A 57,671-nucleotide genomic window follows, 5' to 3' on the forward strand; every position below is an offset into this window, starting at 1 on the left:
TCGTCCGGCGCGGGGGCGAGAACGACGACGGGCGAACGCTTGGCGCCGGCCTCCGTGCCCGCGTCTCCGGCCGAGCTCAGGTATCCGACCAGCCCGCGGACGGTCGGGTCGTGCAGCATCTGCCGGAGCAGAACCGCCCAGTCCAGGCCGCCCGCCTCCGGTACCTGCTCGCGCAGCCGTCCCAACATCCGCGACAGCAGCAGCGAGTCCCCGCCGAGCGAGTAGAAGTCCTGGTCCCGGCCGACGACCTCGACGCCGAGCAGCTCCGACCACAACACGGCCACCCGCCGCTCCAGATCGTCCGCCGCGGGATCGGCGCCGGCCGGCAGCGGTGCGGCTCCGGCGCCCGGCCCAGGACCGGGCGACCAGGCGGCCAGCGCCGAACGGTCCAGCTTGCCGTTGGCCGAGCGGGGCAGCGCGTCCACCAGCTGGATCGACTGGGGCACCATGTAGTCCGGCAGCTGCGTGGCCAGGTGTGCCAGCACGGCGTCGGGCGTGGTGTAGGCCCGGGCGTCGTCGAACCGGGCGAGAAAGACGCCCTGGCCGGCCAGTGCTAGCGCGCTGTTCTCGGGCGGCACGCAGACCGCGTCGGCTGCCCCGGCCCGGGCCAGCATCTGCAGCCACTGGTGCCGGGTGAAGAACGACTGACCGGTGCGGGCACGCTCGTCGTCGAAATCCTCCCGGGTGAACTCGAACTCCATCGACACCAGCTGGGAGTAGTTGTGCCGCCGGGTGGGCTCGATGAAGATCAGCCAGCCGCCCGGGGCCAGCACGTCGCGCAGCCGGGCCAGCACGTCGTCCGCGTGCCGGGAGTTGTGCAGCACGTTGGCACACAGCACCACGTCGGCGGAATTGGGCAGGTAGCCCTGCTCCCGCAGACCGGCGTTGATGTCGAACCGCCCGTACCGCATCCACGGATATCGATCGAAGGTGCTGCGCGCCTCGCTCAGGAAGAACTCCGAGACGTCGGTGAACAGGTAGTCCGGCTCCAGATCCGCCACGGCGGCGACGACGTCGGCGCTGGTCCCGGCGATCCCGGCGCCCACCTCGAGGATCCGCAGCGGACCGGCGTCCGCGCGCCCGGCGTGCAGCTCGGCCAGCCGACGGACCGCGGCCGCGACCACCCCGTTCATGCTGCGGCCCACCTGGTTCTCCCGGTACACCGCGTGTGCGGCGCCGAACTCGCCGTCGGGGAAGAGGATGTCTCGGACGTCGAACTCGCCGCGCAACATCTCACCGAGCCGGCCGGTGCAGGTGCGCACGAACCGCAGCAGTTCGGCACCGTACGCGGCGCGGCGCTCCAGCTCGTCGACGCGTTCCCAGGCGGCGGATCGACCGGCGTCGTCGGCCGGCGCCAGGTCGCGGTACGTCCCGTCGTCGTCCAGGCGCAGCGCACCGGCGTCCACGAGTGCGTCGAGCCAGCGTCGCAGCAGCCGCCGGTGCCGGTCCGACACGCGGACGGCCGCCGCGATCTCGTCCGCGGTATGCGCCGCGCCTGGGGTAGTGAACAACCCGTCGGCGCGCAGCTGGGCTGCCATGGCCTGCACGGCCACCTCGTCGACACCCTGCATGAGATCGGTGAACGTTTCCGCCTCGATGGCGTTCTCGGCCGCCGTCCAGGCGGCCGTCGCTGCGTCGATGACCTGCGCCGCGGCCGCCCCGCCCGCGCCGTCGTCGGTGCCGGGATCACCCTGAGCCAGCTCGGCGAACCCGGTCAGCCGCCGCGACTCGCGCTCGCCGTCGGCGAGCACCGCGGCGTCGGCCACCGCCGGGTGCGCACGCAGCACCGCCTCGATCTCGCCGAGCTCCACCCGGTGGCCCCGGATCTTGACCTGCGTGTCCTCCCGGCCGAGAAACTCGATGGTGCCGTCGGGCAGGTAGCGGCCCAGGTCGCCGGTGCGGTAGAGCCGTTCGCCGGTGGCCGGGCAGGTGATGAAACGCCGGCTGGTCCGCTCCGGGTCGCCGAGGTAGCCCTGCGCCAGCCCGGCCCCGCCGATGTACAGCTCCCCGGGCACCCAGTCGGGCCGGTCCTGCAGGGCGTCGTCGAGGACGCGGAAGCTCTGGTTGGTCAGCGGGGTCCCGTACGGGATGCTGCGCCACTCCGGCCGGACCTCTGCGATCGGGTACCAGATCGACCAGATCGCCGCCTCGGTGGCGCCGCCCAGACTCACCACCCGCAGATCCGGCACGGTGGCCCGGACCCGGTCCGGCAGGGCGACGGGAATCCAGTCGCCGGAGAGCAGCGCCAGCCGCAGCGTGCCGAGCCGGTCCGATCCGGCCGCGCTGTCCGCGTAGTCCTGGAGCATCTGCAGCTGCGACGGCACGGTGTTCCAGAGTGTGACGCCGTGCCGGTCGATCAGCTCGGCCCAATGCGACGGGTCGCCGCGCCGTTCCGGGTCGGGAAGGACGACGGTGCCGCCGGCAGCGAGCACGCCGAAGATGTCATAGACGGACAGGTCGAACCCGAGGTTGACCACGCTGAGAACCCGGTCATCCGGGCCGATGTCGAACCGGGCGTTGATGTCCTCGATGGTGTTGGCGGCGGCGCGGTGACTGATCACCACGCCCTTGGGCTCGCCGGTCGAGCCGGACGTGTAGATGACATAGGCGGGGTCGTCCGGCGACCCGGGCGGTGGGGAGGGGGAATTCCCGGCCTCGCCCGCGGCCAGATCGTCGCAGGGCTCCTCACAGGCCGATGCCCGAGCCTTCCCTGGCCGGGAAATTCCCCCTCCCCACTTTCCCTGGTCGCCTTGCGCGGATTCAATGTGAGGGCTGGCGATGTCGTCGACCGCGATCGACCGTACCTCTGCGGGCAGCTGATCTGCGGTTCCGCTCCAGGACTGGGTCAGCGCGAACCGCACCCCGGCGGAGCCGAGGATACGGTCCCGGCGGGCGGCGGGCTGCCCCGGATCGACCGGCACGTAAACCGCGCCCGCCAGCAGCACCGCGAGCACACCGACTATCTGGTCTGCGCCCTTGACCATGCAGATCGCCACCCGCTCGCCCGGCCGGCAGCCGGCGCCGCGCAGCCGTCGCGCCGCGGCCCGGGCGCGGGCGGTGAGCTCGGCGTAGGTCATAGTGGTCCGGGTGTCGATGACGGCGACGCGCTGCGGCGTCGTGTCCGCCCGGGCGAGCACCGGATCGTGCAGAAGATGGTCGGGAAGCGCCGCCGCGGTGTCGTTGACCTCGGACCGGCGCGCGCGCTGTTCCGGCGGCAGCGTGACCGGCGCCGCGTCGTCCCATGCCTCGTCGGTCGTGGCCAGCCTGCGGACCAGGTCGGCGAACGAGGAGAAGGCGTCGGCGGCGAGCCCGTCCGGGAACACGTCGTCGCGGACGTCCCAGGCCAGCAGCACCCCGTCGGCGTTCTCGACCACCTGGCAGTCGAGCCAGACCTGCGGCGTCTGGGTGACGCCGTGCACGAACCGGCCCAGTGGCGCCTCGGTGGCCGCTCCGGTGCCGATGGTGCTGGTGAACACCACCGGCATCAGCGCGGGACTGCCGTGGCGGCGGGTCAGCTCGGCCAGCACGTCCAACCCGGAGAAGAGCCGGTGATCGAGGTCATCGAAGAGCTGGCCGCTGACCGTGGCCACCCGGCCGGCGAAGGTGGGTGCGGCGTCCAGGTCGACGGCCAACAGGTTGACCGAGGTGAAGTCGCCGACAACGGACCCGATCCGCTCGTGCAGCGGCAGCCGGTTGAACACCGGCAGGTTGAGGGTGAACCGCCGGTGCCGGCTCCATCGGCCGACCGTCTCCGCGTAGGCGGTGAGCAGGACGGCCGACGCGGTGACGCCGTTCCGCTCGGCCCGCTTGCGCAGCCCGGCCCATTCCGTCGCGGACAGCTGCCGGTCCAGCCGCCGGAACCGCACCGGCCCGGCACCCGGTGCCGGCTCCTCGCGGCCGGTGCCGGGCAGCTCGGGCGCCGGAGGCAGGTCGTCGATCCTGTCCAGCCAGTACGACCGGTCCCGCTGGAACCTGGGCCCGGCGCGCAGCGACCGCTCCGCAAGCACGTAGTCGCGGAACGTGACGTCGAGCGGCGGTGGTGTGTGGCCGCGCAGTAGCGCGTCCAGCTCGCCGAGCAGCAGCTGCACGCTGGCCGAGTCGACCACGATCAGCTCCACCAGCAGGTGCAGGAGCGTCGCCTGATCGGTGACGGTGGTACGCAGCGCGAACAGCGGCCACGTCTCGGTGGAGCCCGGCGTGCCGGTCAGCTCGCGCCGGACCGCGTCCAGGTGGGTCTCCACCGCGTCCGGACTCGCGCCGCGCAGGTCGGTGACCGGGATCCGGTACTCGTCCACCGCGGGCAGCACGCGCTGGTGACCGTCGCCGTGCACCACCGCGCGCAGCATGTCGTGCCGCCGGACGAGCTGGTTCCAGGCCCGCTCCAGGTCGTCCGGCGATACCGCGCCGTCGTAGGCGATATCCAGGTAACCGGTGCAGGCCACGCCGCCGTAGTCGAAGACCTGGTGCCGACCGAGCTGATAGGCGGACTGCATCTGCGTCAGCGGGAACGGCTCGTGCCGGCCGGCCGGGTCGGAGACCAGCTCAGCGGTGTCGGCGTCGAGGTAGGCCAGCAGGTCCGCCTTGTGCTCGACCAGCGTGGCCTTGCGCTCCTCGGTGAGGACGCCGCGCGGCGCCCGGTACCGGAGCCGGCCGTCGTCGGCCCATAGCCGGACTCCGAGCTGCTCGAACTCGGTGACCAGATCGCTGACGTTCATATGATGCCGTCCTCCGTGCTCTCGGCTGCCTTGAGCTGGTCATCGATGCTGCGGGCCAGGTCGGCGACGGTCGGGGCGGCGAAGAAGGCCCGCAACGACACGTCGACGCCGTAGCGCTTGACCGCGCTGGAGACCATCCGGGTTCCGGCCAGCGAGTCACCGCCCAGGGCGAAGAAGTTGTCCAGCCGGCCTGCCGGGGCCTGCCCCAGCACGTCACGCCAGAGGTCGGCCAGCTCCCGTTCCAGCGCGGTGGCCGGCGGCTCGGAGGAATGCGGCACGGTGGACGCGTGCTCCGCCGGAGGCGGCTCGCCGCGTGCTGACCCGCCTCGCGACGCGGCGTCCGTCCCCTCGTCGGAGAGCGCATCGTCGGGCACCGCGGCGGCGACCCCGGGCGGCAGCCCGGCCGCCAGCAGCGCCCAGTCCGTGTCGATGAGCCGCCGCAGCGTGGCGTCGTAGGCGGCGAACATCTCGTCGACCATGCCGTCGGGGAACAGCTCGTCGACGGAGTCCCAGCTCAGCAGGACGCCGTCGGCCAGCTCGACGGCCTGGTGGTCGAGCCACACCTGCGGCGTCTGCGACGACGCGTGGTCGGGCCAGCGCACCGCCCTCGCCAGGCCGTCGTCGACGCCGAGCATGCTGGTGAACACCACCGGCACCGCCTCGGCCAGCCGCACGTCGCGGCGGGCCAGGTCTCGCAGGATGCGCACGCCGGACAGCTCCCGATGGTCCAGATCCCGCCACACCTGCTGCTGGAGCCGTCGGGCGCGGGCGAGCCAGCTGTCGTCCTCGTCGAGTCGGTGTCCCACCAGCAGCAGCGACGTGAAGTCGCCGAGCACCTTGTCGATGTCGGGGTGGACGGGCCGGCGGTCGAACAGGGTGAGGTTGACCGTCAGCTCCCGTTGACCGCTCCAGGCCGCCAGTACCTCCGCGTAGCAGGCCAGCAGCACCGCCGACGGGGTGAGGTCGTGCCGCCTGGCCTGGCCCACGAGGATCCGCCAGCTCGCGGCGTCGATGTGCCGCTGACGGCGGCGGAAGCGCGGCGCGGTGATCTGCTCCGGCCGGACGCGGACCGGCAGGCGAGGACCCGGTGGCAGCTCCGGCACCCGTGTCCGCCAGTACTCCTCGGCGGCGGCCAGCCGCTCCGGGTCAGGCCGGGACTGGAGCACGTAGTCGCGGAAGGACAGACCGATCGGCGGCAACTCGGCATCCGGGTCCGCGTAGAGACGGTCCCATTCGGCGAACAGGGTCAGCATGCTCAGCCCGTCGACGATCATGGTGTCGAAGACCACGGCGACCCGGGCCCGGCCGTCGCCGTAGCGCACCACCCGGATGTCGAACAGCGGCCAGGCCGACGCATCGTGAGTGGCGCGGCTCATCTCCTCGCGGATCCCGGTCAGCTCCGCCTCCACCTGGTCGTCGTCCAGGTCCGGACCGAGTTCGACGACCGGGATGCGGTAACGCGGAACGTCGCGCTGAACGTACTGGGTGCCGTCGGCGGCGACGACCGCGCGCAGCATCTCGTGCCGCGCCAGCAGCCGGTTCCACGCCTCCTCCAGCCGCCCGACATCGAGGTCGGTGTACTCGCGCTCGGTGGCGAACAGCGCCGCGATGCCGCCCAGGACGAAGTCGTCCCGGCGGCCGATCCAGTACGCCTGCTGCACGTCGGTCAGCGGGAACGGCTCGTGCCGATGCTCGGGATCCGCCCGGATCTCCGGCGCGGTCTCGGCCCGGCCCGGCGTGAGCGTCGCGGCGAATCCGGCCAGCGTCGGGGACGCGAACAGGTTCGCCAACCGCGCACCCGTCAGTCCTGCCGCCCGGAGCCGGCTCACCAGGCGGGCCGCCAGCAGGCTGTCCCCGCCCAGCGCGAAGAACCCGTCCTCGCGGCCGACCCGGTCCACGTCGAGCAGCTCCATCCAAAGCTTCGCCACCGCGATCTCGGCCGCACCGACGGGTGATTCGAACGAGGGGGGTTCCTCGCCGGCTCTGGGATCCTCGCCGGCTTGGAGATCCCCGTCGTGCCCGGCGTTCCCAGCGTCATTGACGCGACGAGTCGTCTGTGTCGGCCCGGGTTGTCCGCCCACGACCGCGGGGACGACGGCCGTCTCCCAGTCCGCCTCCGCCAGGCCGCGTAGCGCCGCCTGGTACTCGGCGAACATGTTGTCGATCAGGCCCGCGGGGAACAGCTCGTCCACCGAGTCCCAGCTCAGCAGCAGCTCACCGGAGCGTTCGATCACCTGGTGGTCGAGCCACACCTGCGGTGTCCGGGTCCGGGTGTGATCGGGCCACCGGATGGACTCGGCGAGCGTGTCGTCGACGCCGAGCATGCTGGTGAACACCACCGGCATCGCTTCCACGGTGGCGTCGTGCCGCCGGGCGAGCTCCCGCAGCACGTGGATCCCCGAGACGTCGCGGTGGTCCAGGTCCCGCCACATCTGCTCCTGCAACCGCCGCCCGCGCGCGAGCCAGCTCTCCCCCGGCTCGGGCCGGTAGGCCGCGAGCAGCAGCGACGTGAAGTCGCCGACCACCCGGTCGATGTCCGGGTGGATCTGCTGCCGATCGAACAGGGTGAGGTTGACCGTCAGCTCCGGCTGCTCGCTCCATCGGCCGATCAGGTCGGCATAACAGGCCAGCACCACCACTGAGGGGGTGAGGCCGTGCCGCCTGGCCTGCTCGGTGATCCGCTGCCAGGTCGAGCGGTCCAGCCGCGCATCGCGACGTCGGAAGTGCGGAGCGTCGAGCCCGCCCGGGTCGGTCCGCAGCGGCAGCCGGGGCGCAGGCGGCAGGTCCGCCATCCGGTCCCGCCAGTAGTCGAGCGCCCGCTCGACGGCGGCCGGCGCCGGGCGCGCCTGCAGCAGGTAATCGCGGAAGGACAGACCGATCGGCGGCAGGTCGGCATCGAGGTCCGCGTAGAGCCGGTCCCACTCGCCGAACAGGGTGAGGATGCTCAGCCCGTCGACGATCAGGTTGTCCAGCACGGTGCAGAGACGGGCCCGGCCGTCGCCGTACCGCACCACCCGGATGTCGAACAGCGGCCAGGCCGACGCGTCGAGTGTCGCCCGGCTCATCTGCTCGCGGACCGCTGCCAGCTCGGCCTCCGTGACGTCGCCGGGCAGGCCCGGGTCGAGATCGACGACGCGGATGCGGAAGGGCGGGACCGCGCGGAGGATGCGCTGGGTCCCGTCGGCGTCCACGACGGCGCGCAGCATCTCGTGCCTCGCCACCAGTCGGTTCCACGCCTCCTCCAGCCGCCCGACGTCGAGGTCGGTGTGCTCGTACTCGACGTAGAACTGCGCGGCCACGCCGCCGAGCCGGAGCGCGGGGTCGCGTCCGATCCAATAGGCCTGCTGCACGTCGGTCAGCGGGAACGGCTCATGCCGATGCTCTGGATCGGGCCGGATGGCCGGTGCGTTCTTGACCTGTCCGGGCGCGAGCGTGGCGGCGAATCCGGCCAGCGTCGGCGACAGGAACAGGTTCGCCAGCTCCGCACCGGCGATCCCGGCCGCCGGCAGCCGGCTCACCAGCTGGGTGGCCAGCAGGCTGTCCCCGCCCAGCGCGAAGAACCCGTCGGTGCGGCCGACCCGGTCCACGCCCAGCAGCTCGGCCCACAGCCCGGCCAGCGCCTCCTCCAGCGGTCCAGACGGCGGTTCGAACCGCGCCCCGGCTGCGTTGGTCTCCCCGTCGCGGTCCCCGACGCCGGTGCCGTCCCTGCCCCCGCCCGCCGCGCCGGTGCGGCCCGCGCGGCGGGTCAGTTCGGCCCGGTCGACCTTGCCGTTCGCGGTGAGCGGGAAGGCGTCGACGGCAACGATCCTGCCCGGGACGGCGTGGGCCGGCAGCCGCTGGGCCAGAAAGCCCGGCAGCACCTCGGCGACACCCTCGTCCGCCTGCACAAAAGCGGCCAGCCGCTTGCGATCCCGCTCGCCCGGAGCGACGACCACCGCCTGCGCCACCGCCGGGTGGGAGGCCAGCGCGGCCTCCACCTCGCCCAGCTCGATCCGGTGCCCCCGGACCTTCACCTGGGTGTCGGCCCGGCCGAGGAACTCCAGTGTCCCGTCCGGCCAGTACCGGCCGAGGTCGCCGGTCCGGTACCAGCGCTGCCCGTCGTGCTCGACGAACTTCTCCGCCGTCCGTTCCGGGTCGCCCCGATATCCTTCGGCCACCCCGGTGCCGCCGATCCACAGCTCACCCGGCACCCAGTCCGGGCAGTCGCGACCGCGCCCGTCCACCACCCGGAAGCACTGGTTCCGCAGCGGGTAGCCGTACGGAACCGACGACCACGCCGGATCGACCCGCTCCACCTCGAACGCGTTGGACCAGATCGACGCCTCGGTCGCTCCGCCCAGGGCGACGAACCGGCAGCCCGGCGCGAGGGTGCGCACCCGCCCCGGAAGGTCCAGGCCCACCCAGTCACCGGACACCATCGCCAGCCGCAGCGACTCCGGCAGCCCAGTGTCGGTCTCGGCGACGGTGACCAGCATGTCCAGCAGCGCCGGCACCGTGTTCCAGACGGTGACGCGGTACCGGTGCGCCAGCTCCACCCACCGCTGCGCGTCGCGCCGCTCGTCCTCACCGATCAGCACCACAGCCCCGCCGGCGGCCAGCAGCCCGAACATGTCGTAGACCGAGAGATCGAAGTCGGCCGCCGACACCGCGAGCACCCGGTCGTCCGGCCCGATGCCGAACCGCGTGTTCACGTCGTCGATCGTGTTCACCGCGGCGCGATGGGCGATCTGCACGCCCTTGGGTTCGCCCGTCGACCCCGAGGTGAAGATGGTGTAGGCCAGCTGTGCCGGGTCGACGGGGACCGGTTCGGCCAGCGGCGCGGCGTCGGCGGCGGCCGTGAGATCGTCCAGCACCAGCACCGCCCCGGAGCTCTGGACCAGCCGCTCTCGTCGCAGCGGCGGCAGGTCCACGCCCACCGGGACGTACATCCCTCCGGCCGCCAGCACGCCCAGCAACCCCGCCACCTGGCCCGGGCCCTTCGGCAGGCTCACCGCCACCGCGTCACCGGGCCGCACACCGCGGTCCACCAGCCACGTCGCCACCCGCAGCGCCCATGCGGCCAGTTCCCGATAGGACAGCTCGCCACCGTCCCACACCAGCGCCGGCCGGTCCGGCGCCTGGCCGGCACGCACGAAGAACCCGCCGTGCAGCAGCCCACCGCCCGGCGCGGACTCCGGCGCCGGGCCGGCCGTCGCGTTCACCCGGTCGCGTACCGCCGACTGCCCGGCCGGGAGCACCGCCGGCGCCGGCGAGTCCCACTCCGTTCCGGTCAGCCACTCGACCAGCTCCACGTAGGCGGCGAACATCGCGTCGGCCATCCCGGGCGGGAACAGCTCGTCGACCGAGTCCCAGTCGATCGCCAGGCCGGCACGGGTTTGGGAGACCTTCAGGTCCAGCCACACCTGCGGCGTCTGGGTCACGCCGTAGACCGGCGCCGGGAACGCCTCGGACAGCTCCAGCGAGGCGTCGTCGCCGACGCCGAGGACGCTGGTGAACACCACCGGCATCGCCTCCACGGTCGCGTCGTGGCGGCGCGCCAGCTCCCGCAGCACCCGCACCCCGGACACCTCCCGGTGGTCCAGGTCCCGCCACAGCCGCTCCTGCACCCGGCGGGCGGTGCCGAGGAAGCTCTCGCCGGTCCCGGCGCGGCATCCGACCAGAAGCAGCAACGAGAAGTCGCCGATCACCTGGTTGACGTCCGGATGCACGTCGTCCCGGTCGAACAGGGTCAGGTTCACGGTCAGGTCCGGCTGGCCGCTCCACGCTGCCAGCACCTCGGCGTATGCGGTGAGCAGCACGGCGGTGGGGGTGATCCCGTGCCGGCGGGCCCGCTCCGCGAGCAGCTCCCACCGCTGGGCGTCGACGAGAGCGTGCGAGCGGCGGAAGCGCGGCGCCGCCACCTGGTCGGGTTCGACGGCCAGCGGCAGCCGGGGCGCCGGCGGCAGCTCGGGCAGCCGGGTGCGCCAATACTCCTCGGCCGCGGCCACCCGCTGCGGGTCCGGGCGGACCTGGACGACGTAATCGCGGAACGACATCTCCAACGTCGGCAACGACGCGTCCAGGTCGCGGTGGAGGGCGTCCCACTCGGTGAACAGCACCATGACGCTGCGCCCGTCGAGCGCGATGCTGTCCAACCCCACCCCGATCCGGTGCCGCATCCGGCCGTCGTCGCCGGCGTAGCTGACCGCGCGGATCGCGAACAGCGGCCCGGTCGCCGTGTCGGCGACGTGGTGCGACGTGGTCTCGCGCAGTTCACGCAGCGCGTCCTCGGGCCGTCGGCCGCCGTCGGTGACCGCGATCCGGTACCGCGGCACCTGTGGCAGCACCCGCTGGGTGCCGTCCGCGCCGACCACCGCGCGGAGCATCTCGTGCCGCCGCACCAGCCGGTTCCACGCCTCCTCCAGCCGTTCCAGGTCGATGCCGGCGCCGTCGAGCTCGAGGTAGAAGTGCGACGCGACACCACCCAGCGGGAGTTTCGGGTCGCGGCCGATCCAGTAGGCGCGTTGCACCTCGGTGAGCGGGAACGGCTCGAACCGATGGTCCGGGTCGGGCCGCAGCACCTGCTGCGCCGCCTGTTCACCCGGCGTCAACGTGGCGGCGAAGTCGGCCAGCGTCGGCGTCGTGAACAGCGCCGTCAGGGTCGCACCGCCGAGGCCGGCCTCGCCCAGCAGGTTCATCAGCCGGGTGGCCAGCAGGCTGTCCCCACCCAGCGCGAAGAACCCGTCCCGGCGACCCACCCGGTCCACCTCGAGCAGCTGCGCCCACAGCGCGGCCACCGTCTCCTCCACCGGCCCGGACGGCGGCTCGAAGCCCTGGGCCGACGCGTCACCGGCGGCGGACAGCACGCGCTGCACAGCCTTGCGGTCGATCTTGCCGTTCGCGGTGATCGGCAGGGCGTCCAGCACCTGGATCTGCTCGGGGACCATGTACCCGGGAACCCGGTCGGCGAGCCATTCGCGCAGCTCCGCGGGCGAGGCGGCGCCGGCGCTCAGCACCACGGCGGCCGCCAGCCGTCGGACGGCGCCGTCGACGACGGCAGCGATCGCCTTGTCCACACCAGGGTGCGAGGCGAGGTGCGACTCGATCTCGCCGAGTTCGATCCGGTGCCCGCGGATCTTCACCTGGTGGTCGGCACGGCCGAGGAACTCCAGCGTGCCGTCGGGCCAGTACCGGGCCAGGTCGCCGGTCCGGTACCAGCGCCGCCCGCCGTACTCGACGAACTTCTCCGCCGTGCGGACCGGGTCACCCTGGTAGCCGTGCGCCACCCCGGCACCGGACACCCACAGCTCGCCCGGAACCCAGTCCGGGCAGTCGCGCCCGCGCGCGTCGGCCACCCGACATCGCATGTTGGCCAGCGGCACGCCGTACGGCACGGCTCGCCAGGCCGGGTCGACGCGGTCCACCTCGAACACCGTGGAGTGGATCGCCGCCTCGGTCATCCCGCCCAACCCGGCGAACCGGCACTCCGGCACCAGCGCCCGCAACCGGTCCGGCAGGTCGACGGTGACCCAGTCGCCGCCGAGCATCACCAACCGCAGGCGCGACTCGGGAAGATGCTCGGTTCCCGCGACGAGCAGCATGTCGAGCAGCGCGGGCACGCAGCTGACCACGGTGACGCCGCGGTTCCGGATCAGCTCGGCCCACGCATGCGCGTCGCGACGCTGCGACTCGTCGAGCATCACGACGCTGCCGCCGCCGGCCAAGAAGGCGAAGAGGTCATAGGCGGAGAGGTCGAAGTCCAGCGCCGAGAGCGCGATGGTCCGGTCGGAGCCGTCGATGCCGAAGAAGTCGTTCACGGCGTCGACGGTGTTGGCGACCGCCCGGTGCGGCACCAGCACGCCCTTGGGCACGCCGGTCGAGCCGGAGGTGAACAGCACATACATGACGGCCTCGCCGTCCACGCCGACGATCGACGTCACCGGCGCGTGCCCGGCAGCGGCGGACATCGGGGCCGGAACCACCCCGTCAGGCCAGTCGTCGCGGGCGGCATGCGCGTCATCGGTCAGCACGACGCCGACGCCGGCCGCGTGGAACGCCTGGGCGCGGCGACTCATCGGAACATCGACGCCCGAGGGCACGTATGCCGCGCCGGCGGCCAGCACACCGAGCACGGCCACGACCTGCTCCGGCCCCTTGGGCAGGGTGATGCCCACGCAGTCGCCTGGCCGCACGCCGCGCGCGGCCAGCAACGCCGCCACCCGGCGAGCCCGCCGGGACAGCTCCCCGTACGTCATGGTTCCGGATGTCGCCGTGCCTGAGGTTCCCCACAGCAGCGCCGTGCGGTTCCGCCGCGCAGCGGCCAGCCGGAAGAACCGCTCGTGAAGCAGTCCGGAGCGCCCGGTGCCGGCGGTGTCGTTCACCCGATCGCGCACCGCCCGCTGCGCCGCAGGCAGCCGCGACGGTGCCGGGCGGTCCCAGGCCGCGCCGTCGTCGAGCAGCTCCTCCACCAGCTCGACATAGGCGGCGAACATCGCGTCCAGCACACCCTCGCAGAAGACCGAGTCCCGGGCGTCCCAGTTGAGCAGCACACCGCCGTCGAGTTCGGTGGCCTGGGCGTCCAGCCACACCTGCGGGCCCTGCGAGATGATCCACGACGGGCGGCCGAAACAGCTCTGCACCTCGGGCGCGAACAGCTCACCCAGCTCCAGGGCGCTGGTGAACACCACTGGGGCGAGTACCGGCTCGCCGCCGGCGGCGCGGGTGAGGTCGCGCAACACCTCCACGCCGGTGTACTCGGCGTGGCCCATCGCCTCCCGCAGATCCTTCTGGATCCGGGCGGTGCGGTCGGCGAACGCCGCCGTCTCCGAGACGTCCACGTCGAGCAGGACCGAGCTGGAGAAGTCCCCGACGATCGCGTCGACGTCGTCGTGCAACGGTTCCCGGTCGAATACGGGCAGGTTCAGCAGGAAGCGGTCGCTGGAACTCCACCGGCCGACCACCTCGGCGAACGCGGTGGCCAGCACCGACGCCGCGGTGAGCCCGCGCTCGTGGGCCCGCTCGGCCAGCCGCTGCTTGCGGTCCGGCGCAAGCCAGTGATGCCGCCGGGTGACCGTAGGACCGCCGCCGGCGTCGTCAGCGGTCACCGGCAGCGCGGGCGCGCCCGGCAGGTCGGGCAGCCGCTCGCGCCACCAGGCCGCCGCGCGGTCGCGCGCCGCGCGCCGCACCGGTTCCCGTTCGGCGAGGTAACGCGGGTAGGAGTAGCGCAGCGGGGCCAACTCGGCCTCGCGCCCGTGGTAGAGCGCGGCGAGGTCGGCCAGCAGTGTCCGCAGGCTCATCGCGTCGGCGGCCACCATGTCCAGGTTGACGTGCATCCGGCTGGCCCCGTCGTCGAGCAGGCTCAGCTGGACGTCGAAGACGTCGCCGGAGGCGATGTCCAGCACCCGGTGGGACAGCCGGTCACGGACCTCCTCGAGCCGCCGCTGCACTTCGGCGGCCCGCAGGCCGCGCAGGTCGTGGATCCGCAGTCCGGTCCACGCGGGCTCGTCGGCGATCCGCTGCCGCCCGTCGTCGCCCACCCGCACCCGCAGCATCCCGTGCCGGGCGACCAGATCGCGGACCGCGGCCTCGAGGCGAGCGGGGTCGAGGCCGGCGCCACCGCCGTTCGACTCCCGGTCGAACTCGCTGCCGGGGCGGTTCGGCTCGCGGTCGAACTCGGTGTAGAAGTGCGCGGCGACCCCGCCGAGCTGCTGGCCCTCCCGGCGGCCGATCCAGAACGCGTGCTGCATCACCGCGAGGTCGAACGGCGCGGACTCGTCGACCGGCTCCAGCACGCTCCCGCCGGCATGGGATTCGCCGCGACCAGGGACCTCGATGCCGCCCGTGGCATCACCGCGGGCGCCGTTCTCGCCGACGCCCGTGCCGTCGTGGCCGGATTGCATGGCGCGGACCAGCTCCCACCACTCGCCGACGGTCTCGCGGCCGGACAGGTCGGCGAATCGGGCCGGAACGCCCTGCCGGCGCAACCAGCCGGCCAGGCGCATCAACCGGATCGAATCCAAGCCGAGACGGAGCAGATCGGCGTCCTCGGTCACTCGACTCTCGGGCACCTCAGCGAGCCGGCTGACCGCGGCGCGCAGATCGTCGTAGGAGATCGGCGAGCTGACGACCTGTTCGTTCATGCATGACCCCATCCACGGTCGACTCAAGATCAGAGTTAGGTTAGGTTAACCTAAGAAACTGCCACAATCCACCCCTGTACCCCGTCTGGCGTAACCTGGACAAGAATGATAATCCTTTCTATTACGACTTCACGATCGACGGCAAGTGGCTGTCCTTGAAGAAAGGCGGACGACGTTGCTCGATGGCTGCGTCCCTTGGCCGGCTGAGCTGGCCGAGCGCTACCGACAGGCCGGCTTCTGGCGCGGCGAGACCCTCGATGACCTGCTACGACGCCGCGCCATCGAACGGGGAGACCGGCCGGTCGCCAGCGATGCGACACACCGCCTCAGCTACGCCGAGCTCGACGACGCGGCCTCCCGCGTCGCCACGGCGCTGTCCCGCGCGGGGATCGACCCGCGCGACCGCGTCGTCGTACAGCTCGGCAACACCGTCGACTTCCTGACCGTCTTCTTCGGCCTGCAGCGCGCCGGTGCGATCCCCGTGCTCGCATTACCGATGCACCGCCGCAGCGAGATCACCCACCTGTGCGGACTCTCCGGCGCCACCGGATACGTGATCCCCGGTCACCACCCCGGCTTCGACTACCGCGGCCTGGCCGGCGACGTCCGCGCCGCGCTGCCCGAGCTGAAGGTGCTCATCGCCGACGAGCTCGCCGCGCCGTCGCCGAGCCGCAACGCCGAGTTCCCGCGGACCGACCCTTCGGACGTGGCATTGATGCTGGTGTCCGGCGGGACCACCGGACTACCCAAACTCATCCCCCGCACCCACGACGACTATGTCTACAACCTTCGGGCCAGCGCCGAGACCTGCCGGCTCAGCGGCGACGACGTCTACCTGGCCGCGCTACCGGCGGCGCACAACTTCGCGCTCGGCTGCCCGGGTGTCCTCGGCACCATCGACGCCGGCGGCGCCGTCGTGCTCACCGATATCGCCGCGCCGGACGAGGCGTTCGAGACGATCCAGCGAGAGCGGGTCAGCGTCACCGCGCTGGTGCCGCCCACCGCGCGGATGTGGGCCGAGGCCACAGCCTGGTCGGATGAAGATCTCTCCAGCATGCGGCTGCTCCAGGTGGGCGGGGCGCGCCTGCTGCCCGAGCACGCCCGGCTGGTCACCGACGCGTTCGGTCCGGTGCTGCAGCAGGTGTTCGGGATGGCCGAAGGGCTGCTGAACTTCACCGAGCCCGGAGCTCCGGAGGAGATCGTCCTGCATACCCAGGGCCGGCCGCTCTCGCCCGCCGACGAGATCCGGGTGGTCGACGAGAACGACGACGACGTCGCGCCGGGCGACGTCGGCCAGTTGCTCACCCGCGGCCCGTACACGCCACGCGGCTACTACCGGGCACCGGAGCACAACGCGGCCTCGTTCACCGCCGACGGGTACTACCGCACCGGTGACCTGGTCCGGGTGACCCGCACCGGCCACCTCGTCGTCGAGGGCCGGGTCAAGGATCAGATCAACCGCGGCGGCGACAAGATCGCCGCAGCCGAGGTCGAGGAGCACCTCGTCGCCCACCCGGCCGTGGCCGACGCCGCCGTCGTCGCCACCCCGGACGAGTTGCTCGGGGAGCGCAGCTGCGCCTTCGTCATCCCTGCTCCCGGCGTCACGCCGCCGGACCGCGCTGAGCTGGCCGCGTTCCTGTCCGACCGCGGCGTGGCCGCGTTCAAGATTCCCGACCGGGTCGAGGTGGTCGAGTCGTTCCCGGTCACCACGGTCGGCAAGACCGACAAACGGGCGCTGGCCGAACGGATCGGGGCGACGGCATGAGGAGCGACCCGGTCAGCGCGTGGGCGTCGGCGGTACCCCGGCTGGAGCACACCGTCAAGGCGGCGGCGCCGGACGACCCGGCCGAGGCCGCCGTCCGGCTGGCCGGCGCGGGCCTCGCCGAGGAGTACGCGGTCTACGAGCGCGCCGGCACCTGGTACTTCGCCGCCGGTCCGGGCGCCACGCTGACGGTGGACTCCCGGCTACTACGGATGACGGCCGACGGGCACGCCTGGACCACACCCACCGCCGGAGAGCCGCTGGCGCGCGTGGCCCGGGCCGTGCACGCACTGGAGTATCCGAGCTGGCGCTGCCACGGCTGGGCCGCGTTCGAGCTCGCCCACCTGCTGCACGGCGACGCGGCCGCGGCGGGCACGGAACCGCTGCTGCATCTGATGTTCCCGCTGGTCGACGTGGAGCTGACCCCCGGGCGGGCGCGGATCCGGGGTGCGACGCCGGCCTGGGTGCACCGGGTGCCGGACCTCCTCGCCCCTCCCGGGGCGACGTCCGCCGCCGCGGAGCCCGCCCTCCCCGCCACGGAGTTCTCCCTGTCCAGCGCGGAGTTCTCCGTCCCCGCCGCGGACCCGAAGCCCTACCACCGCGCCGTGGCGCACACCGTCGACGACATCCGCGACCGGCGGCTGGAGAAGGCGGTGCTCTCCCGGGTGGTTCCGCTGCCGGACGAGCCGGAGCTCGACCTGATCACGTCGTATCTCACCGGCCGGCGCGGCAACACGCCCGCCCGCTCGTTCCTGCTCGACACCGGCGGATGGCGTGCCGCCGGATTCAGCCCGGAGACCGTCGTCGAGGTCGACAGCGACGGGCGCGTCCGAACCCAGCCGCTGGCCGGGACGCGCGCGTTCGGCCCCGACGCCACCGAGAACCTGCGGCTGCGCGAAGAGCTACTCGGCGACGCCAAGGAGGTGCACGAGCACGCCATCTCCGTCCGGCTGGCCGTCGATGAGATCGGGGCCATCTGCCAGGGCGGAAGCGTGGCCGTCACCGAGTTCATGTCGGTCCAGGAACGCGGCTCCGTGCAGCACCTGGCATCGCGCGTGACCGGCCGGCTACGTGACGGCGAGAACGCCTGGACGGCGCTGGCCGCCCTCTTCCCCGCCGTCACCGTCACCGGCGCGCCGAAGCCCGCGGCGCTGCGGGTCATCCGCAGCCGGGAGAGCGAGCCGCGCGGCCTGTACGGCGGCGCCGTCCTGATGGCCGAGGGCGACGGCTCGCTGGACGCGGCGCTGGCCCTGCGCACCGTGTTCCAGCGCGGCGGCCGCAGCTGGCTGCGGGCCGGCGCCGGCGTCATGAGCCAATCCGTTCCGGACCGGGAGTGGGAGGAGACCTGCGAGAAGCTGCGCAGCATCGCTCCCCACCTTCGAGCCCGGCGGACCACCCGACGGACCCACCCACCCATCGATAAGGACCTGTCGTGACCCGTTCCCTTCCTTCCCGCCCCGTCGTCCCCCGGCCGCTGAGCCGCCGGGGATTCCTGTGGGGCACGTTCGGACTCGCCGCCGCCGGAGCCGCGGGCGGTGTGCTCACCGGCTGCTCGTCGGACAGCACCGCCGATGCCGGGACCGACCCCAGCGCCACCCCTTCGGCCGGTGGCCGGCTGCGGCTCGGGGCGGCCGGGGCCGCGACCGAGACGCTCAACGTGCTCACCGCCACGGCGATCACGGACTACATCTCGATCCACGCCCTGCACGACCCGATGGTGTCGCTCGCCGGCGACGACATCGAGCTCCGGCTCGCGGAGTCGATCGAGCCCAACGCCGACGCGACCGAGTTCACCATCCGACTCCGCCCCGACGTCACCTTCCACGACGGCCGGCCGTGCACCGCCGACGACGTGCGCTACTCGCTGGCGGCGCTGGCCGACCCGGAGCAGAGCCCGAACTTCAGCCAGTACTACGCCGATCTCGACGCGGCGAACCTGACCGTCGTCGACGCACGCACACTGCGGCTCCCCCTGCACCGCCCGCGGGCGGACTTCGTCGAGGGCGGGCTCGCGACGTTCTCGTTCGTCTTCCCGGACGGCACGTCGGGCGACCAGTGGGAGTCCGGCATCGGGACCGGACCGTTCCGGCTGGCGTCGGGCACCGGCGACGGACGGCTGCTGGAACGCAACCCGGACTACTGGGACGGCACCGCGATGCTGGACGAGGTCGACATCGTCGCCATCGCCGACGCCGAGACCCGGCTGAACGCGCTGCGCGGCGGCGAGATCGACTACGCCCACGCGGTCAGCGCGGCCGGGGCGGCGGGCGTCGAGAACGACGCGGCGCTCACCATCGTCCGTGGCGGTGCGGCCAACTCGCAGGCACTGACGTTCGAGATGAACACGGGTCTGCCGCCCTTCGACGACCCGGACGTCCGGCTGGCGATGAAACTCCTGGTCGACCGGCAAGCGCTGATCGACACCGTCCTGTTCGGCCAGGGCGTCGTCGGCAACGACATCGTCGGGCATGACCTGGTGGGGTTCAACTCCGACCTCGCCCAGCGTGAGCACGACGTCGAGCGGGCACGGGCGCTGCTCAGCGGCGCCGGCGTCAGCGAGGTCACGCTGCGGGTCGCCGAGCTGGCGCCCGGCCTGACCGACGCCGCCGATCTTCTTGTCGAGCAGGCCGCCGAGGCGGGCCTGACCGTCACGGTGGAGAGCGCCGATCCGGCGACCTACTTCGCCGACTTCGAGACCCTGATGAGCACCCCCTTCCAGGCCATCCCGTGGGTCAACCGGCCGGCCGCGACGCACATCGCCGCCTTCACCGGCAGCGCCGGTGGTTTCAACGTCACCGGCGTGGGCGGAGAAGAGTACGACGGCCTGCTCACCCGGATGCAGGCCACCGTCGACCCCGACGACCGGCAGGCGGCGCTCGACGAGATCCAGGCCTACCTGTGGGAGCACGGCGGCGACCTGGTCTGGGGATACGCCGAACAGCTCGACGCGGTGGCCGCCGGCGTCGACGGCCTGCGCTATTCGCAGTCGATACCCCTGCTCGATCAGGTCACGATGGCGTGAGCGGACGCGCCGCGAGCCTGTCCCGCCGGCTGCCGCGCCACCTGGCGCCGGCGGCGCTCGTGCTGCTGGTGGTGAGCTTCGGGCTGTTCCTGGCCGTGGAGATCCTGCCGGGCGATCCGGCCAGTCAGGCACTGGGGATGAATGCCGAGCCGGAGCGGACGGCCCGGCTCCGGGCCGAGCTGGGCCTGGACCGGCCGCCGGCGGAGCGCTACCTGGACTGGCTGGGAGGCCTGCTGACCGGAGATTTCGGGATCAGCGCGCTGACCCGGCAGCCGGTCGGGCCGGTGATCGCCGAGCATGCCGGCCGCAGCCTGGTGCTCGCCGCCGGAGCGCTGGCCATCGTCGTGTGCGTCGCCGTCCCGGCGGGAATCCTGGCGGGATCCCGGCCCGGGACGGCCGGTGACCGGGCGACGTCGCTGGGCGCGCTGGCGCTGCTGTCCGTCCCGGAGTTCGTCCTGGCCACGCTCCTGATCACCGTCTTCGCGCACGGCTTGGGCTGGTTCCCGCCGGTGTCGCTGGTGAGCGGCGGCTCCGGTGCCCTGGCCGAACCGGCCAAGCTGGTCCTGCCGACCGTCACGCTGGCCGCCGTCGCCGGGTCGTTCACCGCGCGTCTGGTCCGCGCCGCCGTCGCCGAGGCGGCCGGGTCCCCGCACGTGGAGGCCGCCAGGCTGGCCGGCATCCGGGAACCCGCGGTACTCGCGCGCCACCTGCTGCCCTCGGTGCGCGCCCCGATCGCCCAGGCCCTGGCTTTGGCCATCCCGTACCTGGCCGGTGGCGCGCTCGTCGTGGAGACCGCGTTCGGGTACCCGGGCCTGGCCGCGCTGGTGGCCGAGGCCGCCGCCAACCGGGACGCGGTTCTGCTCGGCGGCGCCGGGATGCTGCTGGCCGCCGTCGCCGTCACCGGCTTCTGGCTGGCCGAGCTGGCAGGGAGGCCCCAATGGTCCGGCTGACGCCAGGCTGGCTGCTGGTGGCCGCGCCCGGCGTCGTCGCCGCGACCGTCGCGCTGGCCGGGCCGCTCGTCGTCGACGATGCCGCCACGGCCTCGCGCGGGCGTCCGTTCCTGCCACCCGGCCCGGGAATCCCCCTAGGCACCGACCACCTCGGGCGGGATGTGTGGTCGATGGTGCTCGACTCCGGGTTGACATTGATCGTGCTCCCGCTGGTGGCCACGGTGATCGGCACGCTGATCGGTGCGTCGCTCGGGTTGCTGACCGGCTGGCGGCACGGTGCGCTCGGTGCGCTCGCGGTGCGGGCCAGCGAGCTGTTACTGGTGGTGCCGCCACTGCTGATCACCGTGCTGGCGCTGAACGCGGCGAGCGGGTCCGGCACGGCCGTGCTGATCGTGGTGGTGGCGTTGCTGGGCGTCCCGAGCACCATGCGGTTCACCCGGGCGGCCACCTCGGCCGTCGTCCATCGCGGCTACGTGGAGCATGCGGTGGCGATCGGCGAACGCACCCCGACGCTGCTGGTGCGGGAGGTGCTGCCCACGGTCGCCGCGCCGGTGCTCGCTGACGCCGGGCTGCGCCTGGTGGGCGCGATCTACGTCATCGCCTCGGTGAGCTTCCTCGGGCTGGGTGGCTCGGCGCTGGGGCACAGCTGGGCGGGGATGGTCGCCGACAACGTCGTCGGCGTGCCGCTCAACCCGTGGGCGGTGGTGGCGCCGGCGGTCGGCATCGTCGCCGTCGTGGTCTCGGTCAACCTGGTGGCCGACCGGCTCGCCGACACGGCCCGGAGGTCGGTGTGATGAGCGACGTCGTCGTCGTGGAGAACCTGACCGTCGGGGCCCGCACCGGACCCGTGCTCAGCGACGTCTCGTACCGGCTCGGCGCCGGCGGGAGGCTGGCCATCGTCGGCGAGTCCGGGGCCGGAAAGACCACGCTGGCGCTGGCCGCGCTCGGCGTGGTCCGGCCGGGGCTGCGGCGGCAGGCCGGCACGGTCCATCTCACCGGCCGCGATCTCTTCGCGCTGCCGGAGCGGGCCCGCCGCTCGCTGCGCCGACACGCCACCGCATGGCTGGCGCAGGACCCGGCCGCGGCGCTGACACCCACCATGCCGGTCGGGCGGCAGATCGCCGAGTTGCTCGAGTCGCCGTCGCCGGCTCGGGTCGCCGCCCGGTTGCGCGCGGTCGACCTCCCGGACGACGAGGAGTTCCGCCGACGCCTGCCCGGCCAGCTCTCCGGCGGGCAGCAGCGCCGGCTCGCGCTGGCGCGGGCGCTGGCGGCCCGGCCGCAGCTGGTCGTGCTGGACGAACCGACCGCCGGGCTGGACACGGTGACCAGCCGCGCCGTCGTCGCCGAGATCGAACGGTGGCAGGCGGAGCTCGGCTTCGCGCTGCTGGTGGTGACGCACGATCTGGAGCTCGCCGCCCGCGCCTGCGACGAGTTGCTGGTGCTCCACGACGGGCGGGCGGTCGACACCGGCCCCACCGTGGAGGTCCTGATCTCGTCGCGGCAGGAGTACACCCGGCGGCTGGTCGACGCGTATCCGGACGCCGAATCCGAACCGTCGTCGAGCCAACAGCGCCGGGCCACGACCCGACGGGCCGGAGCGCAGATCGGAGACGGGTCGCCCACCACGCCCTCGTCCACGGACGGCCGGCCGGTGCTGCGGGCGGACGACGTCCACGCCGGTTTCGGCACCACCGGTGTGCTGCACGGCGTCTCGCTCGACGTCGCGGCCGGCGAGTGCGTGGCGATCATCGGCGCCAGCGGGTCGGGCAAGACCACGCTGGCCAGGTCGATCGTCGGGCTGCATCCGCCCAGCGACGGCCGGATCGTCATCGACGGAACCGCCGTCGCCCCGCACGCCGCCGGACGCGGCGCCAGCGAGCGGGCGGCCGTGCAGCTCGTCCCGCAGGATCCGTTCGGCTCGCTGCACCCGCGCCGCTCGGTGCTGGCCTCCGTCGCCCGGCCCGCGCGGCTGCTGCACGGCGAATCGCGCACGCGCGCCGCCGGCATCGCCGCCGAGCTGCTCGAACGGGTGGGCGTCGGCGCGGCGGACGGCCGCCGTCGCCCGGCCGAGCTGTCCGGCGGGCAACGCCAGCGGGTCGCCCTGGCCCGGGCGCTGGCGGCCCGGCCGTCGGTGCTGATCTGCGACGAGGTCACCTCCGCCCTGGACACTACCGTCGCGGCGGCCGTGCTGGACCTGATCGACCGGCTCCGCGACGAGCTGGGCGTCGCCGTCGTGTTCATCACCCACGAGCTCGGCCACATCCGGCGCGTCGCCGACCGGGTGGTGGTGCTCGACGCCGGCCGGGTCCGCGAGAGCGGCCCCACCGCCGACGTGTTCGACCGACCGCGCCATCCGGTCACCGCGTCACTGGTCGGCGCCGTCACGTCGCTGCGGGCGACGTTGGCGACGGCGCCGCCGCCGCGGCGCGGCCCTGAGACTGCACACCTGTCCACACCGCTGGGAGGAAACCCGTGAGCGTCGACACCTCCGAATCCGTCTCCCCGACCCCATCGGAGACCGATCCGCCGCCCGAGCCCGACCCTGGCGGCGGCGCCGGCACGCTGCAGACGCGGATCGCCGCGCTGCTCCCGTTCGCCCGCGACGACGCCGGCCGGTACATCCTGTCCGCCGTCCTGGCCGTGCTGGCCACGCTGTGCCAGCTCGGCCCGTTCTACGTCATCTACCTGGCCGTGCGCGGCGTCGTGGACGGCACGGCCGGCGCGGACGACTTCTACGGCTACGCCTGGGCCGCGCTCGCGCTGGTGGTCGGGCAGTACCTCTTCCTGGGTCTGTCCACGTCCATCTCGCACCGAGCCGCGTTCGGCACGCTGTTCCGGCTGCGGATGCGGATCGGCGAGCGGCTGGGCCGGGTGCCGCTGGGACGCGTCACCGGGAAACGGTCCGGAGAGATCCAGCGCACGCTGTCGCAGGACATCGAACGCCTGGAGCTTTTCCTCGCGCATGCGATCCCGGACCTGGTCGCCGCCGTCGTCGTGGTGCTCGCCAGCACCGTGTGGATGCTCGTCGTCGACTGGCGAATGGCGCTCGCCGCGGCCGTCTGCGTCGTCGCCGCCATCGCTCTGATGAGCCGCGGCGTCGCTCGCAGCCAGCCGCTCATGGGCGGCTACATGGCGTCGATGGGCCGGATGAACGGCTCGATCGTCGAGATGGTCCGCGGGCTGCCGATCGTGCGGACGTTCAACCGCACCGGCGAGACGTTCGCCGAGACGCAGGAGGCGATCCACGCGGCCGCGAAGTATCAGGCCGACTGGGGACGGGCCTTCCTCCCCCTGTTCACCGCCTTCTACACGGTCGCCGCGGCCACCGTGGTCACCATCGTCCCGGTCGGCCTGCTGCTGTGGTCCAACGACGCCATCGACACCCCCGAGCTGCTGTTCTTCTTCGTGATCGGGCTGGGCTACGGGACGCCCGTCGTCAAGCTGCTCGACTTCAGCGCCAACATGTCCCACCTGACCTACGGGGTCCAGCTGATCAACGAGCTGAAGGACGCCGGCGAGCTGCCCGAGGCGGACCGCGAGGCGGAGCTGCGCGACTCCTCGGTCGAGTTCGACGACGTGAGCTTCCGGTACGACGGCGCCGAGCGGGACGCGCTCAGCGGCGTGTCCTTCCACGCCGAGCCGGGCACGGTGACCGCGCTGGTCGGTCCGTCCGGCGCGGGCAAGAGCACCGTGGCCCGCTTGATCTGCCGGTTCTTCGATGTGGACGCCGGCTCCATCCGGGTCGGTGGGACGGATGTCCGCCAGATCCCGTTCTCGCAGCTCATGCGGCACGTCTCGTTCGTCTTCCAGGAGACGTTCCTCTTCGACGACACCGTCGCCGCCAACCTGCGGCTGGCCCGCCCGGACGCCACCGACGAGGAGCTGGAGAAGGCCTGCCGCTCGGCGCGGGCACACGAGTTCATCGCCGCGATGCCGGACGGCTACCAGACCCGCATCGGCCAGCACGGCGCCCGGCTCTCCGGTGGTGAGCGGCAGCGGCTCGCCATCGCCCGGACCCTGCTCAAGGACACCGAGGTCGTCGTCCTGGACGAGGCCACCGCCTTCGTCGATCCGGAGAACGAGGTGGCCCTGCAGGACGCGGTCGACGCGCTGGTGGCCGACCGCACCGTCATCATCGTGGCGCACCGGCTGTCGACCATCGTCGGCGCGGAGCAGATCCTCGTCGTCGACGACGGCCGGATCGTCGAGCGCGGGCACCACGGCGAGCTGGTGGCCGCGGACGGCCTCTACGCCACCATGTGGCAGGCGTTCCAGGCCGCCGAACAGGTCGCCCTCGGCGACGCGGTCCACCAGGAGCGCCCATGACAGCGCAGCATCACGACACCCAGCAGGAGGATGGCATCCCCATGACCACCACCGCCGCCACCCAGCCCGCGTTCTACACCGGCACGGTCCGCACCATCTGGCGGCTGTTCGGCCCGCACCGCCGCGCGTTCGCCGTCGCGCTGGTCACCCAGGTGCTGATGGCGATGGCTGCCGCCGTCCCGGTGGTGACCCTGGTGTGGGCGGTGGAGCGGATCCGGACGGACACGCTCGAGGGCGGTCAGGTCTGGCTGGCCATCGGGCTCGTCCTGGCCGGCGTGGCGGGTCAGTACGTCTTCGGCTACATCAGCAACCGGCTGGCCTGGACGGCGACGTTCTACGGGATCGGTCAGGCCCGCACCGACACGCTGAAACACGTGCAGCGTCTCCCGCTCGGCACCGTCCGCGACCGCGGAACCGGCGACGTGTCCACGGTGCTCACCAGCGACATGGAGGCGGTCTCCACCTACGCCCACAGCGGCCTTCCGACGTGGTTCCGCGCCGTGTCGCTGCCGGTGTTCATCGTCGCCGGGCTGCTCACCGTCGACGTGCCGATGGCGTTCGTGGTGGCGGCCAGCGTCGCGGCCTCGTTGCCGCTGTACAAGTGGACGTCCCGCTATCTCGGCCGGCAGTCGCTGGAGCGTGGCAACCTGATCGCCACGGCGAACGACCGTGTGATCGAGTACGTGCAGGGCATCGCGGTCGTCCGGGCCTTCGACCGGACCGGCTCGCGGCTGAACTGGTTCCACGACGCGGTCGCCGACGTCCGGCGCATCAACGAGCGGCTGACGGTCAAGCTGGTGCCGGTGGCCCTGCTGACCATGGTGATCGTGGAGCTCGGCATCCCGTCGACCATCGGCGCGCTCGGCTACTGGTACGCCGACGGACGCATCGACGCCGGGACCGTGCTGATCTTCCTCGTGCTGGTGCTGCGCGTCTACCCGCCGCTGCTCCAGGTGGTCGGCAGCGCGGAGCAGTCCCGGATGGCGGAGGCGGCGCTGCGTCGCATCGGGGCGATCCACGATCTGCCGCCGCAACCGTCTCCGACCGAGGTCGGGCCCGGTGTGAGCGAGCCGTCGATCCAGCTCGACGACGTCACGTTCGGTTACGTACCCGGCCAACCCGTGGTGCACGGACTGTCCCTGCAGGTGCCGCCGAAGACGATGACGGCCCTGGTGGGGCCGTCCGGCGCCGGTAAGAGTACGGTGCTGGCGCTGATCGCGCGGTTCTGGGACGTCGACGACGGCGCGGTGCGTCTCGGCGGCGAGGACGTCCGCGACCTCACGCCGGAGCAGGTGTTCGACGCGATCACGGTCGTCTTCCAGGACGTATACCTGTTTCAGGGCACCATCCGCGACAACATCGCTTTCGGCCGCGAAGGCGCCACCGACGAGGCCATCGAGGGCGCCGCCCGCCAGGCTCAGGCGCACGAGTTCATCACCGCCTTGCCGCAGGGGTACGACACCCCTGTGGGTGAAGGCGGGGCCTCGCTGTCTGGCGGGGAGCGCCAGCGCATCTCCATCGCCCGGGCCATCCTGAAGGACTCCCCGATCGTCCTGCTCGATGAGGCCACCTCGGCCCTGGACCCGATCAACGAGCAAGCCGTCCAGCAGGCCTTCGCCGAGCTGGTCCGGGACCGTACGGTGGTGGTCGTCGCCCACCGGCTCAGCACCATCCGGTCGGCCGATCAGATCGTCGTCATGGACGGCGGGCGAGCGGTGGAGCGCGGCACGCACACCGACCTCCTCGCGGCCGACGGCCGCTACGCCCGGCTGTGGGCCGAGCGCGAACGCGCCAGCTCCTGGCGACTTGCAGCCTCGTAGTCCGGAGCGCCCCACTCCCGTAGTGATCATGAACACTTTCCGTTCCCATAGCACGGTTAGTGTTCATGATCATCGGAGGTGCGGCGGGGAGATGGGTATTGACGGCTGCGTTGTGAGCGCTCACAATGGTGCGCCAAGAACGTACGCGATTCGCCCGGCCTACCCCCGCTTTCCATGCAGCGGTGAATCGAGCACAGTGTCGAACCGGTTCGACAACCACGGGCCGGAACGGGAGAGAGAAGGGAGAGCACGCACGATCCCGCACCCCCACGGTGCGAGGCGGACATGCGACGACGACACATACATCAACGCAGGAGCAGCAACGATGGTGCAATTGAGACCGGAGCGAACCCGCAACGGTGCCTGTTCGACCACGCTGGTCACGATGTTGAGCACGGGCCTGGTAGCCGCAAGCCTGGTCACCGTAGGTTCCGTGCTGACGGCGACGGCGGCCGAACTGCCCGAACCAGTCGTGCACTACGACTTCGACAATGACGATCTTGCGTCCGGAACCGTCACCGATGCCTCCGGCAACGGACTCGACGGCTCGCTGGTGAACGGTGCGACCGCGGAACTCATCGACGGCAGCGACGATGGCCAGGCACTGGAGCTTCCCGGAGGCGCGCAGAACTCCGGCGGCGCGTATGTCGCGCTGCCCCGCGAGGTCCTCGGCGACCACGCCGACCTCACCGTCTCGACCCGGATCAGGTGGGACGGGACGACGGCTCCCTGGCAGTGGATCTACGCGCTGGGACAGAACACGACGCGGTACCTGTTCAGCACGCCGTACAACGGCGACGGCGATCTGCGCACCGCGGTGACCATGTCCGGCGCCGGCGGCGAGGCGCAGGTGACCGGATACGCGGCGCTCCCGGCCGACGAGTGGAAGACGCTGACGGTGACACTGGACGCGGACGCCGACCGCGTCACCACGTACCTCGACGGCGTCGCCGTCGGGTCCGCCTCCACGAACGTCGCCGCTGACCAGCTCATCTCCGGCAACGCCTCGATCGCCGGGTACATCGGGCGCTCGTTCTACCCGGACCCGTTGTTCGACGGCGCGATCGATGACTTCCGTGTGTACGCGCAGGCACTCTCCGCCGAGCAGGTCGCCGAGCTGGCGGGGGCGGATCTGCCCGCAGTCACCGGCCTGGAGCAGGATACCTTCGACGTGCGGACCGCGATCGGCACGGCGCCGGAGCTCCCGGATGCGGTACGGGCCCAGTTCTCCGACGGCTTCGACCGGGACCTGCCGGTCGAGTGGGCGGATATCGACCCGGAGGACTACGCCGATCGCGGCACCTTCACGGTGGCCGGGTCCGCGGGTGAGTTCCCGGTGACGGCGAACGTCACGGTGGTCCGCGAAGGCGAGATGGTGATCGATCTGGCCGAGAACACCGGCGAGTTCCACGGCGGCGCCACCGGCAGCCTGTACGGGCTCTACGGCGACGGCCTGCCGACGGACAACATCATCGAGGGCATGAACGTCCGCACCGTGGCCACCAAGGGCCAAGACGGAGCGCAGCATCCCGGATCGGACGCGCTGGAGGTGGTCAAGCCGCTGGCCGACGCCACCGACGGCGACATCTACGTGCGGACCACGGACTTCTACCGTGGTTTCCCCTACCAGTGGCCGGGCGACACACCCGAGGAGAGGCTCTCCGGCTACTGGGAGGTGCTCGAACGTCAGCTCGACCAGATCGCCGAATTCGACCCCGAGTACCTGGACAACATCGTCATCGAGCCGTTCAACGAACCCGAAGGCAACATGTTCGGCACCGGCCAGTGGAGCTACAACGGCGTCAGCTGGCTCAACGACCCCACCGACTACTTCGCCGCATGGGATCACGCCTACGCGATGATCAAGCAGAAGCTCCCCGGCGTCCGCATCTCCGGTCCGAACACCAGCGTGCTGTACAGCCAGGTCAAGGGCTTCCTCGAGCACGCTGTCGAGGCCGGCACCGTCCCGGACATCATCACCTGGCATGAACTCAGCCACCCCGAGCAGGTGCGCACCAGCGTCCAGCGCTACCGGGGCTGGGAGGCCGAGGTGTTCGAAGGGACGTCGCACGACGGCGTCGAGCTGCCCATCAACGTCAACGAGTACGCCTTCAACTACCACACCTCCGTTCCCGGGCAGATGATCCAATGGGTCTCGGCGATCGAGGAGTCGAAGATCGACGCGATGATGGCCTTCTGGAACATCAACGGCAACCTCTCCGATACCGCCGTCCAGGCCAACCGCGGCAACGGTCAGTGGTGGCTGTTCAACGCCTACAGCGCGATGACGGGGCACACCGTGGAGGTACGTCCGCCGTTCCCGGGCGAGAACTACACCATGCAGGGCGTGGCGACGCTGGACGAGGACACGGCACAGGCCCGGGCGCTGTTCGGCGGTTCGGACGGTGCCGGATGGATCCAGTTCGACAACGTCCCCGCGGACCTGTTCGGCGACCGCGTGCGAGCCTGGATCCGCGAGATCCCGTGGACCGGCCAGATCGGCGACTCGGACCGGCCGAAGGTCGTCGCCGAGCAGACGGTCGAGGTGACCGACGGTTCGGTCGCGTTCGACTTCGGCGGCGATCTGCCCGAGCTGGAGGCGTCGTCGGCGTACGAGATCGTGCTGACACCCGCCGGCGACGGTGAGCCCACCGCCGAGCAGCCGAACGTCTGGGAGGCCTCGTACGAAGCGGAAGACGCCGAGTACACCGGCTCCGGGTACAGCGTGAACGGACCCGAGGGCTCGCCGTCCGACGTGTCCAAGTTCTACACGTCCGGCGGCTTCAACGTCGGCGGTCTTCGAACCGGTTCGGACGGTGTTCTCGACTTCACCGTGGAGGTTCCTCAGGACGGCGAGTACGACCTGAGTGTCTTCGCCAACTCGCTGAACACGTACAGCCTGGTGCAGGAGCAGGGACCGACCAATGTGTTCCTGCGGGTCGACGGCGAGGCGGAACAGGAGCTCTTCCTGCCGCTCGGCTACAAGTGGGTGGTGTGGGATCACGTCGACACCACGGTCGATCTCACCGCGGGCACCCACACGATCTCGCTCGCGGCGCAGAGCCTCGACGGATCCGGCGCCACCCAGGGCGACGCGCTGATCGATCGGATCACGCTGGCGCTGCCGAACCCGGATGCGGCGAGCGCCGTGTACGAGGGCGAGCTGGCGCAGCTCGACGGCGCGGAGCCGGTGTACCGGCACCGCCAGTTCGACCGGCACGGTGTCTCCGGAGCAGGTGCCGTCGAGGTATCGAAGGGCGACGTCGCCACGTTCTGGGTGTATTCGGCCGAGGACGCGGAGTCGACCATCACGACGCATACGCTCGGTGCGGGCACGGCCGAACTCGCGGTCAACGGGCACGACGTGGCGCGACTGAGCCCGAAGTCGTCGTCGGTCGCGGTCTCCCTGTCCGGCGGGATCAACAAGATCACGGTCACCGGACAGTCCGGGGCGTTGCTCGTCGACCGGATCGAGGTCGAGCCGACGACGGGCGCGCTCACCACCGTCGAGTACTCCGCCGACGACGCCGAACTCGCCGGATCGGCGGAGCTGACGTCGCTCAGCCTGGCCAGCGACGGTGCCGCGATCAGCGGCATCGGCGGCGAGCCCGGCAACCAGAACACGGCATCGTTCGAGGTCACGGCCGACAAGCCCGGGCTGTACGCGATGCGCATCCGCTACTCCAACCCGGAGCAGTCCGAGGCGTCTCACTACAACCCGAACCCGATGGCGCGGCGGGCGGACATCTCGGTCAACGGTGCCGAGGCGGAGAGCGTGCTGTTCCCCGGGACGTTCCACAAGAACAACTTCTGGGAACTCACCGTCCCGGTCGAGCTGAGGAAGGGCACGAACACCGTCACGTTCGCGTCCGAGGAGAAGCCGAACTTCGACGGCGAGACCTACAGCGACGACCTGTGGCCCGGCATTCACCTGCGCGCGCAGTACGCGCCGGTGATCGACAAGATCTCGGTCGCCGAGTTCAGCAGCTCGCGGCTGCCGGCGCCGTGATCCGGTCCGGCTGATCAAGACACGGCCGCCCGGGCCGACGAGCACCGCTATACCCCGGCCCGGGCGGCCTATCCATCGACTAATGTCGAACCGGTTCGCAGCAGGAGCAGGAGGAGGAGATCGTGGTCACCATCGGCGATGTGGCACGGGCCGCCGGAGTGTCGCGCAGCACGGCGTCGTACGCACTGTCCGGCAAACGCGCCATCTCCGCGGAGGTGCGCCAGCGGGTCAACGACGCGGTCCGCAGCCTGGGTTACACCGCCAACGCCGGCGCGCGTGCACTCGCCACGTCGGAGACGAAGGTGATCGGCTTGCTCGCCCAGTTCCTCGAGGACGAGTTCGCGCCCGCCATGTTGCAGTACATGCTCGGGGTCTCCGACACCGCCCGCGAGCTGGGCTACGACATCCTGCTGGCCACGGAAGCCGACGGCGCCCGGGCCTTGCGCCGCATCACCGATTCCCGGATGGTGGACGGCGTCGTCCTGCTCAACGTGGCCCAGGAAGACGACCGGCTGGACATCCTGCGCGACGCGCCGCAGCCCGGCGCGCTCGTCGGACTGCCGGGTGACTGTTCCGAACTCGACGTCTTCGACCTGGACTTCGAAGAGGCGGGCCGGATGATGGTCGACCACATGCACGCGCTGGGGCACCGCGAACTCATCCTGGTCTCGCAGCCGCAGCACGTGGTGGAACGGGGCGGCGCCTATGTGTGGCGGCTGCAGGACGCGGCGCTCGAACAGGCCCGGGTACGCGGCATCACACTGCATGCGATGTACGGCGAATCGCGGCAACCCGCCGTCGGCCAGACCCTCAACGACCTGCTCGACGCGTATCCCGGCGCCACCGGGCTGCTGCTGAACAACGAGGCCGCCGCCGCGGCTCTCCCCTCTGTGCTGCACACACGCGGGCTGACCGTGCCGAAGGACCTCTCGGTCATCGGCCGCTACTCGGACGAGTTCGCCCGGCTGTTCTCGCTGCCGTTCTCGTCGATCGAGAGCGCACCGGACCGGCTCGGACGGATGGCCGTACGTCAGCTCGTCCGCCGCATCGAATCGCCCGAGGGGCGCAACGAACCGTATGTCGTCCGATTCGTCTCCCCGGAGCTCGTCGACCGGGGTAGCACGGGCGTCCCCGGCCCGTCACGTGCCGACACGTGACGCCGGCCATCCTGCTCAGACACGCACAACAGTTCTTCCCGCGCGGCCACCGCACATCCGGTCGGGCGCACAGATGTTCACACGTTCAAGGAGGAATACCGTGAGACGTCACTCCAGCACCACACTCACCATGACCACCGGAGCCGCGTTGCTCTGCCTGGCCGCCGTGTCGGCCTGCTCGTCCGATGGTGACGACAACGGCGACAGCGGTGGCAGCGGCGACACCACCTCGGCCGGAGGCACCTACACCTGGTGGGACCCGTACCCGCAGCACGACGACTCGTCCGACTGGGCACAGCGGGTGGCGACCTGCGGCGATGAAGCCGGCGTGACCATCGATCGCACGCCGTACGACACGACCGCCCTCACCAACCAGGCGTTGCTGGCGGCGCAGGAGGGCACGTCGCCGGACTTCATCCTGCTGGACAACCCGGCCGTCTCGACGCTCGCCGACACCGGGATGCTCACGACGATGGAGGAGTTCGGCTTCGACACGTCGCAGATCGACGAGAACCTGCTGGCGGCCGGCGTCGTCGACGGTGAGGCATACGGGATCCCGATCGGGGCGAACACGCTGGCGATCTACTACAACCAGCAGATTCTCGACGACGCGGGGGTCGACCCCGAGTCGATCACGGACTGGTCGTCGCTCACCGACGCCCTGGACCAGGTGGTCTCCGCCGGGCACAAGGGGATCACCTTCGCCGCCATCGGCACCGAGGAGGGGTCGTTCCAGTTCCTGCCCTGGTTCTGGGGCGCCGGCGCGGATCTGCGCGATCTCGGCTCTCCCGAGGCGGCCGAAGCGCTGGAGTTGTGGACCGGCTGGCTGGACGCCGGCTACGCGCCCAACTCGGTCATCACCAACTCCCAGAACACCACCTGGGAGGAGTTCCTCACCGGCGACTTCGGTTTCGTCGTGAACGGGACATGGCAGGTCAACAGCGCCGCCGAGGCAGGCTTCCCGACCGGTGTCATCCCGATCCCGGCGCAGGATGGTGGCGGCGCCCCGGCACCGACCGGAGGTGAGTTCATCATCGCGCCGGTTCAGGAGGACGCCGAGCGATACGAGGTCACCAGCCAAATCGTGGAATGCATGACCACGCCCGAGGGCCTGGTGGAGACCGCCAACACGTTCGCCTACTACATTCCGCCGACGGCCGAGGGCCAGGAGGCGCTGCTCGAAGAGAACCCCGACCTCGAGCCGTGGGTCGAGGCGGTGCGCAGCGCGAAGGGCCGCACCAGCGACGACCTCGGGACCGACTACCCGTTGATCTCCGAGGCGATGTGGACCGCGGTGCAGAACGCGCTCAGCGGGTCGATGAGTGTCGAGGAAGCGCTGAGCCAGGCACAGGCGGATGCTCAGGCAGCTACCGAGTAGCAGGCGTTGGTGGTGGGACGGAATCCGTGGTGGTTGAGCTGGGATGGTCGGGCCGCGGAGAGGGGGATCTTCCCGGCCTCGCCCGCGGCGAGGTCGTCGCGGGGCTCCTCCCACGCCGATGCCCGAGCCTACCCTGGCCGGGAAGATCCCCCTCTCCGCTCGGTCAGTCTGTGCTCACGTCGGATTCCGTCCACCATGCGCGTCCACGACTCGGTAGCAGATGAACAAGGAAGAAGTGTCATGAGAACGACTGCGAAGACCGTGGGAGAACCTCGGAGCGCGGGTGACGCGATAGACGTCGCACCGTCTGCGGCACCACGCGGGGGATCAGCAGTTCTGCGGCGGGTGCGTACGACGAGGTGGGCGGCGGTGGCGTTCGTGGCGCCGCTCATCGTGTACCTGCTGCTGTTCTACGCGTATCCCCTGTACCGGAATGTGGAGCTGAGCCTGCACGACTACACGCCGCGGGCGTTCGTGCAGGGCGATCCGGAGTTCGTCGGGTTCGACAACTTCGCGGACGTCATCAGCTCGAGCGCGTTCGGGCTGGCGTTGCGGAACACCGCCGTGTTCACGCTGGTGTCGATCACGGTGCAGTACGCCATCGGGTTGGCGCTGGCCGTGTTCTTCCGGAACAACTTCCGGCTCTCCGGGGTGCTGCGGGCGATGTTCCTGGTGCCGTGGCTGCTGCCGCTGATCGTGTCGGCGTCCACCTGGTCCTGGATGATGAACAGCGAGAACGGCATCATCAACTCGGTGCTGGGCGCGTTCGGCATCGGTCAGATCAACTGGCTCACATCGCCGGAGTGGGCGCTGGCGTCGGTGACGATCGCGAACATCTGGCTGGGTATCCCGTTCAACCTGGTCATCCTGTACTCAGGGCTGCAGAACATCCCTGATGACCTGTACGAGGCGGCCGCGCTGGACGGGGCGAACGCCTGGCAGCAGTTCTGGCGCGTCACGTTCCCGCTGCTGCGGCCGGTCTCGGCCGTGACGCTGTTGCTGGGCCTGATCTACACGCTCAAGGTGGTCGACGTCATCTGGGTGATGACCACGGGCGGACCGGGCAACGCCTCGACCACGCTGTCCATCTGGTCCTATCGGGAGGCTTTCGGCACCGGGCAACCCGAGTTCTCCCCCGCGGCCGCGATCGGCAACCTGCTCATCGTCATCGCGCTGGTCTTCGGATTCGTCTATCTGTACCTGCGGCGGAGGGAGGATCGGGCATGACGCGACGACGCACATGGTGGAAGACCGCACTCGGCGTCTTCTTCACCGCGCTGATGCTCTTCCCCGTCTACTGGATGTTCAACGTGTCGCTGACCAAGACCGGCGACATGCGGGCGGACCCGCCGCACTGGTTCCCGTGGGATCCGACGTTCGAAGGTTACGCGAACGTGTTCGACCAGCAGCTGGCGAATCTGGGGACCAGTCTGGTGATCGGGCTGGGCTGCGTGCTGCTGACGCTCGTGATCTCGGCGCCGGCCGGCTATGCACTGGCCAAGCTGCTGCCACGCGGCGGCGGTGGGATCGCGTTCCTGCTGCTGGTGGCGCAGATGATCCCGAGCGTGGTGATGGCTATGGGGTTCTATGCCATCTACGTCCGGCTGGGCTGGCTGAACACCGTGTGGGGGCTCATCGTGGCCGACTCGACCATCGCGGTGCCGTTCGGGGTGCTGCTGTTCACCGCGTTCATGTCCGGGATCCCGCAGGAACTCATGCATGCCGCCAAGGTCGACGGCGCGAGTACCTGGCGGACCTTCCAGTCGGTGGTGCTGCCGGTCAGCCGGAACTCGGTGCTGACGGTTTCCTTGTTCGCGTTCCTGTGGGCCTGGTCGGATTTCATCTTCGCGTCGACGCTGAACCGCAACGGCGACATGATCCCGATCACGCTCGGCATCTACAACTACATCGGCAACAACACCACGCAGTGGAACTCGATCATGGCCACAGCCGCTGTGGCCTCGGTCCCCGCGGCCATCCTGCTCATCGTGGCGCAGCGCTACGTGGCCGGCGGCGTCACCGCAGGAGCCATCAAGGACTAGGAGTACGCGTGACAGTACAAGAGACGGCTACCGGTACCGATGCGACCGGAGGCCGCCCGGTGATTCCCACTCGCGGTCGGCAACGCCCGCTCGGTCTGCACGAGGTGCAGCTCGACAGCGGCTTCTGGGCGACGCGGCAGGCGACCAACGCGGCCGCGACCTTCGACCACTGCGAAAGCTGGATGGAGCGGTTGGGCTGGCTGGCCAACTTCGACCGGGTCGCGAGCGGTACGACGGGCCGTGACCGGCCTGGCTGGTCGTTCTCCGATTCCGAGGTGTACAAGCTCATCGAGGCGATGTGCTGGGAGTTCGGCCGGACCGGCGATCCGGCGCTGGACGCGGCGATCCGTCGGCTCACCGAGCGCATCGGACGCGCTCAGGACGGCGACGGGTATCTGAACACCTGCTTCGGCCACGCGAACCAGCCGCCGCGGTACAGCGACCTCGAGGAGGGCCACGAGCTGTACAACACCGGGCACCTGCTCCAGGCGGCGGTCGCCCGGCTACGCACCTCGGGGCCGGACGAGCTCGTCGAGATCGCGCGCCGGGCCGCCGACCACGTATGCGAGACGTTCGGGGCAGGCGGGCTGCAGGGCATCTGCGGCCACCCGGAGATCGAGCTCGGTCTCGCCGAGTTCGGCCGCGCGCTCGGCGACGGCCGCTACCTGGACCAGGCCCGGCTGTTCCTCGGCCGTCGCGGACACGGGACGCTGCGGGACATCCCCCTGGGTCGTGCCTACTTCCAGGACGACGTACCGATCCGCGACGCCGATGTGCTCCGGGGCCACGCGGTGCGCGCGCTGTACCTGACCGCCGCGGCCGTGGACGTGGCGGTGGAGGACGACGACCGTGAGCTGCTGGAGACCATCGAGCGGCAGTGGGAGCGCACCGTCGCCCGGCGGACCTACCTGACTGGCGGCATGGGTTCTCGTCACCAGGACGAAGGGTTCGGCGAGGACTGGGAGCTACCGTCTGATCGCGCCTACAGCGAGACGTGCGCCGGCATCGCGTCCATCATGCTGTCCTGGCGGCTCTACCTGGCCACCGGCAACGTCCGATACGCCGACCTGATCGAGCGCACGTATGCCAACGTGGTGGCCACCTCCCCGAACGCCGACGGGCGGGCGTTCTTCTATGCGAACCCCCTGCACCAGCGGACAGCCGGGAACGTGCCGGACGACGGAGCGGTCAGCCCGCGTGCGGAGAGCGGTGCCCGCGCACCGTGGTTCGACGTCTCCTGCTGCCCGACGAACGTCGCCCGCGCGCTGGCCACCTGGCACTGCTACGCGGCGGCCGCCGCCGACGGTGAGTTGACGCTGCTGCAGTACACCGGCATGCGCATCAACGCGGACATCGGAGACGGGCGGCGGCTCGGCGTTGCGGTCCAGACGGCTTATCCGGATGACGGGCTCGTGACGGTGCGAGTGCTGGAGGCGCCCGCGGATGCCGTGACGCTGAAGCTGCGTGTCCCGTCGTGGGCCGACGGCGCCGTCGTCGAGGAGAACGGAGCACGACGCGTCGTCGAGCCCGGGTTCGTGGCGCTGCACCGCGCGTTCACCAGCGGCGACGAGATCACGCTTCGGCTGCCGATCGCGCCGCGTTTCACCTGGCCTGATCCGCGCGTCGACGCGGTGCGCGGCTGCGTCGCCGTCGAGCGCGGGCCGCTCGTCTACTGCGCGGAGTCGGTCGACCTGCCGGACGGAATCGGGCTCGACGACGTCGTGGTGGACACCGCCGTCGAACCCGTCGACCGGGACGGCCGCGTGGTACTGCACGGCATCCGCCGGGGCGCCGCCGAGCCGGGGCCGGCCTGGCCGTATGGCAGCGCGCGGGCGCAAGGCATCGGTGCCGGCCAGAGCGCAGCCACGGCGACTGACCGGCGGGCCGCTGTGCCGACCGGCCAAGCGCCGGCCATCGAGCTCGTCCTCGGTCCCTATCACCAGTGGGCGGAACGCGGTCCGACGGCCATGCGGGTCTGGCTACCAACCCGCCAATGAAAGAAGACGACATGGTGGTCGCTGTGGCGACCACCATGTCGTCTCGTTCCCAGCCTCACCGGCGACTCGCGGCTACGTGTCGTCAAGATAGGGCGTAGGCGCGTTCGAGGACCTGCGTGGTGCTGTTGCCGGCGTCGTCCCACGCCTCGACGCGCAGGCTCACGTAGCCATTCGTGCCGGCCAGCTTCGGATGGTTGGCCCGGACCCGGAACCCGTGATCGCGCGGCATCGGGATGGTTCGTGCCTCCTGCCAGGTCACGCCATCGTCGTAGGACAGTGACACCCGCACGCCCGCTACCTGGGCCGGGCCGGCGTAACCCTTGGCCCGATCGGTGCGCACCACGAAGTTGAACGCCGATCCGGCCCGGGCGCGATTGGACGTGTCCAGCGGGAGATCGTAGCCGAGCACGATCACGGGGAGAGCCGCGCACGCGTTCGCACCCGGCAGCAGGTCACGGCAGCCCTCGATCTCCAGCTCCGACGGCGCCCCGGATCGGAAGGTCCAAGCCGTGTGCATCCGGGTGCCGAGCAGATGCTCGTCGTCCGGCGTCGCCTCGGCGACCTGCTCGATCCGGTACGTCGCCGGTTCCGGGACCAGGAGCAGTTCGGTGCGGTCGATGCGCTCGTCGTTCCGGTACGCCGTGTAACTCGTCAACGCCCGCCCGGATCCGGCGTGGGTCGGATCGGCATCGCCGGCCGTGCTCGGCGCGAACCTCAGGATCGCGTCGGAACGGCAGAAGTTGCACGGCAACGTGGTGTAGCCGGACGGATGGTTGGGCGCCTTGAACCAGCTCAGATCGGTACGCTCGCCCGGCTCATATGCGGTCTCGCCGCCGTTCATCCGCAGCGCCTGGAAACCGCGGCTGGATGTCACCTGCTGGAATTGGCGCAGCTCCGGCCCGGCCGTGACGTAGTCGGTCCGGACGGTGGGCTGCCGCACGTTGGTGATGTAGCGCAGCGCGCCGCCTTCCCACGCCTCGTACACCGACAACGCGTCACCGCCGAGCCGGTCCGCCTCGCCGTGGAAGGAGTTCTCGATCACGGCCAGCTCGGAGCGGTCGACAGAGTAGGTCAGGTCGGATGGGATCGCGTCGTCCTCCGCGGCCCGGAGGGTGTACGTGTAGGAACTCTCCTCGACGCCCGTCAGCCGGATCCGGGCATTGCCGTCCGCGATGCGTTCCCGGAGCTTCGCGCCGTCCTCATACGTGCCGCCGATCACCGGCAGCGTGTTGTCCGAGCCGACCGTCACCGAGACCACGCCCGGAGCATCTGGCACCACCAGCATCGCCGCTGCGCCCTCGGCCGAGGCGACGCTCGCCTGCTCGGCGACGTACCGCTCGCCGGCCTCGACCAGAACCACCTTGCCAGTGGCGTCCACACCCGCGTAATCCTCGGCGCGACCACGGCCGACGTCCACCGCCTCCAGCCGTTGCGTACCGTCGAAGCGGCCGCTCCATTCCGGGGTGACCGTGAACAGGTCGTCCGCGGGCGCCTCCAGCTCCGCGTGGATCAACGGCTCGCGCAGCGTCGTCAGGGCCGTCATCGACAACTCACCCACCGGCGGCCCCTCGGCAGGGATCGCTCCGTACCTGGCGTCGGTACCGGCGCTGTCGGCTAGCGACGTGAAACCGGTGAACACTCCGTCGGGCGTCCAGCGATAGATGCTCCGCGTGAGTTGAGTCGGTTCGAGCGGGCGGTTCTCACCGTCGACGTCGAACGTCACGTCGACGGCCGCACGGGCGTCGACCGTCACGGTCCGGTCGCCGTCCACACCGGCGGCGCTCATGGCGAAAACGTCCGCGCTGTAGAGGTCACCAGGGCGGCCCGGGTCAGAGGTCCGGACGTTGCCGTGGATGCCGTACGTGCCGGGTGGCACGTCGAAGACCGCGCGCCCGGAGTCGTCCAGCCGGTGCGAGTCGTAGAACCGCTCCGGATCCTCCAGATCCTGCACGATCACGTTGCCGTCCAGCGGGACGTTCCCGAACCGGTCCACGGCATCCACGGTGAGCCGGTACGACGGGCCGTCGATCGCATAGGCCACCGCGGTGGCGACCTCGCTCCCGTCGGAACCCTCGGCACGAATGTGACCGGTGAACTCGCCCCACGAGCTGACCACCGGATCCAGTACGAGCTCAACCTTCGCGGTTCCGCCCGCAGGCACCTCGACGGTCTGTGCGGAGAGGGTGAGCGCGCCGTCGCCGGCCGGTTTTCCGTCGTCGTCGACATCGACGACGAGCCGCAGCGTCACGTCGGCGTCGCCGGTGTTGGTGTAGGTGATGGCTCGGGTGTCCGCCGCATCGTCGTCGACCATGGCGAAGTCGACCTTGCCGGTGGCGTAGAGGCCCTGGCCCGTGGCCCGCGCGGCGTCGACCCGCCCCGAGCCCTGGTGGAAGAGCTCGTTTCCGGCGTCGAACGACGTGCTCATCAGCGCATCCTTGAGCTGCTCGGCGTCCCATCCCGGGTGCTTCTGGACGAGCATCGCCGCTACGCCGGCGACGTGTGGGCTGGCCATCGACGTACCGCCATGCGCCAGGTAATGCTCCCCGACGGGCACTCCCGGATAGGGATCCGTCCCCTCGGCCCAGGCCGCCACGACCGGGTTGCCGGGTGCGGCGATCTCCGGCTTGAGCGCACCGTCGCCGCGTCGCGGCCCGCGGCTGGAGAAGTCGGCCACGGCGTCGTCGTTGTCGACCGCGGCAACGGCGAGGGCGGAGTCCGCGGCGGCAGGCGAGCCCACCGTCGAGTCGCCGGATCCCATGTTCCCGGCCGCGACGACGAATAGCGTGCCGGTCTCCGCGGTGAGCGTGTTCAGCGCCTCGCTCATCGGGTCCTGGCCGTCGGACGGGAAGAAGGAGCCTAGGCTCATGTTGACGACGTCGGCGTTCGACGCCGCCCACTCCATGCCCGCGATGATCCAGGAGCTCAAACCGTTGCCGTAGTCGTCCATCACCTTCCCGACGATCAGATCGGCACCGGGTGCCACACCGGCGTAACGTCCGTCGGACGCGGCGCCGGACCCGGCGATCGTCGACGCGACATGGGTGCCGTGACCGCCGCCGTCCTGCACTTCAACGCCGGGTACGAAAGTGACCGCATCCCGGACCTGGCCGGTCAGGTCCGGGTGTCCTTGGTCATAGCCGGAATCCAGCACGGCGACCGTGGCACCGGAACCGTCGTACCCGGCCTCCCACGCCTGCGGCACACCGAGCTGTGCGCGGCTGTCGTCCAGGAAGGTGGTGACCTTACGGTCCAGCCACACCTTGCCGATCCCGGCGGACAGGGTGGTGGCGCGCTCGCGACCGGTCGGCGACTCGCCGCGCACCTCGTTCCAGAAGTCCTCCGCGGATTCTTTGTCCACGTCCACGGCCGCCGCGTTGATGCTGCTCAACCCGCGGGGCTCCGAATCGGTGGCGGGCAGCTCGGAGGTGCGGCGAACAAGGGTCTCGGGATCGGGGTGTTTCGCACCGTTCGCACCGTCACGGCGCGTCGTCGGCGGTTCCTCGTACGTCACGATCACCGGCAATTCGTCGGCGTCGGCGTCCGAGTAGCCGTTCTCGGCAAGATACTCGACGTTGAACAGCTCGCGGTCGAGGACGTCAGCGTCCACCAGCGGCTGGGCTTGATCGGGAATGACGTAGAGCCCGTCCGGGCCGGTGAAGACGTCGACGTTGCCGGTGTGACTGTCCGGGTCTCGTTCGACGGTGATCGACGGGACCGCCCCACCGCCGTCGCGGTAGAGGACCGCATCACCGGTGATCAGAGTGATCCGCACGGTGTCATCCGGGTCGCCGCCCGGCATGCTTGCCGATGCCGGCGCGGCCGCGGGCGTCAGCGGTGCCGGCTGGACGACACCGGCATTCCGGCCTGTCCCAGAATCCGGATCCGGCGCTGCATGGCTGCCGGTCACGGCCACGCTGATCGACAGCATGAGCACCGCGATGCTCGTCAGCGCCGGCCGTCCCCTTGTGTACCGGCGGCGCCGCGAGTCCAGACGCGCATGGATCGGTGCGTGGTCCACTGAGCCCTCCCAGAGTCGGATCCGGATTTCGGGTATGCGCAGTCCAGCACCGGATGACAGGTATGTCCATACATGTACGGTGGCCATATTGGGCAACTGCCGCTTTCGGCCACAGTGCCCACGCGTCGTTGGGGAGGCATCCATGCTGCAGGCAGCCGGTGTCGGCAAGTTCGACGAGAGGATCTACCGCGCGCTCCTGCGCAGGCCGTCGGCCAGTGTCGCCGAACTGGCGGACAGCGGCGGAACCACGGCCAGTCGGACACGCCGCGCGCTCCGACGGCTCGAACACCTAGGGCTGGTGCGGCGCACCGAGACCAACCGAGTGGCGCCGGTCGCCCCGGACGCGGCGCTGGCCGCGCTCATTCAGCGCCGCGAGGCGGAGCTCGGGCAGGTCCGAGCCGAGATCATCGAGCTGGCCGAGGAATACCGGACGGGCCGGATCGAAGCGCATCCTGAAGGCTTGATCGAAGTTGTGACCGGACAGGAGACGATCTCTCGGCGGGCTCGCGAACTCAACGACGGAGCGCAGTCGGAGGCGCTCGTGTTCGACAAACCGCCCTACGTCTTTCAACCCGGTGATCACGAGGTCGCCGCGGAGCGCCCACTGCTGGAACGCGGTGTCCGGGCACGCGTGATCTACAGTCGCGAAGCGGTCAGTGCGCCGCAGCGCCTGACCATCCTCGCCCGGCTCGCGGCGCTCGGCGAGGAGTCCCGAGTCTTACCCGACCTGCCGTTCAAGTTGCGCATCTACGACCGGAGAGTGGCCCTCGTGCCGCTCACCACGGACCGGCAGTCCACCGACAGCGTCGCCATCGTTCACCAATCCAGCCTGCTTACCGCGCTGATCGCGCTCTTCGATGCGTACTGGGAACAGGCCCAGCCGGTCACCGACGGCACGGGGGACCGGCCTGCCGAGCTGACCGACGACGACGTCGCCGTGCTGCGACTGCTGAGCACCGGACTGAAGGACGAGGCGATCGCCCGCCAACTGGGTGTGAGCCTGCGCACGCTGAGGCGGCGGGTGCTGCGCGTGATGGATCTCCTGCATGCGTCGACGCGATTCCAGGCCGGCGCCCAGGCCATGCGGCGCGGCTGGATCTGACTTCAAGCGCTCCGCCGCACGCAAGCCGCAATGTCGTGACCCCAAGCCTCGGCGCCGCGACGCGCGAGCCAACTGATCATCGGTAAATGCCCACACCATCATCAGCGCGGTCGTTCAGTGCCGACAGGAGTTGCGTCGCCGCTGGCCAAGGGCTACCTGGCAGTAATTCATAAGGCGGCTATTTGACGGTGCAAATTAGGACAAACAGTGCCCAATGTTGCGTTCCCGTCGTGAGTATGGTTGGCTACGGCTCGGTAACGGCCCGATAACAAGTACCGACTACACGAAGGTGATGCGCCAGTGCCGAGCTCCCGCCATAAGCGTGTCAAGCCGCCCCGGACACGCCGAGTAGCCACCGTCGCACTCCCCTTGGCCGCCATCACCGCCTCGATCCCCGCAGTGCGCTACGCATGGCCAGACGACGACACACCGACGTCGGAAATCCTGGACCTCGACTCGATCGCCACCATGGCCGAGATCCAGCGCGACAGGTCCGCCGCTCGCGGCACCGTGGACCGCACGCCCTCCCCCGAGGCGCCCGCCGGGCAGACACCCAGCGGCACGCAGACCAAGAAGGCCGAGGAGCCGGCGGAGGAGGAGACTCCGGAACCGGAAGAGGCCGACGAGCCCGAAGACGCCCAGGAACCCGAGCCCGAGCAGGCCGAAGAGGCCGAGGAACCGGAGCCGGAACCCGAGCCGGAACCGGAACCGACGGTCGCCGGGCAGCGGTACACCACGGTGGATCTCAATGTGCGCACCGGGCCGGGCCAGCACGCCGAGGTGGTCGACGTTCTCGCATTCGGCACCGAAGTCGACATCACCGGCGAGACGGACGGGGACTGGGCCCAGGTGCTGCTGGGCGGCGAGACGTACTGGGTCAGCGGGGATTACCTCGCAAAGGAGGAGCCGGAAGCCGAGGAGCCCGAGGAGGACGAAGGCGGCCTCTCGATGGCCGAATGCCCCACCGGGTCCTCAGTGGAAAGCGGACTCACCCCGGACGCCATCCGCGTGCACCGCGCCGTCTGCGCGGAATTCCCCCAGATCGACACGTACGGCGGGCTGCGCCCCGGCGACTCCGGCGCGCACGGCTCCGGCCGCGCCCTGGACATCATGGTCACCGGCTCGCTCGGCGACACGATCGCGGAGTGGGTACGTGCCAACTACCAGGAGCTCGGCGTCAGCGAGGTCATCTGGGAACAGAAGATCTGGACCGTCGAACGCAGCAGTGAGGGCTGGCGCTGGATGGAAGACCGCGGCTCCGCCACCGCCAATCACTACGACCACGTCCACGTGACGGTCTATGGCGACTCCGGCACCATTTAGCCGATCTCCGCGAACATAGCGATCTTGATGACTGGTCAGGCTCACCAGTGCGGCTCAGGCCTGCGTGTTCGCCACCTTGACTGAGTTGAGCCACCCGACGCGTTGATTCAGCGATCAGCCGGCTCGTTTTCCCGTTCTGATCGTGTCGGCTGAACAACACGGGTGCGCCAGTAGTCGGGCTTGCGGCGGTCGTGAGCGAAAGCGAGAACGCGGATCGTGTCATCGTTCACGAGGTACACGATGCTGTAGGGAAACCTCGGCACCGCAGCCTTGCGTGCCGGGATGTCCTTGGTAAGCCGTGGGATGGATGACGCGGCACCGGGCCAACGGTCGATATGCGCCATCACGGCGTCTATCGCATCGAGCAACTCCGCTCCAAGCCCGACCCGGCGCTGGTCGTACCAGAGGATGGCGTCTTCGAGCTCAACAGATGCTTCGCGCTCGATCCGGATGTGGTGATTCAACGCTGGATGAGCCGGTCGCAAGGCGGGCGCGAACATCTCCCCACGCCTCACCGGTGGACTCTCCAGCCGTGACCCGCCGAGCTCGGCGCTCTATCTCCCGAGCCCAAGCCTCTTCAACCTCTTGTTGATCTGTTTCCGGACTGCCGTGCAGGCTAGCCAGGAGTTCGGCGGCAAAGTCCGCGCGGTCACCTGCGGGCAGCGCGAGCGCTGCCTGGAGCAATTCCTGAGCCTGACGGGTCATAAGAATCAGTGTAGGCGTCAAGCCACCCTTGAATGCCAGCCGCGACCAAGCGTGTCCCAGGTCAAACTACCGGCTTCGGGTAGGCCGCGCACGAGGACGTGGTTCAACCGCGCCGTTCGAGATGCCGCCTCCCGACCGCTCCGGCTGTCGTGGCATGCCGACTGTAGACACACAGAGCCTGAATAGTGCGGTAAAAGGGTTGAATTCATTCCTCACCTGTAGCTCCTTTTGACACGTTTGCGCAGGTATCTTTTTCGAATCGCCTCTTGACATGTGCTGGTAGATGGGCCAATGATCGGCGACATGGCAGTTGGCGAGGTAAACAATTCCACCCCTAAGGTGGCACGTTTTCGTGCTCTCGCTGATCAGATTCGGCAAGAGATCACGAACGGCCGTTGGCACGTCGGCGGCCGGCTGCCGACCGAACAGGAACTCGCCCGCACCCATGCGGTCAGCCTCAACACGGTACGCCGGGCCATCAGCGTGCTCGCCACCGAGAATCTCGTAGTGCGCCGACAGGGCTCGGGCACCTACGTCACCGCGATCCCCGGCGGCGGCAGACCGAGGTTCATCGGCGTCCTCGTCCCGTCCAACACGTACTACTACCCGCGAGTGATCGAAGGCATCGAGCGCGCCACCAGCGCCGGCAGCGTCAAGCTCGTCCTCGCCTGCAGCGAGTACGACCCGGAGCTGGAGTTCGTCCAGCTTCAGCGGCTGGTCGAGGCGGGCGTCGCCGGGATCATCGTCGTACCGAACCTGCACCTGAGCCCGGACCCGGTCGCCCACCTGGAACGGCTGACCGACCTCCCAGTCCCGTACGTTCTGGCCGAACGCCGGCCTGTCGACCCCGCTCCAGATGACAGCACCGCGTTCGTCTGCACCAACTTCGTCGGGGGCGGCTACCTTGCCGTCCGCCACCTGCACGGACTCGGACGGCGGCGCGTCGGCTACCTCGGACGTAGCGGCACCGCCACATCCGAGCAGGTCTATGCCGGGTTCCGGGAGGCGATCGACGATCTCGGCGTCGCTCCCCCACAGTCCGCGCTCGTACGACGCCCCGAGTGGTCCGGTGACGACCTCGCCGACTACGCACGCATCTGCGTCGACGAAGGCTTGGATGCTGTCTTCTGTCTCGGCGACCGGGAAGCGACCGGGGTACTCAACCACGTCCGCAGGCTGGGAGCCCGGGTTCCCGAGGACGTCGCCATCGTCGCCTACGACGACGAGGTGGCCGAGCTCGCGGACATCCCGTTGACCGCCGTCTCACCACCCAAGTCCGAGATCGGCCGGCTCGCCGCAGAGACCCTGCTGCGGCGGATCGAACTCGGCCCCTCCGCCCCGATCAACCAGATCGTCCTGCAACCCCGGATCGCGGTGCGCGCCTCCTGCGGCGCGCCGCCAGAACTCTCGTGGACCGTCCGTTCGGTTGCCGCACACAGCTGACCCATCATCCGCCCACGTCTCACGCAAGGAGATCGGCATGGCATTATCCGCAATCCGTCCCGGCTGTCCCGGCCGACCCGGCTACACCCGCCGCCACCGCACCATGCGCGTCTGGTCCGTCGCCGCCGGCGTGACGCTGCTCGCTGCAACCGCTTGCAGTTCGTCCGGCGACGAGAGTGCGAGCAGCGACACGACGACGCTCACACTCGGCTACTACGCCGCGGCCGGCGACCCGGCAGACACCACCATGCGCGAGCTGGTGGACGAGTTCACCGCCGGCAACCCGGATATCGACGTGGAGATCCAGGCCGCCCCCTACGGAGACTTCTTCTCCCGGCTACGCACCCAGATCGCCGGCGGTGACGCTCCCGACGTCTGGCTCAGCGACGGTGTTCTGGTCGACGAGTTCGCCGCCCGCGGCAGCCTGCTCGACCTCTCCGACCGCGTCGCCGGGCTGAACGAGGACGACTTTCACGGCATCGATCTCAACCGGACCCCGGACGGCGAGATCTACGGCTTCCCGCAGGGAGCCCAGACCCCTGTGCTCTTCTACAACACGGCCATGTTCGAGCAGGCCGGCATCGACCCGCCCGACGAGAACTGGACCTACGACGACCTCGCCGCGGCTGCCGAGCAGCTCACGGTCGACGAGAACGGCGACGGCACGCCCGAGGTCTACGGAATGCGCGTGCACTCCTCCGGCTTCACCGAGAGCTGGTGGCCGATGATCAAGGCGTTCGGCGGCGACATCGTCACCGACGACAACACCACGGTTGCCGTCGACTCCCGCGAGTCGCGGCAAGCTCTACAGTGGATGCTCGACGCCATCGGCGACGACGGCTTCGCCCCTGACGGCGTCACCACCGAATCCCTGGGCGGCCCGCACCAGCTGTTCGCCAATCAGATGGTAGCGATGATCTTCGGCATCTACGCCCGCAGCCTGCCGGCCATCTCCGCCGATGTGGAGTTCGACGTCGCACCGTTGCCCACCGGCCCCGGCGGCGAACGCGGCAACGTCGCCATCGTCAACTCCTGGGTGATCAACAACGAGGCCGGCGACGAAGCCGCCGACGCGGCCTGGCGCTGGATCGAGTACTTCGCCGGCGAGGAGCCGCAGACCCGGTGGGCAGAACTGGGCGAAGCGATCCCGATCAACAGGGCCGTCGCCGAGTCCGACGCGTTCCTGAACTCCGACACGGCACCAGCCGGCAAGCAAGTCTTTCTGGACGCGCTGGAGAGTTCCGAGGATCTCGGGGTGAACGCCGTCTGGGCCGAGTACACCGGCGTCCTCAATGAGAACATCATGGCCACCCTGGACGGCGGCGCCGACGTCGATACCGCACTGGCCGAGGCCCAGTCCAAGGCGCAGGAAGCGATCGACCGCTTCTACGCGGAGTCGTCCTGATGGCGCAATCCGTCGTCACCGGCCGGGCGTCGCAGTCTGCCGCCCGGCCGCCGGCCGGCGTGGACAACCGTCGGTCGCGGCGCCGCAAGGACCGGGCGTGGGGTGTGCTGTTCGCCTCGCCGTACCTCGCTCACCTGCTCCTGCTCATGCTGTGGCCGCTCGGCGCGTCCCTGTACTTCGCGTTCACCACGTACGACCTGGTCAACCCGCCCGAGTGGACCGGTTTCGAGAACTTCACCCGGCTGCTGAGCGACAACAACTTCTGGCGCACGCTGGGAAACACGGCGTACTTCGCGGTGCTGTTCGTGCCGGCGCAGACGATTCTCGCGTTGCTGCTGGCAGTGGCGCTGAACCAGAAGATCAAGGGCATCGCGCTGTTCCGCACCGCGTTCTTCGTGCCGGTCGTCTCGTCGTGGGTGGTCGTCGCGTACGTCGCGGATTCGATGCTCAATCCGCGGTCCGGGATCGCCAACACGCTGCTGGACTGGGTCGGCCTGCCCACCCAGGACTGGCTGCAGAGTCCGGCGTTGGTGATTCCGACGCTGGCCGGCGTCGCCGTGTGGAAGGGCGTGGGATACATGATGCTGCTGTTCCTCGCCGGGCTGCAGGCCATCCCGGAGGAGCGCTACGAGGCGGCCAAGGTCGACGGGGCGAGCGCGCTCCAGCGGCTGCGGCACATCACCATGCCGGGTGTGTCCGGGACGACCTTCCTGGTCCTCGTGCTCACGCTGATCACCACGCTGCAGGCGTTCGAGCAGGTCTTCGTCATGACCGACGGCGGCCCGAACGGCGCCAGCGAGCTCACAGTGCTCTACATGTACCGGCAGGGGTTCGAGTACTTCCAGATGGGCTACGCGTCTGCCATCGCCTGGGTGCTCTTCCTGCTGATCCTGGTGCTCACCATCGTCCAGCTCCGACTGCAACGGAAGTGGGTGCACTATGCCTGACGTCCTGACCGATCCCGACGCCGCGGCACGTCACCCGGAGACACCACGGCGTCGCGGCCGGGGAAACCTGCGCCGGACGGCGCGCAAGGCACCGGCGTATCTGGTGCTGGTCCTGGGCACCGCCGTCATGGTGCTGCCGTTCCTGGCGTCGCTCGGCAACTCGCTGAAGAGCTACGCCCAGTACATCAAGGTGCCGCCGGACTGGTTGCCGGACCCCGTCCAGTGGAGCAACTACCAGGAGGTGTGGGAGCGCACCGACTTCGTCACGTACCTGACGAACAGCCTGATCGTCTCCGGTGCGGCCGTCGTCGGCGCACTGATCACCAGCGCCATGGTGGGACACGCGCTCGCACGGATGCATTTCCCCGGCCGTGATGTGCTCCTGGTGGCGGCGCTGGGCACGATGATGCTGCCGACCGTGATCACCATCGTGCCGAGCTTCATCCTGTTCAAGTCGTTCGGCTGGCTGGACACCCTGCTGCCGCTGATCGCGCCGTACTGGCTGGCCACACCGATCGGGATCTTCCTGATGCGGCAGACGTTCCTCGGCATCCCGCGCGATTTCGAGGAGGCGGCCAGCATCGACGGCGCGAACCCGTGGCAGGTCTTCATCCGGGTGCACCTGCCGATGGCGAAACCGGCGCTCGCCACCCTCGGCGTGTTCACCTTCATGACCACCTGGGGCGCCGTCCTGGAGCCGACCATCTACCTCACCTCGCCGGAGAACTTCACGTTGCCGATCGGAGTGATGAGCCTGCAGGGACAGTACGTCGGCAACGACAACCTGGTGACGGCGGCCGCGCTCATGAGCCTGGTCCCGGTCCTGCTGGTGTTCCTGGTCGCCCAGCGGTATTTCGTCCGCGGGGTGATGTCGAGTGGCGTGAAAGGGTGAGTGTCGCCCGCTGAGTCAGCTCGGATGTTCAGCCCAGTTCCGCGCGACGTGTGCAGTCGCCAACGCCAATACTCGTTTGGTGATACTATTGCCGAGAATACTATTGACAACAATAGGAAAGTTCGAGCAATGGCGTTCATTGGCAGAAAGAAGGAGCTGGCCAGGCTCAACGCACACCTGGCCTGGGTCCGCAGCGGCGGAGCAGACGAGAAGGGACGTGCCGTTCTCCTGCGTGGCCGTCGCCGGGTCGGAAAGTCACGGCTAGCCGAGGTCTTCTGCGACTCCAGCGGGCTGCCGTTCATGATCTTCCAAGCATCCCGCAAGGCACCGGCTCGGCGCGAGCGGGAACGCTTCGCTGAGGCCATCGCTACCTCCAACTTGGCTGGCCGCGACGTTGCCGTCGATCAGAGCCCACGTGATTGGGGTGCGGCGTTCCGGCTTCTCGCGGCCGCGCTGCCGGACGACCGGCCGAGCATCGTCGTCATCGATGAGTTGCCCTACCTGGTGGAGACGGATCCCAGCACTGAAGGAGAACTCCAGACAGCATGGGACAAGAATCTTTCCCGCAAGCCGGTGCTGCTGCTGATCCTCGGCTCCGATCTGTCGGTCATGGAAGCTCTCTCCAGTTACGAGAACCCATTCCATCAGCGAGCCAAGGAGATGGTGCTCCACGCGCTCAACCCTGCCGACGTGGCGGAGATGACCGGACTCGGCGCCGCCGATGCGCTCGACGCCTATCTCATCACCGGCGGCCTTCCCCTGGTTTGCCAGGAATGGCGTACCGGTTGGAGCCGATCGGCCTTTCTCGAGGAGTCCCTGAACGACCCGACCAGCGCGTTGATCGTGTCCGGGGAACGGATCCTCGCAGCGGAGTTTCCGCCTGATGCCATCGCCCACACCGTCCTCACCGTGATCGGCGGGACCGGCGAGCGCACGTGGACGACCATCTCTGAGCGTGCGGGCAACGAGCAACCATTGGCTCCGGGCACGCTGCAGGCTGCGATGGCCTCGCTCATCGGGAAACGCGTCGTCGCCGATGAGACACCGCTGTCAACAAAGTCGACGACGAAGAACAAGCGCTACTACATCGCCGATCCCTTCCTGCGATTTTGGCTGGCGTTCGTCGAGCCTGCGATCCCCGAAGTCGAGCGAGGCCGTGGCGACATCGCGACAGAACGCATCGAACGAGGGTTCGCTGCGTGGCGGGGTCGCGCTATCGAACCTGTGATCCGTGATGCCCTGTTCCGGCTGCTTCCCGACGAGAGGTGGCCGAACGCACGCGCTATCGGCGGTTGGTGGCCTCGCAGCAACAACCCCGAGATCGACTTGGTGGGCGCCGACCGCGCACCAACCGCATCGGAGATCTCTTTCATTGGGAGCATAAAGTGGCTCGAACAGCGCCCGTTCGACGCCAACGATCTAGCACAGCTGGCACGCGACGCAACTTCCGTCCCCGGCGTCAGCGTCTCAACGCCTCTGGTTGCCGTCTCGCGCACCGACACCTCATTGACCAGCCGGGGTCGAGCTTCAGCGCTTCCGGGACTCGCCGCGCTATGGGGACCGGATGACCTCATCGTTGCCTGGCAGAGCTAAGGGCTCAACCGCGGGATGATGTCCGACGGTGTCAAGCCGGCCGACCGCCAGCCGTCCCGGCCGCCATCCGGGCCCGTCACCGGCGCATCGTGAACGGGCCCGGGTGGGCATTAGATGCCCTCGAAGAACTTCACGGTCAGCCTTGCTACCACGCGGTTTCGATGCCTCCTGATTCGTCGTAGGCGCTCGCCCAGTAGTGGCCGGGCGCGGTGATCCGATCGACGAGGAACCCGACGGTGCCGGTCGCCGGCAGCGACTCGGAGGTGCCGGACACCCAGCCATCGGTCTCGGTCTCCGGTGCCAACTCGAGATAGCGGCCGGCGGCCTTGGTGAACCTGCCGTGCACCGTCGCCGTGGACACCGGCTCGCCGGTCTCCAGGTCGACCACGTGTGCGCGCGCCGTCGCCCGGCTGTTCTCGACGGTCAGCTCAAGCCCGTCGACCACCATCGGCCGCGACTCGGACGGGCCGGTGGTCGCCGAGGTCACCGCTGAGGCCGGGCCCTCGTTGCCGTGCACGTCCACGGCGGCCACCCGGTAGTAGTACGTAGTCTCCGGGAGCAGGCCCGTGTCCGTCACGTCGAGCCCGCGCGATCGCGTCGCCAGGTTCTCCGGAGTGGGGGCCACGTCCGGCGAGGTGGAGCGGTAAACGTTGTAGCGCTGGACCTCTACGTCGTCGTAGGCGCGGCCGTAGGACAGATCGATGCTCTGGTGGTCGAAGGCGGTGGCGGTCGGCGCGTCGCTGAGCTGCGTGGGAGCGCCGTCGTCGGGCGGCAGCGGCGGAAGGACCGCACCCGCTCCCCATGCGGACGGCAGCTCGCGGATCGAGTCGTAGTGGTGCATCGCGACGCCGCCGAACGCCGGGCTGTCCGCGTACGCTGCGTACAGCGTGTCCAGCTCGCGCTCCAGCGCGGTGCGCCCTTCCTCGCGGAACGTGATGGTCTCCGGGTCGCCGCTGCGGCCGACGATGTCCAGCGTCTCGACGCCGCTGACCACCGAGTTCGGCTTGCCGATCGACTCGGCGTACGCGATCTCGTTCCTCATCTGCGCGACCAGGCCGGCGCCGCCGTCGGCCGTGTCCCGGTAGTTCATGATCGAGATGTAGTCGTTCAGGTCCTGCATGTGCTCGCTGAGCGGCTTGGTCTCGCCCTTCCACTCGATCGCGTCGCAGCAGTCGCTGGTGTCCAGCCAGCGCGGGATCGCCGGGCCGAAGACGAGTCCCGACCCGGCGGCGTCCCGGCGTTCGATCATCGTCTCCAGGATGTCCAGCCACTGCCGCTGCAGCTCGGGCTTGCGCGCCCGGAAGTCGGAGTGGATGTACGGCTCGATGTCCACGTTGACCCCGTCGAACCGCTCATCGTCGGCGGAGGACAGGTTGTAGTTGAGGATCTTCTCCATCTCCCGCACCGCGCGGTGGTGGTAGCGCTCGAAGCCGCCGAAGAACGGCGGCCGGGTGCCGCCGGCGATGGTCGCGTACACCTGGTATCCGTGCTCGTGCGCCCAGGTGATGAAGTCCCGGACGGCCGGCCGCCGGTCCTCCAGCATGTCCAGCTCACCGTACGTGTCCACGCCGAAGTACAGCGTGGTGATCGGGTCCGAGTCGAAGGTGTCCGTGTCCGTGGCCAGCGTGTCTAGCAGCTGCCGCGAGCCGTCGTTGAGGATCAGGTTGTAGGAGGCGTGCTCCCAGATCCACACCGCGCGGTCCTGCGGCTGTACCAGGACCTCCTCTGGTGCCGCGTCACCGACCTGCGCGTATGTCGTCGTCGACCGTCCTTCGTTGCCGTGCGTGTCGACGGCACGCGCCTCGATGCTGGCCATCGTGTCGCCGAGCTCGCGTGCGTCGAGGACGGACAGAAAGCGGCCGCGTTGTCCCTGGGCGGTCCGCCACGGCCCGCCGTTCACCCGGACTTGGACGGACTCGATCGGGTTGCGGCCGGCGGCGGCGATCCGCACCGGCGTCGTCCCATCCACCCGAGTGCCGTCCGCCGGGCTCAGGATCTCCACCTCGGGCACGTTCGCCGCCGGGTTGTCCACGTTGAGCTCCACGAACGGGGACCAGACGCCGTACCGGTCGGCCACCTTCTTGCCGCGTACCGTCACCTGGATCTCGCCGTCGAACGGCGTCGTGTCCAGGTCGTAATGCCAGGTGCCACGGTCGTCGGCGTCCGGGTCGGTCACGTGGACGCGAGCGGTCCGCACCCCGTCGACGACGATCTCCAGGTCATACGCGCCGACGAACCTGCCCTCCAGCCGGACGGTGCCGACGGACACCTGATCTCCGCTCGCGTGCGAGTCGATCGTGACCTCGGGCTCGACGGCGTCGACGGCGCTGCCGGTGTTGACGGCACTGCCGGCGCCCACGGCGCTGCCGGCCGGCACCGGCGCCAGGATCGCTGCCAGGACCGCCACCGCCAACCCGAGGATCCACGACCTCCATAGCGAGATACCACGAACGTGGTGCACAGACCGCTCCCTTCACGACGGTGCAGACCGGACCTCCCGAGCGCGGGAGACGGAGCGCACGCTTTCGCACGAGCGTCGATGTCCAGGGAGGAAGGAATCAAGAGTTCTTTCGGTACTGGCGCCGGCTCAGCCTTCCGCCTGCTGGTAGACGGCGAGTTGCACGCCGCTGTCGGTGGTCGCGGACTCGGCTAGCGTCAGGTCGAAGGATTCGATCCCGGAGCCTGCGAACAGCCGACGGCCAGTCCCCAGCACCGTCGGATGCACCATCAGCACCAACTCGTCCACGAGCCGGCGCGCCAGCAGGGACCGGACCAGTACGCCGCTGCCGAACACGACCAGGTTCTCGTCCAGAGCGCGGCGGAGGTCGGCGACAGCCCCGGCGGCGTCGCCCTCGAGCAGCACGGAATTCTGCCAGGGCAGCGGCTCGGTCAGCGTGGTCGAAGCGACGTACTTCTGCACGCGGTTGAGCGCGTCGGTGAACGGATTCGGCTCCTGGTGAGGCCAGTAGGCCGCGAACTGCTCATAGGTGGTGCGTCCCAGGAGCAACGACCACGCACTCGACATGCGCGCTCCCATCAGCTCCTGCATCGCCGGATCCTGCCGTTTGCTCGCCCAGCCACCGTGCTCGAAGCCGTCGCGACGGTCCTCGTCCGGGTGGCCCGGCGCCTGCATGACACCGTCGAGTGTCAGATGCTCGATGACGACGATCTTGCCCATGTGGTCCTCCTCGGTTGCTCGCTGCCGGGCCCTTCCCGGTGCGCTCACCCTCTACACGAACGGCGAACCGAGGATCGACATCGCGACGAGAAAAATCTTCAAACTGCGCCGAGAATTCGTGACCGCTCGTTTCGCGTCGCCCGTCGTACGGACGGCTCATCTTCCGGACAGGCATAAAGGACCTCATTCCCGGCGCGGTAGGGTCCCCACCATGGGAGACAGTGGTGCACAGGTGAAGCTTCGCTCGCAGCAGTGGTTCAGCAACCCGGACGATCCGGAGATGACCGCGCTCTACATCGAGCGCTACCTGAACTGGGGCTTGACCAGGGAAGAGTTGCAGAGCGGCAAGCCGATCATCGGCATCGCCCAGTCCGGCTCCGACCTTGCGCCCTGCAACCGGCACCATCTGGTCCTGGCGGAGCGGATCCGGGAAGGCATCCGCGAGGCCGGCGGCATCGCCTTCGAGTTCCCGGTCCATCCCATCCAGGAGACCGGCCGCCGTCCCACCGCGGCCCTCGACCGGAACCTGGCCTACCTGGGGCTCGTGGAGACGCTGCACGGCTACCCGCTCGACGGTGTCGTCCTCACGACCGGGTGCGACAAGACCACCCCGTCCCAGTTGATGGCGGCGGCGACGGTGAACATCCCGGCGATCGCGCTCTCCGTCGGGCCGATGCTCAACGGCTGGTACAAGGGTGAGCGGGCCGGTTCCGGCACCATGGTGTGGCGGGCACGAAAGATGCTGTCGGCCGGCGAGATCGACGATGCGCAGTACGTCGAGATGGTGGCGTCCGCCGCGCCGTCGCCGGGTTTCTGCAACACCATGGGCACCGCGACGACGATGAACTCCCTGGCGGAGGCGCTCGGCATGATGCTGCCGGGGTCGGCGGCGATTCCGGCGGTGCACAAGGAGCGGGGCAAGGCCGCGTACCTGACCGGGCGGCGCGTCGTCGAGATGGTGCATGAGGACCTCAAGCCGTCCGACGTGATGACCAAGCAGGCCTTCGAGAACGCCGTCGTCGTCTGTTCGGCCATCGGGGGTTCGACGAACGCGCCCATCCATCTCAACGCGGTTGCGAGACACCTGGGCGTCGAGCTGACCAACGACGAGTGGGAGAAGCTCGGGCACGCCATCCCGCTGCTGGTGGACCTGCAGCCGGCCGGGCGTTTTCTCGGTGAGGACTTCCACCGCGCGGGCGGGGTGCCCGCCGTCGTCGCCGAGCTGCTGACCGTCGGCGCGCTCCCGCACCCGAACGCCATCACCGTGAACGGAAAGTCGATCGGGGATAACTGCGTCGGGCGCATGACCGAAGACCGCGAGGTCATCCGCGCCTATGGCGACCCGATGGTGACCGAGGCCGGGTTCCGCAACCTGACGGGCAACCTGTTCGACTCGGCGATCATGAAGACCAGCGTGATCTCGCCGGAGTTCCGCGCGACGTACCTGTCCAATCCGGACGATCCGAACGCGTTCGAGGGGCGTGCCGTGGTGTTCGACGGCCGCGAGGACTACCACGCCCGCATCAACGACCCGTCGTTGCAGATCGACGAGCTGTCCGTGCTGGTCATCCGCGGCGCCGGACCGTTGGGGCATCCGGGGGGTGCCGAGGTGGTCAACATGGATCCGCCGGCCGAGCTGCTCCGGCGCGGCATCACCGAGCTGCCGTGCGTCGGGGACGGGCGGCAGTCCGGGACGTCCGGCTCGCCGTCGATCCTGAACGCGTCGCCGGAGGCGGCGGCAGGTGGTGGACTGGCGCTGCTGCGCACCGGGGACCGGGTGCGGGTCGACCTGAACACCGGCGAGGTGAACATGCTGGTCGATGACGAGGAGCTACAGCGCCGGCGGGCCGAGGTGGACTCCGCACTCGCCGACGGCCGCCTGGACTACGTTCCGGAGAGCCAGACCCCGTGGCAGGAGATCCAACGTGGCATGGTCGCGCAGTTCGACGACGGCATGGTCCTCAAACCCGCCATCAAGTACCGCGACGTCGCCCACCGCCACCTCCCCCGCGACAACCACTGACCTAAATGATCATGTGAAGTGGGGTTTATCGTGCCCTACCATGCCTGCAGACCTGTTGGAGCACGAGAAAACCCACTTCACATGATCATTTAGGAGCGGCGGCGACGACGTCGAGTTCGACGAGGATGTTCATCAGGTCGGAGCCGACAGTGGTACGGACGGGGCGCGAGCCGGTGAAGCGGCGCGCGTAGACCTCGTTGAACGGTGCGAAGTGCTCGTGCAGGTGCTGCAGATGAGCGGTCACCTTCACCACGTCGCCCAGCCCCAGGCTGACCGCCCTCAGAGCCCGCTCGACGTTGTCGATCGTGGCCTCGGTCTGCGCCTCGATACCATCCGGGATCTCGCCTGTCGCCGGGTCGGCCGGGCCGAATCCGGCCGTCCACACCATACTGCCGGCACGGACCACGTGGCTGTACGGGCCGGCCGGCTCCGGCAGATCCTCACTGATGATGTACTCGGGCATGCATCCTCCTCATGACGTGCCATTCCCATCGACGATGGCTCGGATCTCCTCGACGGCGTCCACCATCGTCCGCAACGGCGTCCGGTACGCCACGGCGCTCACGCTCACCGCACCACGCGGCACGTGCGTCGCGCCCATCCATACCGGCACCGCCACGCAGGCGACGCCCTCCTCGTTCTCCTCGTCGTCGACGGCGTACCCGCGTTCGCGCGTCGCCGCCAGCTCGGCCATGAGGGCGTCACCATCGACGACGGTCCGCTGCGTGCGCTGCTGGTGCGGATGGCTCAGTGCCCATTCGGCCATCTCCGGGTCCCGCTCCGCCGCGTAGGCGAGCAGCACCTTGCCGACAGCCGTGCTGTGCAACGGTCCACGCCCGCCGACCTCCGAGGTCAGTTTCACCGCCCCGGACGGCGGGTCCACCTTGGCGCGGTACACGATCTCGTGGCCGTCGATCACGGCATAGTGCGCCGTCTCGCCGAACCGCGCGACGAGCTTCGCCAGCGCCGGGCGGATCCGCACATGCTCCGGACGCTGCTCGTGATAGGAGAACGCCAGCCGGAGGAACTCGTCTCCCAGCTGGTAACGGCCGCGCTCATCCTGCGCGGCGAAACCCACCCGCCGCAGCGACGCCAGCGCCCGGTGGATGGTCGGCTTCGCTCCGCCGACCGCGCGCGACAGCTCATCCAGGCTGGCACCGTCCGGCCGGGTGGCAAGCTCCCGCAAGACGACCAGCACCCGCTCCGCGCCGACGACCCGTTCCGCCTCTTCCGGCCGATCCGTTCCCCGAGTTCCGTCCGCCACGCCGCTGCGCCATCCCGTCGCCGTCCATCGTGAAGTCTCCGACATGGAAGCCTACATGCGACGATATCCACGAGACTGCCGTGGATCACTGGTGTGATCACCCCAGCGATCCACGGCGCTCACGCAAGGGCCAGCGCCTCCGGCTCCAGCAGATCGACGACGGCGGACCGCGCGGCTGCCGGATCCGCGGCCGCACGCGCCGCCGCGGCCATCTGCACACATCGCTCCCGGTCGTGCATGGCGAGTGCGGCGCGCACCGCCGGGATCTTGGCCGGCGCCATGGAGAGGCTGGACGCGCCCAGGCCCACCAGCACCAAGGCGAGGATCGGGTCTCCGGCCGCCTCGCCGCACACGCCGACCGGCGTCGTTCCCGCGGCGCCGTGGCCGGTGGCGGCGATCAGGTCCAGCACGGCGGGCTGCCACGGGTCCAGCAGCGTCGCCAGTTCCCCCAGCATCCGGTCAGCCGCCAGCGTGTACTGGGC

Annotated in this window: 32 protein-coding genes (2 of these 32 cut by a window edge); 22 read left to right on the forward strand and 10 right to left on the reverse strand. The window is 70.1% G+C overall.

The window, feature by feature from the left end:
• On the reverse strand, positions 1-4,715 hold the 5' portion of the coding sequence (locus G1H10_RS34070) for a non-ribosomal peptide synthetase (protein WP_163741526.1). 892 nt of this gene lie to the left of the window's left edge; the window shows 4,715 of its 5,607 coding nt (coding positions 1-4,715); it begins with the start codon at positions 4,713-4,715; the stop codon falls past the left edge of the window.
• Positions 4,712-14,833 (reverse strand): non-ribosomal peptide synthetase, encoded by a 10,122-nt coding sequence (locus G1H10_RS21355; RefSeq protein WP_163741527.1) that lies wholly within the window; start codon positions 14,831-14,833, stop codon positions 4,712-4,714. Before G1H10_RS21355 ends, G1H10_RS34070 begins: the two co-directional genes overlap by 4 nt.
• 175 nt (positions 14,834-15,008) lie before the next feature.
• Between G1H10_RS21355 and G1H10_RS21360 the strand changes: the two genes are divergently transcribed.
• The 14 genes from G1H10_RS21360 to G1H10_RS21425 all read left to right on the forward strand — a co-directional run bounded on the left by G1H10_RS21360 (position 15,009) and on the right by G1H10_RS21425 (position 37,296).
• Positions 15,009-16,598 (forward strand): (2,3-dihydroxybenzoyl)adenylate synthase, encoded by a 1,590-nt coding sequence (locus G1H10_RS21360; RefSeq protein ID WP_163741613.1) that lies wholly within the window; start codon positions 15,009-15,011, stop codon positions 16,596-16,598.
• Entirely contained in the window at positions 16,595-18,031 is a 1,437-nt protein-coding gene (locus G1H10_RS21365) for a salicylate synthase (RefSeq protein ID WP_163741529.1), read from the forward strand. Before G1H10_RS21360 ends, G1H10_RS21365 begins: the two co-directional genes overlap by 4 nt.
• Positions 18,028-19,617: an ABC transporter substrate-binding protein gene (locus G1H10_RS21370; protein ID WP_163741531.1), complete on the forward strand. Its 1,590-nt coding sequence runs from the start codon at positions 18,028-18,030 to the stop codon at positions 19,615-19,617. The genes G1H10_RS21365 and G1H10_RS21370 overlap by 4 nt, the downstream gene beginning before the upstream one ends.
• On the forward strand, positions 19,614-20,567 hold the full coding sequence (locus G1H10_RS21375; RefSeq protein ID WP_163741533.1) for an ABC transporter permease: 954 nt from the start codon (positions 19,614-19,616) through the stop codon (positions 20,565-20,567). The genes G1H10_RS21370 and G1H10_RS21375 overlap by 4 nt, the downstream gene beginning before the upstream one ends.
• On the forward strand, positions 20,555-21,361 hold the full coding sequence (locus G1H10_RS21380; protein ID WP_163741535.1) for an ABC transporter permease: 807 nt from the start codon (positions 20,555-20,557) through the stop codon (positions 21,359-21,361). Before G1H10_RS21375 ends, G1H10_RS21380 begins: the two co-directional genes overlap by 13 nt.
• Entirely contained in the window at positions 21,361-23,043 is a 1,683-nt protein-coding gene (locus G1H10_RS21385) for an ABC transporter ATP-binding protein (protein ID WP_163741537.1), read from the forward strand. Before G1H10_RS21380 ends, G1H10_RS21385 begins: the two co-directional genes overlap by 1 nt.
• Positions 23,040-24,893, forward strand: a complete 1,854-nt coding sequence (locus tag G1H10_RS21390) for an ABC transporter ATP-binding protein (RefSeq protein WP_163741539.1) — start codon at positions 23,040-23,042, stop codon at positions 24,891-24,893. The genes G1H10_RS21385 and G1H10_RS21390 overlap by 4 nt, the downstream gene beginning before the upstream one ends.
• On the forward strand, positions 24,890-26,713 hold the full coding sequence (locus tag G1H10_RS21395; RefSeq protein WP_163741541.1) for an ABC transporter ATP-binding protein: 1,824 nt from the start codon (positions 24,890-24,892) through the stop codon (positions 26,711-26,713). Before G1H10_RS21390 ends, G1H10_RS21395 begins: the two co-directional genes overlap by 4 nt.
• Positions 26,714-27,038: 325 nt before the next feature.
• Entirely contained in the window at positions 27,039-30,722 is a 3,684-nt protein-coding gene (locus G1H10_RS21400; RefSeq protein ID WP_216853520.1) for a LamG-like jellyroll fold domain-containing protein, read from the forward strand.
• A gap of 122 nt (positions 30,723-30,844) precedes the next feature.
• On the forward strand, positions 30,845-31,879 hold the full coding sequence (locus G1H10_RS34685) for a LacI family DNA-binding transcriptional regulator (protein ID WP_216853521.1): 1,035 nt from the start codon (positions 30,845-30,847) through the stop codon (positions 31,877-31,879).
• 130 nt (positions 31,880-32,009) lie between these two features.
• Positions 32,010-33,257 carry a sugar ABC transporter substrate-binding protein gene (locus tag G1H10_RS21410; protein ID WP_163741618.1) on the forward strand — a complete coding sequence of 416 codons (1,248 nt, stop codon included), beginning with the start codon at positions 32,010-32,012 and terminating at the stop codon, positions 33,255-33,257.
• Positions 33,258-33,497: 240 nt separating this feature from the next.
• Positions 33,498-34,484 (forward strand): carbohydrate ABC transporter permease, encoded by a 987-nt coding sequence (locus G1H10_RS21415; RefSeq protein ID WP_163741543.1) that lies wholly within the window; start codon positions 33,498-33,500, stop codon positions 34,482-34,484.
• Positions 34,481-35,299 (forward strand): carbohydrate ABC transporter permease, encoded by an 819-nt coding sequence (locus tag G1H10_RS21420; RefSeq protein WP_163741545.1) that lies wholly within the window; start codon positions 34,481-34,483, stop codon positions 35,297-35,299. Before G1H10_RS21415 ends, G1H10_RS21420 begins: the two co-directional genes overlap by 4 nt.
• Before the next feature lie 8 nt (positions 35,300-35,307).
• Positions 35,308-37,296, forward strand: coding sequence for a glycoside hydrolase family 127 protein (locus G1H10_RS21425; protein ID WP_163741547.1), 1,989 nt, complete (start codon positions 35,308-35,310; stop codon positions 37,294-37,296).
• Between the two features lie 82 nt (positions 37,297-37,378).
• On the opposite strand, the gene G1H10_RS21430 is transcribed toward G1H10_RS21425, so the two are convergent.
• On the reverse strand, positions 37,379-41,314 hold the full coding sequence (locus G1H10_RS21430) for a S8 family serine peptidase (protein ID WP_163741548.1): 3,936 nt from the start codon (positions 41,312-41,314) through the stop codon (positions 37,379-37,381).
• 142 nt (positions 41,315-41,456) lie between these two features.
• Here G1H10_RS21430 and G1H10_RS21435 point away from each other — a divergent pair, with 142 nt between their 5' ends.
• Positions 41,457-42,416 (forward strand): winged helix-turn-helix transcriptional regulator, encoded by a 960-nt coding sequence (locus tag G1H10_RS21435; protein WP_163741550.1) that lies wholly within the window; start codon positions 41,457-41,459, stop codon positions 42,414-42,416.
• 369 nt (positions 42,417-42,785) lie between these two features.
• The gene (locus G1H10_RS21440) at positions 42,786-43,739 is read left to right on the forward strand and encodes an SH3 domain-containing protein (RefSeq protein ID WP_174264556.1); all 954 of its coding nucleotides are present in this window, start codon (positions 42,786-42,788) and stop codon (positions 43,737-43,739) included.
• 107 nt (positions 43,740-43,846) lie between these two features.
• Here the strand turns inward: G1H10_RS21440 and G1H10_RS21445 are convergent, their stop codons facing one another.
• A complete protein-coding gene (locus G1H10_RS21445) occupies positions 43,847-44,239 on the reverse strand; it encodes a type II toxin-antitoxin system RelE/ParE family toxin (RefSeq protein WP_163741368.1) in 393 nt (130 codons plus the stop codon).
• On the reverse strand, positions 44,163-44,444 hold the full coding sequence (locus G1H10_RS35115; protein WP_163741554.1) for an addiction module protein: 282 nt from the start codon (positions 44,442-44,444) through the stop codon (positions 44,163-44,165). The genes G1H10_RS21445 and G1H10_RS35115 overlap by 77 nt, the downstream gene beginning before the upstream one ends.
• Positions 44,445-44,747: 303 nt before the next feature.
• Here G1H10_RS35115 and G1H10_RS21455 point away from each other — a divergent pair, with 303 nt between their 5' ends.
• The 5 genes from G1H10_RS21455 (at position 44,748) to G1H10_RS21475 (ending at position 50,724) form a co-directional block, all read left to right on the forward strand.
• On the forward strand, positions 44,748-45,887 hold the full coding sequence (locus G1H10_RS21455; RefSeq protein WP_163741556.1) for a GntR family transcriptional regulator: 1,140 nt from the start codon (positions 44,748-44,750) through the stop codon (positions 45,885-45,887).
• A 37-nt stretch (positions 45,888-45,924) separates the two neighbouring features.
• Entirely contained in the window at positions 45,925-47,292 is a 1,368-nt protein-coding gene (locus tag G1H10_RS21460) for an ABC transporter substrate-binding protein (RefSeq protein WP_163741558.1), read from the forward strand.
• Positions 47,292-48,239, forward strand: a complete 948-nt coding sequence (locus tag G1H10_RS21465; RefSeq protein ID WP_163741560.1) for a carbohydrate ABC transporter permease — start codon at positions 47,292-47,294, stop codon at positions 48,237-48,239. Before G1H10_RS21460 ends, G1H10_RS21465 begins: the two co-directional genes overlap by 1 nt.
• Positions 48,240-48,366: 127 nt before the next feature.
• Complete coding sequence (locus G1H10_RS21470) at positions 48,367-49,131, forward strand: carbohydrate ABC transporter permease (protein WP_376778648.1); 765 nt, start codon at positions 48,367-48,369, stop codon at positions 49,129-49,131.
• Between the two features lie 24 nt (positions 49,132-49,155).
• A complete protein-coding gene (locus G1H10_RS21475; protein WP_216853524.1) occupies positions 49,156-50,724 on the forward strand; it encodes an ATP-binding protein in 1,569 nt (522 codons plus the stop codon).
• Between the two features lie 145 nt (positions 50,725-50,869).
• On the opposite strand, the gene G1H10_RS21480 is transcribed toward G1H10_RS21475, so the two are convergent.
• Entirely contained in the window at positions 50,870-53,185 is a 2,316-nt protein-coding gene (locus G1H10_RS21480) for an Ig-like domain-containing protein (protein ID WP_163741564.1), read from the reverse strand.
• Between the two features lie 126 nt (positions 53,186-53,311).
• Positions 53,312-53,902, reverse strand: a complete 591-nt coding sequence (locus tag G1H10_RS21485) for a dihydrofolate reductase family protein (protein WP_163741566.1) — start codon at positions 53,900-53,902, stop codon at positions 53,312-53,314.
• Between the two features lie 211 nt (positions 53,903-54,113).
• Here G1H10_RS21485 and G1H10_RS21490 point away from each other — a divergent pair, with 211 nt between their 5' ends.
• Positions 54,114-55,925 (forward strand): IlvD/Edd family dehydratase, encoded by a 1,812-nt coding sequence (locus tag G1H10_RS21490; protein WP_163741568.1) that lies wholly within the window; start codon positions 54,114-54,116, stop codon positions 55,923-55,925.
• An 85-nt stretch (positions 55,926-56,010) separates the two neighbouring features.
• Here G1H10_RS21490 and G1H10_RS21495 read toward each other — a convergent pair whose 3' ends face one another.
• The 3 genes from G1H10_RS21495 to G1H10_RS21505 form a co-directional block, all read right to left on the reverse strand.
• Positions 56,011-56,388 carry a RidA family protein gene (locus G1H10_RS21495; RefSeq protein ID WP_163741570.1) on the reverse strand — a complete coding sequence of 126 codons (378 nt, stop codon included), beginning with the start codon at positions 56,386-56,388 and terminating at the stop codon, positions 56,011-56,013.
• Between the two features lie 9 nt (positions 56,389-56,397).
• A complete protein-coding gene (locus tag G1H10_RS21500; RefSeq protein ID WP_163741572.1) occupies positions 56,398-57,234 on the reverse strand; it encodes an IclR family transcriptional regulator in 837 nt (278 codons plus the stop codon).
• 74 nt (positions 57,235-57,308) lie between these two features.
• Positions 57,309-57,671 carry the end of a phosphoenolpyruvate--protein phosphotransferase gene (locus G1H10_RS21505; protein WP_163741574.1) on the reverse strand. 1,539 nt of this gene lie beyond the right edge of the window, so 363 of the gene's 1,902 nt are visible here — the last part of the coding sequence; the start codon falls outside the window, past its right edge — the gene reads right to left on this strand; its stop codon occupies positions 57,309-57,311.

Source organism: Phytoactinopolyspora halotolerans (assembly GCF_010550675.1).
GTDB classification, from domain to species: Bacteria; Actinomycetota; Actinomycetes; order Jiangellales; family Jiangellaceae; genus Phytoactinopolyspora; species Phytoactinopolyspora halotolerans.

Bases quoted from the DNA above. Each gene is read 5' to 3' on its own strand.
- G1H10_RS21380 (WP_163741535.1), top strand. From the start codon at position 20,555: ATGGTCCGGCTGACGCCAGGCTGGCTGCTGGTGGCCGCGCCCGGCGTC.
- G1H10_RS21420 (WP_163741545.1), top strand. From the start codon at position 34,481: ATGACGCGACGACGCACATGGTGGAAGACCGCACTCGGCGTCTTCTTC.
- G1H10_RS21400 (WP_216853520.1), top strand. From the start codon at position 27,039: ATGGTGCAATTGAGACCGGAGCGAACCCGCAACGGTGCCTGTTCGACC.
- G1H10_RS21465 (WP_163741560.1), top strand. From the start codon at position 47,292: ATGGCGCAATCCGTCGTCACCGGCCGGGCGTCGCAGTCTGCCGCCCGG.
- G1H10_RS21415 (WP_163741543.1), top strand. From the start codon at position 33,498: ATGAGAACGACTGCGAAGACCGTGGGAGAACCTCGGAGCGCGGGTGAC.
- G1H10_RS21355 (WP_163741527.1), bottom strand. From the start codon at position 14,833: ATGAACGAACAGGTCGTCAGCTCGCCGATCTCCTACGACGATCTGCGC.
- G1H10_RS21435 (WP_163741550.1), top strand. From the start codon at position 41,457: ATGCTGCAGGCAGCCGGTGTCGGCAAGTTCGACGAGAGGATCTACCGC.
- G1H10_RS21460 (WP_163741558.1), top strand. From the start codon at position 45,925: ATGGCATTATCCGCAATCCGTCCCGGCTGTCCCGGCCGACCCGGCTAC.
- G1H10_RS21495 (WP_163741570.1), bottom strand. From the start codon at position 56,388: ATGCCCGAGTACATCATCAGTGAGGATCTGCCGGAGCCGGCCGGCCCG.
- G1H10_RS21470 (WP_376778648.1), top strand. From the start codon at position 48,367: ATGGTGCTGCCGTTCCTGGCGTCGCTCGGCAACTCGCTGAAGAGCTAC.
- G1H10_RS21445 (WP_163741368.1), bottom strand. From the start codon at position 44,239: ATGTTCGCGCCCGCCTTGCGACCGGCTCATCCAGCGTTGAATCACCAC.
- G1H10_RS21410 (WP_163741618.1), top strand. From the start codon at position 32,010: ATGACCACCGGAGCCGCGTTGCTCTGCCTGGCCGCCGTGTCGGCCTGC.
- G1H10_RS35115 (WP_163741554.1), bottom strand. From the start codon at position 44,444: ATGACCCGTCAGGCTCAGGAATTGCTCCAGGCAGCGCTCGCGCTGCCC.
- G1H10_RS21455 (WP_163741556.1), top strand. From the start codon at position 44,748: ATGGCAGTTGGCGAGGTAAACAATTCCACCCCTAAGGTGGCACGTTTT.
- G1H10_RS21475 (WP_216853524.1), top strand. From the start codon at position 49,156: ATGTTCAGCCCAGTTCCGCGCGACGTGTGCAGTCGCCAACGCCAATAC.
- G1H10_RS21395 (WP_163741541.1), top strand. From the start codon at position 24,890: ATGACAGCGCAGCATCACGACACCCAGCAGGAGGATGGCATCCCCATG.
- G1H10_RS21500 (WP_163741572.1), bottom strand. From the start codon at position 57,234: ATGTCGGAGACTTCACGATGGACGGCGACGGGATGGCGCAGCGGCGTG.
- G1H10_RS21385 (WP_163741537.1), top strand. From the start codon at position 21,361: ATGAGCGACGTCGTCGTCGTGGAGAACCTGACCGTCGGGGCCCGCACC.
- G1H10_RS21490 (WP_163741568.1), top strand. From the start codon at position 54,114: ATGGGAGACAGTGGTGCACAGGTGAAGCTTCGCTCGCAGCAGTGGTTC.
- G1H10_RS21485 (WP_163741566.1), bottom strand. From the start codon at position 53,902: ATGGGCAAGATCGTCGTCATCGAGCATCTGACACTCGACGGTGTCATG.
- G1H10_RS21365 (WP_163741529.1), top strand. From the start codon at position 16,595: ATGAGGAGCGACCCGGTCAGCGCGTGGGCGTCGGCGGTACCCCGGCTG.